The organism is Streptomyces sp. NPDC087845 (assembly GCF_044742755.1).
Classification (GTDB): Bacteria; Actinomycetota; Actinomycetes; order Streptomycetales; family Streptomycetaceae; genus Streptomyces.
In genome coordinates this window covers 1-57,655 of sequence record NZ_JBIUVC010000032.1, presented here as the reverse complement: position 1 = coordinate 57,655, position 57,655 = coordinate 1, and the positions used below count along the sequence as shown (strand labels likewise).

Genomic DNA, 57,655 nt, shown 5'->3' with positions numbered 1-57,655 from the left:
TTTCCAGTTCTTCGCTTTCGCGTTTCCCTTTCCAGCGGTTCCAACCTTACCAGACTCTTTTCCGTTCCGTTTCCGGTCCGAATTTGAATTCCGGCGGCCTTTGGAGTGGCCTTGCCTTTCGGCGGATCCGACTTTATCAGAAGTTCTGAGTCGGAATTCCCACCCCGTTCGGGTAGTCCACGGCGCACGAGTGTGCGCGGTACTTCCCGGTCAGGCGGAGCCGTAAACGTACTGGAGCGGGGCCCCCGATGCAAATCGGGGGCCCCGCTCCGGAGTTCGCGCCTGTCGGGATCAGACCTCGACGACGACCGGAAGGATCATCGGGCGTCGGCGGTAGGTGTCGGAGACCCACTTGCCTACTGTGCGGCGGACCAGTTGCTGGACCTGGTGGGGTTCCAGCACACCGTCCTGGGCGGACCTGTTGATCGCTTCCTCGATCTTCGGCACGACGGCGCTGAATGCCGAGTCGTCGATGCCGGAGCCACGGGCATGGATGTCCGGGCCGCCCGTGATCTTGCCGGAGGAGCTGTCGACCACGATGAAGACGGAGATGATGCCCTCCTCACCCAGGATCCGGCGGTCCTTGAGAGAGGTCTCGGTGACGTCCCCGACCGAAAGGCCGTCGACGTACACATAGCCGGCCTGGACCTTGCCGACGATCTTGGCCCTGCCGTCGACGAGGTCGACGACGACGCCGTCCTCGGCGATGACGATGTGGTCCTTGGGCACGCCGGTGAGAGCACCCAGTTCGGCGTTGGCCCTGAGGTGGCGCCACTCGCCGTGGACCGGCATCAGGTTCTTCGGCTTGCAGATGTTGTAGAAGTACAGCAGCTCGCCGGCCGAGGCGTGGCCCGAGACGTGGACCTTGGCATTGCCCTTGTGGACCACGTTCGCGCCCCAGCGGGTCAGGCCGTTGATCACGCGGTAGACCGCGTTCTCGTTGCCCGGAATCAGGGACGACGCCAGGATCACCGTGTCGCCCTGGACGATCCGGATCTGGTGGTCGCGGTTGGCCATACGGGACAGCGCGGCCATCGGCTCGCCCTGGGAGCCCGTGCAGACCAGCACGATCTCGTCGTCCGGCAGGTCGTCGAGGGTCTTGACGTCGACCACCAGGCCCGCGGGGACCTTCAGATAGCCCAGGTCACGGGCGATGCCCATGTTGCGGACCATCGACCGGCCGACGAAAGCGACCCGGCGGCCGTACTCGTGGGCCGCGTCGAGGATCTGCTGGATGCGGTGTACGTGGCTGGCGAAGCTCGCCACGATGATGCGCTTCTGGGCATTGGCGAAGACCGTGCGCAGGACATTGGAGATGTCCCGCTCCGGCGGTACGAAGCCGGGGACCTCCGCGTTGGTCGAGTCGGAGAGAAGAAGGTCGATGCCTTCCTCGCTCAGCCGGGCGAACGCGTGCAGGTCGGTGAGCCGGCCGTCCAGCGGGAGCTGGTCCATCTTGAAGTCACCGGTCGCGACGGCCATGCCCGCGGGCGTGCGGATGGCGACCGCGAGAGCGTCCGGGATGGAGTGGTTGACCGCGACGAACTCGCAGTCGAAGACACCGATGCGCTCGCGCTGGCCCTCCGCGACTTCGAGGGTGTACGGACGGATGCGGTGCTCCTGGAGCTTGGCCTCGATCAGCGCGAGGGTGAGCTTGGAGCCGATGAGCGGGATGTCCGGCTTCAGGCGCAGCAGGTACGGGACGCCACCGATGTGGTCCTCGTGGCCGTGCGTGAGGACGATGCCCTCGATGTCGTCGAGACGGTCCCGGATCGTGGTGAAGTCCGGCAGGATCAGGTCGATACCGGGCTGCTCCTCCTCCGGGAAGAGGACTCCGCAGTCGACGACGAGCAGGCGGCCGCCGTACTCGAAGACCGTCATGTTGCGGCCGATTTCACCGAGGCCGCCGAGGGGGGTGACCCGGAGGCCGCCCTTCGGGAGCTTCGGCGGGGTGCCGAGTTCGGGATGCGGATGACTCAAAAGACTCTCCTTACCACGCACGCCACGTACCGCTTGGGCACGTGGCGCGCATGTCATTCGTGCACTTGCTGTTGTCTGTGTTTTCGCTCTTGCGAGTGTTTTTGGCTTATTCAGTTGTGAAGTCTGTGGTTACAGCTCTACCCCACCGGCGGCGAGATCGATCTTGAGCTGCGCCGTCTCCTGTGCGGTGAGTTCCACCAGGGGGAGGCGCAGCGGGCCCGCGGGGAGGCCCCGAAGGGTCAGCGCGGCCTTGGTGGTGATCACGCCCTGGGTGCGGAACATTCCGGTGAAGACCGGCAGGAGCTTCTGGTGGATCTCCGTGGCCTTCTGGACGTCGCCGCCGAGGTACGCCTCGATGAGGGCGCGCAGCTCCGGGGTGACGACGTGGCCGACGACGGAAACAAAGCCGACGGCGCCGACCGAGAGGAGCGGCAGGTTCAGCATGTCGTCGCCCGAGTACCAGGCGAGGCCGGACCGGGTGATGGCCCAGCTGGCGCGGCCGAGGTCGCCCTTGGCGTCCTTGTTGGCGACGATACGCGGGTGCTCGGCGAGCCGCACCAGTGTCTCGGTGTCGATCGGCACTCCGCTGCGGCCCGGAATGTCGTAGAGCATCACCGGCAGGCCGGTGGCATCGGCGATGGCCGTGAAGTGGCGGAAGATGCCTTCCTGCGGCGGCTTGTTGTAGTACGGCGTCACCGCGAGGAGGCCATGGGCGCCGGAGCGTTCGGCCGTTCGGGCGAGCTCGACGCTGTGCCGGGTGTCGTTGGTGCCGATGCCGGCGACGACGTGGGCCCTGTCTCCCACGGCTTCCAGTACGGCCCTTACGAGCTGGTCTTTCTCCGCGTCGCTGGTGGTCGGGGACTCGCCGGTGGTGCCGTTGATGATCAGGCCGTCATTGCCTGCGTCCACCAGATGGGCGGCGAGCCGCTGGGCACCGTCGAGGTCGAGTGCACCGTCCGCCGTGAAAGGCGTGACCATAGCGGTGAGGACCCGCCCGAAGGGGGTCTGCGGAGTGGAGATCGGAGCCATGGGTAACACGCTACTCGTTGCTCAGCGCTCAATGCCCCCTCGGGGGGACACACAGTAGGAGCCCGGCACTGCCTGCTCGGGGGTTCAAGCAGTGCCGGGTCCGTTTGATCAGCCTAGATGAACTTCACGAAACGCCGCAATACGGACACCGCTTACGGGGCTACCCGTCCGTTTTTGTTGAAGGCTGCATGGGTGAGGGGCATGAGCCGGGCCCAGTGCTCCTCCATCTGCTGGCCGACCATCTCGATCTCCCGCTGCGGGAAGGAGGGCACCTTGGCCAGTTCGTGCTGGGTTCGCAGGCCGAGGAAGTGCATCAGCGAGCGGGCGTTGCACGTGGCGTACATCGAGGAGAACAGGCCCACGGGAAGCACGGCACGGGCGACCTCGCGGGCCACTCCTGCGGCAAGCATCTCCTGGTACGCCTCGTACGCCTGGCGGTACGAGTCCTCCATGACGCGGCCGGTGAGCTCCTGCTGGGCCTGGGTGCCCTCGACGAACTCGTACTTCCCCGGGCGCCCCTGCTGGACGAGCTTGCGGGACTCCCCCGGGACGTAGAAGACCGGTTCCAGCTCCCTGTAGCGGCCCGATTCCTCGTTGTACGACCAGCCGACGCGGTGGCGCATGAACTCGCGGAACACGAAGATCGGGGCGCTGATGAAGAAGGTCATCGAGTTGTGCTCGAACGGGCTGCCGTGCCGGTCGCGCATCAGGAAGTTGATGAGCCCCTTGGAGCGCTCGGGGTCCTTGGTGACCTCTTCCAGGGACTGCTCACCGGCCGTGGAGACACGGGCCGCGAACAGGACGTCGGAGTCGCCAGCGGCGTGTTTCACCAGGTCAACAGTGACATCGCTGCGGAAGCTGGGCTTTGCGGGCTCGGGGGTCTCGGTCACCGGCGGGGTCCTTCCAATTGCGTCGCTCGGGCGGCGCCCACTCTACGGGCCGCCTCAGACAACGGCGGTCGGAAGGTCCGTCCCGGGATTTCTTCGATGAATTCGGCGATTCGGGGCACCGAACGGGTCGGTTGTGCGTCTGACTCATTAGCAGCATCCGCAACAGGGTTCAAGGAGAGTTTCCTCATGTTCCGCCGGCGTGAATCCGTCCCGTTCTCGTTCGTAGCCGACGCCGACCGATTCCGCAGTAACGTCACCCCGCCCCCGCGTGAGCGCACCAGCGTCTCGCAGTTGGCCGGCCGTTCCCTCATCGGGCTGACCGTGGCGGCAGGTCTCGTGGGGTCGCTGATCCTCGGCCTGCCCGCTCTGAGCCCCGCCCAGGACGCGTCGCACTCGCAGCAGACCGAGGCCGCCCACGGGCGCTGACTCGTACAGGCCCCCTGGGGTGGTCGGGGCGGTGACCTCCTCGGTAGCCTCACCGGGCACAGCAATCGAGCGTGCTTGTGAGTGAGGATCAGTCGTGCCCCTGCCCTTCCTGACGGCCGACCGCGCGTTTGACGCGAGCGCTGAGGACATCGCGCTGCCGTTCGACGACCACGACAGTTGGCGGCGCCCGTACCGCCCCGGGCCCTGGCGGGTGGCGGCCGCGGCCTCCCTGTTGCTGATCGCGTCGTTCGTCCTGCTCGCGGGGATGGTCATCGCGTTCGCCGGGGCGGTCTCGGGTGCCGCCGCCTGTCTGGGGCTCGCGCTCGTGGTCATCGTCTGCGCCCTGCGGCTGCTGCGCACCGGCGCCTGGGTGAGCCGGCACGGCGTGCGCCGGGTGGGCTTCCTCACGACGACGACCGTGCCGTGGAACCGGGTCACGGCCGTCCGCACCGTGCAGCAGCCGGTGAAGTGGCTCGGGTTTCCGCGCACGGTGCAGGGGCAGGCGCTGATCGTCGTACGCCAGAGCGGCGAGGCGCTTTCGCCCCTGCTCACCGACAGCAACGCGGATTTTCTGGCACGGGGCGAGGCATTCGACCGCGCTGCCGACACGGTCGAGGCGTGGGCGGACGAGTACGCGCAAGGCTGAGGCGAGGGGTGACGGGCCCGTTCGGTGACCGCTTCGTCGATCGCCGGACGGGCCCGAAGGACGTTCTCCATCGCCGGACGGGCCCTATTCGGCCGGTGTGACCCGTCCGAGGGCCGGCTTCGTGTGCAGGGCGATGGCGCGTTGCATGGCTTTCCGGGCCCGTGGGGTGTCCCTGGCGTCCTGGTAGGCGACGGCCAGGCGGAACCAGCAGCGCCAGTCGTCCGGGGCGTCCTCGGTCTCCTCACGGCGCCGTGCGAACACGGCGTCGGCCGAGGCGCGGTCGATGCGGCCGGACGGGGTACGGACCAGTTCGTCGACCGGCAGACCGCCCTCCGCGTCGAGTTCCGCGGCCAGCGCGTTGGCCCGCGCCACGAACTGGGTGTTCTTCCAGAGGAACCAGACCCCGATCACCGGCAGGATCAGCACGGCGACGCCGAAGGTGACCGTCAGCAGGGTGCCGTGCTCGATGAGCAGGACGCCACGGCTGCCGACCAGGACGAAGTAGAAGACCAGGACGGCAGCGGTGACGAAGTAAGTGATCTTTGCGCGCATGGCGGGGGCTCAGTCAGTTCAGGTCGAGGAAGTGTTCCAGGCCGAACGTGAGGCCGGGAGTGGTCACCACGCGGCGTGCGCCGAGCAGGATGCCCGGCATGAAGCTGCTGTGATGCAGTGAGTCGTGGCGGATGGTGAGGGTCTCCCCCTCACCGCCGAGCAGCACTTCCTGGTGGGCGAGCAGGCCGCGGAGCCTGATCGCGTGGACCGGGACCCCGTCGACGTCCGCGCCGCGGGCACCGTCCAGGGCCGTGGCGGTGGCGTCCGGCTGCGGGGCGCAGCCGGCCTTCCGCCGGGCCTCGGCGATCAGCTGCGCGGTGCGGGTGGCGGTGCCCGAGGGGGCGTCGACCTTGTTGGGGTGGTGCAGCTCGACGACCTCGACGGACTCGAAGTAGCGGGCGGCCTGCTCCGCGAACTTCATCGTGAGGACGGCGCCGATGGAGAAGTTCGGCGCGATGAGCACGCCGGTCTCCGGGGAGCCGGTGAGCCAGGTGTTCAGCTGCGCGAGCCGTTCGTCGGACCAGCCCGTCGTACCGACGACGGCGTGGATGCCGTGCCGGATGCAGAAGTCGAGGTTGCCCATCACCGACGCGGGGGTGGTGAGCTCGACGACGACCTGCGCGCCGGATTCCGCGAGGGTCTCCAGCTTGTCGCCGCGGCCCAGGGCGGCCACCAGCTCCATGTCGTCGGCGGCCTCGACCGCTCGTACCGCCTCGGATCCGATACGGCCCTTGGCGCCGAGAACGGCCACGCGCAGCTTGCTCATTGCTCTGCTTCCTTACGGGTGGGGTTAGGAGACCGCTTCGTCGAGGCGGTCGGCCTGCTTGTCCTTGAGCGGGCCGATGACGGAGAGCGAAGGGCGGTGTCCGAGGACCTCGCCCGCGACCGCGCGCACGTCGTCGGGGGTGACCTGCGCTATCCGGGCCAGCATGTCGTCGACCGACATCTGGTCGCCCCAGCACAGTTCGCTCTTGCCGATGCGGTTCATCAGCGCGCCGGTGTCCTCCAGGCCGAGGACGGTGGAACCGGAGAGCTGACCGATGGCGCGGCCGATCTCCTCGTCGCTCAGTCCTTCGGACGCTACCCGGTCGAGCTCGTCCCGGCAGATCTTGAGGACGTCGTGGACCTGGCTGGGCCGGCAGCCCGCGTACACGCCGAAGAGTCCGCAGTCGGCGAAGCCCGAGGTGTACGAGTAGACGCTGTAGGCGAGGCCGCGCTTCTCCCGTACCTCCTGGAAGAGGCGTGAGCTCATGCCGCCGCCGAGAGCGGTGTTGAGGACGCCGAGCGCCCAGCGTCGGTCGTCGGTGCGGGCCAGGCCGGGGACGCCGAGGACGACGTGGGCCTGCTCGGTCCTGCGGTTCAGCAGCTCGACGCTGCCCGCGGTGCGCACGGTGCGCGAGCCCGCGCGCGGCGGGACCGGGACGGCGTCGGTGCGGGACAGGGCGCCCGCGCGCTCGAAGGCCCTGCGGACCTGCCGTACGACCGTGGCGTGGTCGATGTTGCCCGCGGCGGCGACGACCAGGTGCGTGGGGTCGTAGTGCTTCTTGTAGAAGCGGGCGATCCGGCCGCGGTCGAGCGCGTTGATGGTGTCGACGGTGCCGAGGACCGGGCGGCCGAGGGGGGTGTCGCCGAGCAGGGTGTGCGCGAACAGGTCGTGCACGCAGTCGCCCGGGTCGTCCTCGGTCATGGCGATCTCTTCGAGGATGACACCGCGCTCGGCGTCGACGTCCTCGGCGGTGATCAGCGAGCCGGTCAGCATGTCGCAGACGACGTCGATGGCCAGCGGCAGGTCGGTGTCGAGGACCCGCGCGTAGTAGCAGGTGAACTCCTTCGCCGTGAAGGCGTTCATCTCGCCGCCGACCGCGTCGAGGGCGGCGGAGATGTCGAGGGCGCTGCGCTTGGCGGTGCCCTTGAAGAGGAGGTGTTCGAGGTAGTGCGTCGCGCCGTTCAGAGTGGGGGTCTCGTCGCGTGATCCGACGTTGGCCCAGATCCCGAAGGTGGCGGAGCGGACGGAGGGCAGCGTCTCGGTGACGACCCGGAGGCCGCCCGGGAGGACGGTGCGGCGGACCGTACCGATGCCGTTGGTGCCCTTGAGAAGCGTTTGGGTACGGGCGACGGCCCGCGCCTTCGAGGAGGCGCGGGCCGTCGTCACGGAACTACGGGACGTCACTTGGCGGCGTCGTCCTTCTTCTCGTCCTCTTCACCCTCGATGACGGGGATCAGGGAGAGCTTGCCGCGGGAGTCGATCTCGGCGATCTCGACCTGGACCTTGGCGCCGACACCGAGCACGTCCTCGACGTTCTCCACGCGCTTGCCACCGGCGAGCTTGCGGATCTGCGAGATGTGCAGCAGGCCGTCCTTGCCCGGCATGAGGGAGACGAACGCACCGAAGGTGGTGGTCTTGACGACCGTACCCAGGTAGCGCTCGCCGACCTCCGGCATGGTCGGGTTGGCGATCGAGTTGATCGTGGCGCGGGCGGCCTCGGCGGCCGGTCCGTCGGCGGCACCGATGTAGATGGTGCCGTCGTCCTCGATCGTGATGTCGGCGCCGGTGTCCTCCTGGATCTGGTTGATCATCTTGCCCTTGGGGCCGATGACCTCACCGATCTTGTCCACCGGGATCTTGACGGTGATGATCCGCGGGGCGTTCGGGGACATCTCGTCCGGGACGTCGATGGCCTCGTTCATCACATCGAGGATGTGGAGGCGGGCGTCGCGGGCCTGCTTCAGCGCGGCGGCCAGGACCGAGGCGGGGATGCCGTCGAGCTTGGTGTCGAGCTGGAGCGCGGTGACGAACTGCTTCGTACCGGCGACCTTGAAGTCCATGTCGCCGAAGGCGTCCTCCGCACCGAGGATGTCGGTGAGGGCGACGTAGTGGGTCTTGCCGTCGATCTCCTGGGAGATCAGGCCCATGGCGATACCGGCGACAGCGGCCTTGAGCGGCACACCGGCGTTCAGCAGCGACATGGTGGAGGCGCAGACCGAGCCCATGGACGTCGAGCCGTTGGAGCCCAGCGCCTCGGAGACCTGGCGGATCGCGTAGGGGAACTCCTCGCGCGTCGGCAGCACCGGCACGATGGCGCGCTCGGCGAGCGCACCGTGGCCGATCTCGCGGCGCTTGGGCGAGCCCACGCGACCGGTCTCACCGACGGAGTACGGCGGGAAGTTGTAGTTGTGCATGTAGCGCTTGCGGGTCACCGGGGAGAGGGTGTCCAGCTGCTGTTCCATGCGGAGCATGTTGAGGGTGGTGACGCCCAGGATCTGGGTCTCGCCACGCTCGAACAGCGCCGAGCCGTGCACCCGCGGGATGGCCTCGACCTCGGCGGCGAGCGTGCGGATGTCCGTGACACCGCGGCCGTCGATGCGGACCTTGTCCTTGATGACGCGCTCGCGGACCAGCTTCTTGGTCAGCGAGCGGTACGCGGCGGAGATCTCCTTCTCGCGGCCCTCGAAGGCCGGGAGGAGCTTCTCGGCGGCGATCTCCTTGACGCGGTCCAGCTCGGCCTCGCGGTCCTGCTTGCCGGCGATGGTGAGCGCCTGGGCCAGCTCGGACGTGACGGCGGCGGCGAGCGCCTCGAAGACGTCGTCCTGGTAGTCCAGGAAGACCGGGAAGTCGCCGGTGGGCTTGGCCGCCTTGGCGGCGAGGTCCGACTGGGCCTTGCAGAGGACCTTGATGAAGGGCTTCGCGGCTTCCAGACCGGCGGCGACGACCTCTTCGGTCGGGGCCTCGGCGCCGTCCTTGACGAGCTGGATGGTCTTCTCGGTGGCCTCGGCCTCGACCATCATGATCGCGACGTCGCCGTCCTCCAGGACGCGACCGGCGACGACCATGTCGAAGACGGCGTCCTCGAGCTCGGTGTGCGTCGGGAAGGCGACCCACTGGCCCTTGATCAGGGCGACACGGGTGCCGCCGACCGGGCCGGAGAAGGGCAGGCCGGCCAGCTGCGTGGAGCAGGAGGCGGCGTTGATCGCGACCACGTCGTACAGGTGGTCGGGGTTGAGCGCCATGATCGTCTCGACGATCTGGATCTCGTTGCGCAGGCCCTTCTTGAAGGAGGGGCGCAGCGGGCGGTCGATCAGGCGGCAGGTGAGGATCGCGTCCTCGGAGGGCCGGCCCTCGCGGCGGAAGAAGGAGCCGGGGATCTTGCCGGCGGCGTACTGCCGCTCCTCGACGTCCACCGTGAGGGGGAAGAAGTCGAGCTGGTCCTTGGGCTTCTTGGAAGCGGTGGTGGCCGACAGCACCATGGTGTCGTCGTCCAGGTACGCGACGGCGGAGCCGGCGGCCTGCTTGGCCAGGCGGCCCGTCTCGAAGCGGATGGTGCGGGTGCCGAAGGTTCCGTTGTCGATAACGGCCTCGGCGTAGTGGGTCTCGTTCTCCACTAGCGTTTTCTCCGATACATATCGTCTTCATCGCCCCCGCGCCCGTGTGGCGGGGGACGGTAGCGGAGAAGCCCTCCATCGGCGGGCCGGTCTTCGATCGAAGCACCCGGGTCGATGAGTCCGGGGGCCACTACCGAGGACCGGCGGCGGGGAGGTCTGCTTCTCGCTCGTCGTGGTTCGTTCTGCGGGTCGTTCTTCGACCAGGTTACTGAGATTCGACTCAGCTTGGCATTCCGGCCGTGCGGGCGGGCCCGCCACATCCCGTACATGCGTCCGTACGCACAATCGTACGTACAGCAAAGGGAGCGGCCCCCTCAGTGGTGGGAACCGCTCCCTTCACGGCGTACTACTTGGCGCCGCCGGCCGCACCGCGGCGGATGCCGAGGCGGTCGACCAGGGCACGGAAGCGCTGGATGTCCTTCTTGGCCAGGTACTGCAGGAGGCGGCGGCGCTGACCGACCAGGATCAGCAGACCACGACGGGAGTGGTGGTCGTGCTTGTGGGTCTTGAGGTGCTCCGTCAGGTCCGAGATCCGGCGGGAGAGCATCGCGACCTGGACCTCGGGGGATCCGGTGTCGCCCTCCTTCTGGGCAAACTCGGACATGATCTGCTTCTTCGTAGCGGCGTCGAGCGGCACGCGTACTCCTCTTTGATGTTCGATGCGTCCACGAGTGCCCCTGGTCTTGATCGCAGGGGGGCTTCCGTTACTCGGGAACGAAGGTCCGATGAGCGCAGCTCTCAGGATGATCCGGGAGCGCGTACACAAACGGCCGTCACACAGCGTACCAGTCCGGCGGAGCCGGTTCGGCCGGAGGTGAAGTGACCCCGGAGTCCGACGGCCGCTTCGCCCTCCGTCACCGGACGGGCTTGATCGCGCCCGGCCGGTGACGGGTTTCGCCGGGCGGGCCCGCGGGGTCAGCTGGTGAGGGCGCGGATCGAGTGGTAGAGGTCGAAAACGGCGAGGCACAGGGGCATCAGCGTCAGGAGCACACACGCTTCGGCGATCTCCAGGAAGCGCCCCCAGAACGGAGTGACTCCCTTGCGCGGCACGATCAGCCCGATGGCGGTGATCAGGGCGGCGGCGCCCGCGACGGCCGCGGTGAGCCAGATCGTACGGATGTCGAGCGCGCTGCTGTCCCCGGTGACGGCCTCGCGCAGCATTTCGGCCGGCGGATCGAGGGACAGGCCGAGGCCCAGGAGCACGAGTGCGCCGAGACCCGCCGCCAGGGCGCAGCCGACCTGGGCCGTGTAACGGAACAGATGGGAACGCATCAGCATGGCGATCCCGGTGGCGAGCGCCAGCAACTGGCCCCAGACGTTGCCCGAGAACCCCAGGACGGCCGCGGCGCCCACGGCCACCAGCGCGCAGCCGCCGACCAGGCCGACGAGCAGTTCGTGGCCGCGCCGCGCCTGGGCGGCGATGCGGTCGGCGTCGACCGGGCCCTGCGGCGCCGACTCGGACGTCCCGTAGTCACCCACGGTGGTACGGGGCGGCTCGAAGCCGATGGGAAGGCGGGCGAAACGGGTGGAGAGACCCGGCAGGAAGGCGAGGACACCCACGGCGAGCGGGGCGCACACCGCCGCGGTCTCGGCAGGCTTCATGCCCGTCATGATCGCGACGAAGGTCACCAGCAGGCCGACGGTGGCGGCGAACACGAACGCGACGAAGAGACCGTCCCCGCCGGGGGCGGCGATCATGAGGATCACCGCCGCCACCAGCACGGCGGCGCAGGCGAGCAGGAACTGGAGCCTGCCGATGCCCTGCCCCTCGCCGAGCGACAGCAGCCCGGCGCCGGCGACCGCCGCGTTCGCGAGCGCGCCGATGCCCAGGGCCATGGACGATCCCCGGTCGTCGTACACGCGCGCACGTACGCACGCCAGCGCGAGAGCGAGTACGGCGACGACAGCGGCAAGGACGCCGGGCAGGCCGTGCATGTCGTGCCGGACGTCGGAGGTCCACAGCACGAAACCGAGCAGGACCAGCAGGACCGACCCGCCGAAGAGGCCGGCTCCGCGCATGAGGCTGTCGCCCCAGAGGGTGCGGTCCCGGACGACGGCGGAGGCGACCGCGTCGGAGACGTCGTCGAAGACCGCGGGGGGCAGGGACTCGGAGAAGGGGCGCAGGGACAGGAGTTCGCCGTCGAGGATGCGCTGACTGGCCAGGGTGCGCCCGCTGTCGAGGACGGTGCCGTCGCGGCGTACCAGGTGATAGCCGACCGGAGCCCCCTGGGCGGGGCTCTGCCCCGACAGCCGGAGGATCTCCGGGTACAGGTCGGCGACCGGGATGTCCTCGGGCAGCGCCACATCGACGCGGCTGTCGGGCGCGACGACCGTGACCCGGCAGAAACCGGTTCCGTTGCCGGCCGGAACTCCGGGACCCGGCCGGCCTTGCCCGGTGGCCGCCGCTTGGGCCGTCATAGTCACCTGCTGCTCCCCCACATCGTTCTCCTGAAACGAACCTCGGGAGCGCGGGCCTCGCTCGCGCCCCGATTGACCGTTTCCTTGCGGTAGTTAGCGAATGCTTACACGCGTCGCGACACCCTATCGCTCTCGGGTCATCTCGTACGCCAGTAGGATCCTCCCGCGGATGGAGCCCGTCGCCACGGGGGCGCCGATACGAACAGTTCTGTCCGGCAAGGGAATTGGTGAGCTGTGAGCCAGATCGTCGTCAAGCGCCCACCGCGGGCCCTGCCCTCCGAAGTGCCGGACGAGCAGGTGCAGTTGCAACCTCCGCCCGAGCTTCCTCGCGGCCAGCAGGAGGGGGTGATGATGCAGCTGCTGCCGATGCTCGGCATGGGTGGTTCCGTCGTCTTCTTCTTCATGACCCCGAACCCGATCATGCGGATCATGGGAATGATCATGATCGGGTCGACGGTCGCCATGGCCATTGCGACGCTCGTCCGCTTCCGGCGCGGCACCCAGGGGCAGCTCGCCGACATGCGGCGCGACTATCTGAAGTATCTGACGCAAACCAGGCGCGCCGTACTGAAGACAGCCCGCAAACAGCGCGACGCGCAGTTCTATCTCCACCCCTCCCCGGAGCAGTTGTGGGCGCTTGTCGCCGAGGGCAGCCGCGTGTGGGAACGCCGCGTCGGTGACGCCGACTTCGCGCAGGTGCGCATCGGCCTGGGCAGTCAGGAACTCGCCACCCCCCTCGTCGCGCCCGAGACCGCGCCGGTCGATGAGCTGGAGCCGCTGACAGCGGGGGCGATGCAGCAGTTCCTGACGACCCACAGCACGCTGGACGGCCTGCCCATGGCCGTCTCGTTGCGCGCCTTCTACCACCTGACGATCAGCGGCGAAGCGGAGTCCGTCCGTTCCACGGCCCGCGCGATGGTCGGTGCGCTCGCCTCGCTGCACTCCCCCGAGGATCTGGTCATCGCCTTCGCGACGGGCCGGGACGCCGCCCCGCACTGGGAATGGGCGAAGTGGCTTCCGCACGCCCAGGCCCCGGACTTCATCGACGGCGCCGGTGGCCGCCGTCTGATCACCACGAGCATGGCGGAGCTGGAGGAGATGCTCGCGGGCCGGCTCGACGGCCGGCCGCGCTTCCAGCCCGACGGCCAGCCGCTCATGGACCAGCCCCATGTCGTCGTCGTGCTCGACGGCCAGTCCGTGTCGCCGGTGTCGGCGCTCGCTGCGGCCGAGGGCCTCCAGGGCGTGACGGTCGTCGAGGTCGTGCCGGGTGAGGTCGACGGGGCGCGCGGCGGCCTGTCCGCCGTGGTGCACCCCCATTCGCTGCGGCTGGAGTCCGGGCACGGGCTGGTCTACGACGGCCTTCCCGACCTGCTCGGCCATGAGGCCGCCGAAGCACTGGCCCGGCAGCTGGCGCCGCTCCATGTGGCCTCGGGCGGGGACGACGACGAGCCGTTGCTCGCCAATCTCGAATTCACCGATCTGCTGAACCTCGGTGACGCGGCCTCGATCGACGTCGGCAGGACCTGGCGGGCCCGCTCCCAGGCGGAGCGGCTGCGCGTCCCGATCGGCGTCGGCGAGGACGGCAGCCCGGTGATGCTGGACCTCAAGGAAGCGGCCCAGGAGGGAATGGGGCCGCACGGCCTGTGCGTCGGCGCCACCGGTTCCGGAAAGTCCGAACTGCTGCGTACGCTCGTCCTCGGCCTCGCCGTCACCCACACCTCGGAGACGCTCAACTTCGTCCTCGCGGACTTCAAGGGTGGAGCCACCTTCGCCGGTATGGCGCAGATGCCCCACGTCGCAGCGGTGATCACCAACCTCGCGGACGATCTGACGCTGGTCGACCGGATGGGCGACTCCATCAGCGGTGAGCTCAACCGGCGCCAGGAGATGCTGCGCGACGCGGGCAACTACGCCAACATCCACGACTACGAGAAGGCACGCGCCGCGGGCGCCCCGCTGCAGCCGATCCCCTCCCTCGTCCTGGTCATCGACGAGTTCAGCGAACTGCTCACCGCCAAGCCCGACTTCATCGAGATGTTCGTGCAGATCGGACGCATCGGCCGTTCGCTGGGCGTCCATCTGCTGCTTGCCTCGCAGCGCCTCGAAGAGGGGCGGCTGCGCGGCCTGGAGACCTATCTCTCGTACCGGATCGGCCTGCGCACGTTCTCGGCGGGCGAGTCCCGGTCGGCGCTGGGCGTGCCCGACGCCTACCACCTGCCCAACGTCCCCGGGTCCGGCTATCTGAAGTACGGCACGGACGAGATGGTGCGCTTCAAGGCCGCGTACGTCTCGGGGGTGTACCGCTCGGGCGCCCAGTCGGCCGTCTCCTCCGGTCCCCTGCCGGTGGACCGCAGGCCGGTGGTGTTCACGGCGGCTCCGGTGCCGGTGCAGTACGTACAGCCCAGCCCGGAGACCGGGGCCTCGGTGCCCGACGCACGTACGCCGGAGGACGACGCCCTGGCGGACACGGTGCTCGATGTGATCGTGCGCCGGCTGGAGGGCCGGGGGGCCTCCGCGCACCAGGTGTGGCTCCCTCCGCTGGACAACCCGCCGTCGCTCGACGAACTCCTGCCGGGGCTCTCCGCGGTCGAGGGCCGTGGGCTGACCCAGCCGGGATTCGAGGGTTCGGGCCGCCTCGTCGTACCGCTCGGCGTGGTCGACAAGCCGTACGAGCAGCGGCGCGACACGCTCTACCGTGACTTCTCCGGTGCTGCGGGCCACATGCAGATCACCGGTGGTCCGCAGTCCGGCAAGTCCACGCTGCTGCGCACACTCATCGCGGGCTTCGCGCTCACCCACACGCCCCAGGAGGTCCAGTTCTACGGACTCGACTTCGGTGGCGGCGGGATGGCCTCGGTCTCCGGTCTGCCGCACGTCGGCGGGATCGCCTCCCGGCTCGACCCGGAGCGGGTGCGGCGCACGGTCTCCGAGGTGTACGGGATCATGGCGCGGCGCGAGGAGTACTTCCGCAGCGCGGGCATCGACTCCATCGCCACCTTCCGCAGGCTCCGGGCGCGCGGCGACATCTCGGCCACGGACCAGCCGTGGGGCGACGTCTTTCTGATCATCGACGGCTGGGGCAACTTCCGTACGGACTACGAGGGTCTGGAAGCGGCGGCCGTGGACATCGCGGCGCGCGGCCTCGGATACGGCATCCACCTGATCGTCACGGCGTCACGTTCCATGGAGGTCCGGGCCAACCTCAAGGACCACCTGATGAACCGGCTCGAACTGCGGCTCGGCGACGTCATGGACTCCGAACTGGACCGCAAGGCCGCGGTCAACGTGCCGGCCGGCGTGCCCGGTCGTGGTCTCACGCCGGAGAAGCTGCACTTCATGGCCGCGGTACCGCGGATCGACGGAATCAACTCCGACAGCGACCTCTCCGAGGCGACGGCGGCCATGAACCAGGAGGTCGCCCGGCACTGGACCGCGGCGCCCGCTCCGGCGGTCCGGCTGCTGCCCCGCGAACTCCCGGTGCGCGAACTGCCCGCGGGCCACGCGCAACCGGAGCGGGGTATCGCGTTCGGTATCGACGAGAACAACCTGGAGCCGGTCTTCCTCGACTTCGAGCGCGACCCGTTCTTCCTGGTGTTCGGCGAGAGCGAGTCCGGAAAGTCCAATCTGCTGCGGCTGCTCATCAAGCAGCTGACCGAGAGGTACGACGGGAACGTCTGCAAGCTCTTCGTCATCGACAACCGGCGAGCGCTCCTGGACGTCACCCCTGCGACGCACCTGGCCGAGTACGTGCCCATGTCCAACAACATGGAGCACCACATGGACGCGCTGTACGACCTGATGAAGCGCCGTACGCCGTCGCCCGACGTCACGGCGCAGGAGCTGCGCGAGCGCAGTTGGTGGAGCGGGCCGACGGTCTACGTGGTCGTCGACGACTACGACCTGGTCTCCACGTCCAGCGGGAACCCGCTGGCCAAGCTCACGGAGATGCTGCCGTTCTCACGTGACGTCGGCGTCCGGTTCATCATCGCCCGCAGCACGGCGGGGGCCGGACGGGCCCTGTACGAGCCGTTCATGCAGCGCATCATGGAGCTGGGCGCGCAGGGCCTGATGCTCTCGGGCGACCCCATCGAGGGGGACGTCCTCGGCAACGTACGACCGCGCCCGATGCCTCCGGGGCGCGGGGTCTTCGTCACGAGGCGGCGGGGGAATCCGCTGGTGCAGTCCGGGCTCATGGACGGGGAGCGGTAGCGCCGCACGCGCGGCGGGCGGGGCGGCGGGCCGGCCCGGGTGACTGTTCCCGCCTGCCTCGTACTCCGCACTCTCCACACGCCTGGAAGGGGGCGGCGGCTCGCCCGGCTGCCGCCCCCGGACGGAACTGATCCGTTCAGTTCGGCGGTCCTTCAGTTCGGTGTCAGGCAGTCCGGGCGTGCGGGCGACGCGGTCCTACGACCGCACCGCCGGCCATCGGGACCAACGGGACTGACAAGACCAACAGGACTGGCAGGACCGGCAGGACTGACACGGCATGAAGATCGAACGGCGGTGAAGCTGACGCTAAACTCCCGTCAAGTTCGATTGGCAGGTCGATTTTTCGAGTGAAGGATCGAAGTCTTCTCATCCAGCTCGGCGCAACAGACTGCACGGGGGAAAGGGGTCTGATGACCTGGGACGAGTGGGAGCAGCTCAAGACGGCGGCTGTCGAGAACCGCTCCGCGGCGATGCAGCTGAACCATGTACCGGACGAGGGCGGCGCGCCCGCTCCCGGAGGTGACCTGAAGGTCGATCAGCAGGACCTCGCGGCCGTCGGTGACGCGGCGTTCAAGCTCTTCGACAATCTGGGCAAGAACGGCCGTGACGCCTGGTCCATCAGCCAGACGGCCGCAAAGGATCTGAGCACCCAGGGCTTCGCACTGGGCGGCGCGCTCGACCATGTGCAGGATCGCTGGGAGAAGCAGCTCAAGACCCTGCTGGACGCCTGCGCGCACATTTCCAATCACATGGATTTCACCAAGGGCGCACACGCCGGTGACGAGTACTACATCTACGGCATCGTGAGCAGCATATCGACGCTGGACGACGGGTTCACGGAGAGGACGCAGCGCTGATGGACTTCGAAACGCTGCGCCAGGGCGACTTCAGCCAGCTCGGCCAGGCCATCACTGCCTGGAAGGGGGTGGTGGACAAACTCGGAACGCTGGAAACGGACGCACGGGACAACCTGAAGGCGAAGGCGGACAAGGCCAACTGGGCCGGTGTGAATGCCACCGTCTCTCGTGAGTTCATCACCAAGACGGCGGGAGAATTCTCCGACGCCCACACCCAGGCGAAGACCATCCACAGCATCCTCAACGACACCCGCGACGAGTTGGTCAGCTACAAGGAGCAGTTGGACCAGGCCTTGGAGCGGGGCCGCAAGAAGAACCTCACGGTGGCCCAGATCGGCGGTGGCGGCTTCACCGTGACGATGCTCATCCACCCGGACCGCGCCGCCAAGGGCCACGAGGTCCCGGACCACTCTCCGCAGGACGCGGACCACCTGCGGGACGATGTGCAGCTCATCCTGAACCGGGCGACGGAGAGCGACACGACGGCGGCGACCGTGCTGCGCGCCATCGTCGACCAGGCCGAGGTCGGCTTCTCAGGTGCCTCGTACACCGACCGTGACACCGCGATCGACGCCCTGCGCAAGGCCGAGGAAGCCGCCAAGCTGATCAAGGAGAAGGGCGACGAGATGTCGCCCGAGGAGTTCCAGAAGCTGAACGGTCTGCTCAGCTCGTTCAAGAACGACCCGTTGTTCCAGGAGAAGTTCGCCACGCAGCTGGGCCCGAAGGCGACGCTGGAGTTCTGGGCGGACCTTTCGAGCCCGGACAGCCCGAAGGGCCTCGCCCGCACGCAGCTCGACCATCTCGGGGAGTTCCAGAAGAACCTGGGATACGTCCTGGGCGGCGCCACCCAGTCGGACAGCCCTGCCATGCGGCAGTGGGAGAACGACATGCTGAGGTTCTCGGGCGAGCGGTACAACACCCGCCAGGGTGACGTCTGGGGCTTCCAGATCATGAGCAACCTCATGCGCACGGGCGACTACGACGACCAGTTCCTCAACAAGTACGGCAACGAACTGGTCGCCAAGGAGAAGGAGATGAGGCTGCCGGACCACTTCTGGAACCAGCAGCCGAAGCCGAAGCTGAACTTCGTCGGCGACGAGGACTTCGGCCGCGACCCGATGACGGGCTTCCTCACGGCGCTCTCCAACAGCCCGGACGCCTCGACGGACTTCTTCAACACGAAGGAGCCGCAGGACAACGCGCAGTGGGTGCTGAAGGACCGCCCGTACTTCGACGACTCACCACTGAACGACGGCCCGAACGAGGGCAAGGACGCGGCCGGCAAGGCCATGTTCGCGGCGGTGTCGGGCGTCAGCGACCCGGAGGCGCCCGGGACGAAGTACGAGGAGCACACGCCGGAGCAGCGGGAGGCCATGAAGCGCTCCCTGGGCATCCTGGCGAGCACCGGCAACGACTTCCCGTCGGAGATGCGCGACAGCATGGCGTACGCCATGGGCAACCATGGCGACTGGGTCCACGAGGCGATGCGCAGCCCACTCGTCCCGCGCTCGCTGGACGCAGGGCAGCTGATGGAAGTCAGCAAGCAGATCTCGCGCAACAGGCAGGACTACGAGACCCTCACCCAGGTCATGCATCAGGCGATCGTGACCGACATCCTCACCAGGAACGACCACCTCGACAGCCCCACCGAGATCGCCCACCCCGAGGACACCCTCGACAGCGCCGGTCGCACGATCGGTTTCCTGGAAGAAGCCCGCTACCAGGCCACCAACACCGACAAGGGCGAAGCCCTCGCCGACGCCTCGTGGAAGAAGATGGGGAGGTACCACGTTGTGGGCGGTCTCCTCGGGCCGTGGCATCCGCTCGGCGACGCGGTACAGCGCGGCGTGGACGTGATCACCACGAAGATGCTGGAGGACGAGCAGAACCGGATCAACGACTCGGCCACCGCCGATCACACCAAGACGTACGCCAACCGCTGCCTGGAACTCCAGTCACTCGCGGACATCTGGTACCAGGAGAACAAGGACTGGGCGGAGGACCCCGCGCACGAGGGCTTCTCCAAGAACCAAGGCATCTACTCACAGATCGAGGGCTCCGCCAACGACGGCAACAAGAAAGCCGAGGGAGTGAAGGGCATCCAATGACGAAGGTACTTCGCCACACGGCCGTCTCCGCCCTCACCGCGTGGCTCGCACTGTCCCTCACCGCATGCGGCAGCGGACGGGAGTACACCGTTCCGAAGGAAGCGTGCGGGGTCCCGCTCAACGAAAAGACCCTCGACCCGTTCCTCTTCGACGGCAAGAAACTCAGGGTCACGGGTGGTTCCGTGATCGAGACCGGCACGAACATTCAGGGTGCCTGCCGCATCGGGGTGGACGGCAAACTGGTGGTCCACCTCCGGGTCGACAAGGCGGACAAACTCTACGATCCGATGGACAAGTTGTATGCCTTCCGTTTCACCAACCGAGAGAAGATGAAGGACCTGCCGTTCGCCGGACTGGGGGCACTGGGTGACGCTACCTCCATGGTCAGTACAGGCTGCTCCGGCCCCAAGGCGGACTCCCTCATCGCGATCGTCAGCGTCGACGGCCAGGCCGGCGGTGACGTCGCCGAACGTCGCAAGGACATCAAGGCCTTCATCTTGGACTTCGTACCGAAGGTGAAGAAGGCTCTCCGCTGCACGGCCTGACACCCCCTGCCCACGGCCCGCTCTCCCGCGAGGCGGCCGTGGGCAGTGGGTTCCCTACCGCCCACGCGCCCGCACTCAGGTCGCCCAGCGCCGACACTCCGCGACCTCGGCTTGGCGTTCGGGACACAAGTCAGGGTGGGCACCTCCCGTGCGTGCCCACCCTGACCGCGTCTTGTCGAGAACTACTCGAAGTTGGCCCTCGCCCGCTTGTCGCCGGCGTGGTAGGCCGTTCCAGCCTCGCGCACCTTCTTGGAGATCTCGCTCAGGGCGGTGTGAATCGCCGTGGCGTCGTTGTCCCAGCCGCGCTGAGCGGTGTCATAGGCACTCTTGGCTTCGCCCACCCAGAGCTCGGACACGTTGGCAATCATCCGCTTGATCGACGCAAGGTCCTCTTGGAGCTGCTTGCTCTGCCGGTCAATGGCACTGGCTGCGAGATCCAGGCTCGAGTAAGTGACAACCATCGTGCCGTCGTTGTTGTTCGGCATGCGGTCCTCCCGTGTTATCTGGGTTTAGTGGTAAGGCCTCGTACGTGGTGCAGGTGCGGCCAGGTCAGAAGCTGTTGAGGTTCGAGGTCCTGGCCTCCGCGGTCGCATCACCCGAGTAACCGCTGACGACGTCGACGCCCTGGAGGGCCTGCTTGACTTCGTCTTCGGTGTTGCCCGAAATGGTGCGCGCCGCCTTGATGGCCTCCTGGTAGTTGAGGAGCCGATGGGCGATGCTGACCATCTTCCGGTTGATCTCGTCCTGCTTCGTGTTGAAGGCGCCGGCGCCGATGCCCTTCCAAGCGCCTTCCAGGCTGTCGATCGTCGCCTGCAGCGTCTTCAGCTGGCCCTTCACGGAGTCGAACCGCGTGGAGAGCTCGCCCTCCAGCTTGAGGAGAGCGGCATCTGAGAGCTTTTGATCGGCCATGTTTTCGGCTTCCTTCCTGGTGCTCTTATTCGGTCCGGCTTTACTCGCCGGTGGGTACGGGTGAAGAACCTACGGCCAGTCAGGCGGTGCGGCGCTTACGGACGAGCGCGAAGGCTCCGCCGCCGAGCACGACTACCGCTGCCGCTCCGCCGATGATCAGGCCGAGCGGGCTGCCGTCGTCCTTCTCCTTGCTGGAGCCTGCCACGACGGCGTCGTCAGCCTTTTCTTTCTTCTCGGGCTGTGACGAAGCTGGTGCAGACGGGGCGGGGGAGGCCGAGGAGCCGGACGTCTTTTCCTTGGTGAGGGGGCTGATGTCCGGGGCGCCGGGGTTTCCCTTGCCCTTCAGGATGTTCATGGAAGGGCGGATCAGGCCGTGGCCGAGGTACTTGCTGAGCGTGCCCTTCTCCCAGTCACGGCCTGCTGTGTCGAAGAGAACGTTGAGGACCTGGTTCGCAGTCCAGTCGGGGTGGGCGGACCACACCAGGGCTGCGGAGGCGGATGCGATGGCAGTGGCTGCGCTGGTGCCGCCATCGCCGTCGCAGTAATCTCGGAAGGTTTCGTCACACCAATACGGGATGTCGTTACCGGGAGCGGCAATGTCCACGATGTTCCCGTTCTGGGAGTACTCGGCTACCTTGCCCTCGCGGTCAGCCGAGGAGACTCCTACGACCTGCGGGTACGCGGCAGGGTACTGTTCTTTGTTACTCGTCTCCGCATTATTCCCGACACCCGCGAAGAACAGTTTTCCCTTACTTTGTGCGTACTTGACGGCTTCTCGCTCTTCTCGGCCTGGGAAGTCGCTAGCAAACGACATGCTGATGATCTGCGCATCACTGTCCGCTGCGGCCCGGATTGCATCCTCCGTGTCATGCGCATTCACCGAATGCTCATTCTGGAAATCCGTATCGGTGATCCGCATCGGGATGATTTTCGCACCTGGGGCAAGGCCTCGCAGGCCCCCACCCTTACCCGTGCCGGCAATCAACTCAGCCATCGTTGTGCCGTGCCCGTCATAGTCGTCGTACTCATTGCCGTCAGCCCCTGTAGCGTCAAACCCCTTCAGGATCTGCCCCTTCAGCGAAGGAGTGGACGCATTGACGCCGGTGTCGATGACAGCAACCTTGATGCCTTCGCCCGTGGTGACCTTCCACATCTCCTCTGCCTGCATCGCGCTGAGGTACCACTGCTTCGATTGCACGTCTGCGGCCACTGCAGAGGGGGCAGCCCCTGCGAATCCCGCACTCCAGGCAGCGACCACGGCCATCGTGCCAAGCAGACGTCCTCGCAATCCGACAGGCATACGGCACTTCCGGGTCTGGCTCATTCCTGCTGTCATCCTGACTTCCGAACCTTCCCTGTACCTACTCGATCACCGGCGGTGCGACTCCACGCCGTCCGGCCTCCCACGTCTCTCTGTCTTCCGTCAGGTAGTCCGGACGCGGGGTGCCGCCGTTCTGGTCCTCGTCGTCAGAGTCCCTTCGGCCTGCGGGCCCACGCACGAGGCCCGCGCCCCCAGCAGTGAAGCCCCTTGCACCCGAGCCGGATCCAGCAGCACCGCGAGGCGTACCCACGACGCCGTTCGAGCTGGGAGTCCCCCGCCCACCGGGACGAGTCACGCTGTTCGTTCCGCCGGCTCCGACAACCGTTCCACGCGGAACACCCCGAGCTGCTCCAGACGTACCTGCGCCCGGAACGGTGCGCTGCGGGTTCCCACCTACGATGCCGTTTGCCCGCCCAGGACGCGGACCAGGAGACCTGGAGGTACCAGCTTGGCCTCCTGCCGTGGGCCTGCCGCCAGTCACACCGGACCGACCCGCAACGGGTGGCTGGCTCCCGCTCCCACCAGGGCGCCCAGACGTGCCTGAGCCCGGGCCACCGCCCATGGGATTCGGACGCCCAACCGGAGCTCCGGTGCGCCCATTCGCCGCAGGCCCACTGCGCATGGGGCCGCCGTTTCCAGGCTGCCCGATTGCTCTGGGCAAACCAGTTGATGCCGTGGACCGCCGCGAGCTGCCTGTCACGGGGTCCACAAAGCCATTCACCATGGGCGGAGTCGAGCTTGTACTCGGGCTCGTAGGATTGGTAGCCGACGGCATGGGGGACGTGTCGGGAACCGTCACGGGGGCCGGTGGCGCGGCCACACTGTCGATCTCCGTCGAGGTGCTTGTGTCCAGCGCGGGTGCAGTTCCGAGTGCCTCGATTGCAGCTCGATTGCTGGTGACACCAGGGGTGCCTGTGTCAGCCGTGGCGGCGCGCTCTGAGGTCCCCGGTGTCGTGCTGTTACCCAACCTCTCGGAGCCCGCCGATGAGCCCCCGGAGTTGGAATCTGGTCGGATGCGGCCCTGCGGCCGCGGCATCGCAACATCAAGTTTCTTGTCGAACCGCGGAGGCTCCTGCGCCGCCAGCGTCTCCTCCGAGACCGAGTAGTACGACGCCAGTCGGTTCGCCTGGTTGATGGCCTCCTGGCGGTTCTTCTCGACCTTCACCGCCGCGACGTACTCCGGGTTGCCATCGATCCGCTTCGGGGCCTCGATGTCCTCGACGGATTTGCGGTCCAGGCGGTTGTCGCGCGGCGGCAGGGATTTGCGTACCGAGGCGAGGCCCGTGCCTGCGACCGTGATCTGCGTCCCGGCCGCCTCCGCGAAATCGCTCAGCTTCGTGGCGTGGGCGACCAGGCCGTTGCCCCAGTCGCGGAAGGCAATTCCGGACTCGCCCTCCCAGTCGACTTCCTTGATGAAGTCGCTCAGTTCGTCCGCGGCCTCTTTGATGGCCGTCCTTGCACTCAGGAGCGCCTCGCCCGCGTTTTCGAGGTGCTCCGGATTGGAGTTCTCGATCAGGTCGATCATCGCGTTGAGCTCGTGGCCCTCGAACGAAGTCCGTCCTGAGGAGCCCGAACGTCCGAAGCCGAAGGACTCCATGACGTGCTGGACCTGCCGGTTGACGTCAGTGACGATCAGCTGGGCCTGGACGCGCTGCTGGTCCTGCGTGTGCTGTTCCTTGGCGCTCGGTTCCGGCTTCTTCGCATCACTCATTCGGCTGCCCACCCCGAATCGCTCTGGTTGTCGGCGTTCCGAGACTCAGGCTTGCCGCCCTTCTCGGCCTGCGCCTTCTCGTGCTCCTTGTCCAGGCGGACCTGGATCTCGTAGAACCGGCGCCGCACGTCGTCGTCCACGTTGTCGAAGCCGACCGCCGCCGCGTGCACGCCGAGGCTCAGATATTCGATCTGGTCGCCGAGCGACTTGGAGAGCGAGACGAGCGCCTCGTGGACGCGGTTGTACTGCGTGTACAGCCCGTCTGCCTCCGCGAAGCACGCGTTCTGACCGCTCAGGGCGGCACGCGACACCGTCTGCGCCGCGATCTTCGACTTACCGGCTGCCGAACCCTCAAGGTCCGCGAGCATCGTATTGACACGCCCCCTGAACTTCTCCAGTGCGCCAACACCGCGCCGGAGGTCGCCCCGGCCTCCCCCGCCATCGCCTGGATCGGTCACGATCCCGCCCCTCCCCGATTCCCCGTTTGCTCAGACTTGTTCACTCGTTGCTATCGCACCCGAGCGAACAAGTCTGACCTCATTTCATAAACTCTAGCCACTGGTTACGAGAGGACCAACTGTCTTGTCCATCACGTAACTTCCGCGGACGGATTCACGGCTCACGGCCTTGTCAGGCATGGCCCGCCCTTCCCAGGCGCCTGGACCGCCGTCGGGCGTCGCGCACGGCCACGGCGGCACCCGCAATCGCGGCGACCAGCACTGCCCCGCCCACCACCACGTAGGTCGCCAGGCGTGCGTTGCGTTCGTCCGTCGTTTCGCCCAGGTGGAGTTCAGCGGGTGTGGGCGCTTCGCCCTTGCTGACGCCCTCGTTCGCCACGGGGCGTTCGATGGGCTTGTCGTCCTCGGTCAGGGCACGTACCGGGTCGACGACGCCCCAGCCGACCAGGCGGTCGTGTCCCGCGACCGAGCGTTCCGCCGTCTGCTGGATCTGGGCGACGATCTGCTTCCGCGTCCAGCCCTGGTGCTTGGCCTTGATGAGGGCGGCGACGCCCGCGACGTACGGGGCCGAGAAGCTGGTGCCGTTGTCGGCGCAGTGCCCGCCGCCGGGGACCGTCGAGATCATGTCCACGCCGGGGGCGGCCACGCCCACGAACTCGCCGGACTGGGAGAAGGCCGCCCGCTCGTTGTTGCGGTCCGACGCGGCCACGGCCAGGACACCTTCGTACGAGGCCGGGTAGGTCTCCTTGACGTTGCCGCCCAGCCCGTCGTTGCCGGCGGAGGCGACGATCACGATCTCCTTGGCCAGGGCGGCGTCCACCGCCTCCTTCAGAGCGCCCGCGGGTTTCACCGCCTTGGCCGTGTCCTGGGAGATGTTGATGACGTCCGCGTGGGCGACGTCGGCTGCGTAGCGGATGGAAGCGGCCAGCGATTCGGCCGTTCCGTGGCCCTCGGCGTCGTTCTGCTGGATCGGAATGATCGTCGCGTCCGGAGCCAGGCCGGTGAAGCCGGTGCCCTTCGCCTCTCGCGCGGCGATGATTCCGGCGACCTTGGTGCCGTGACCGACCGTGTCGGTGGTGCCGTTCTCGTTGCCGCGCTCGACCTTGTTGCCGTTCTCGTCCTTGAGGTCCTTCGACAGGAAATTACGTCCGCTCTTGGCATCCACGGCTGCCTTGAGCTGCGGATTCTTGACGTCCACGCCCGTGTCGATGACGGCCACCCGCACCCCCTTGCCGGTGGACTGCTTCCACAGCTCGTCCATCAGGACGCGCTGCAACGCCCAGGGGCGGCCCGCGTACTTCTTCGAGGGGAAGGTGCACTGGGTGGAGTCGTCCGCGGCGGCGGGCAGTACGGGCAGCGTGACGAAGAGGACGGCGGTGGCGGCCGCGGCTGTCAGCGGGCGCCGGTACGGAGAGGGGTGCGTCGTCATGTGGATGCGCTCCTCAGGATCCCTGCGGCTGACGGGCCGCGCCGGTCGACAGGCGTGGTCCCGTGGGCAGGAACGAGGACCAGGCGGCCGGGACGGGCGCGGGCACGACGTCCTTGTATCCGAGCCGGTTCTGCGCCTGTTGCGCCTCCTGCTGCCGCTGCGCCTTCTCCTCCTTCGAGCCTGATTCACCGATGCCGGAGTCGTCCTGCACGCTGTCGCCGTTGGACTGCATGGCATAGCGCAGACCGGTGTCGGTGACCAGGAAGAGGGGGCCGGAGTCGGCGCTGGACCCCTTGAACTGCCGGAAGAGCTGTCCGGATCCGGGGGTGACGTAGGCGCTGCTGGAGCCGGTGGGGAGCGTTGCGGGGAAGCTCGTGCCCGCCCATGTGCTGAGCGTGCCGGCCCCGTCCTTCGTGGCGACACCGCGCAGGACGTTGCACACGGTGTTGCGACTGCCGGCCGCGGCGCTCGCGGAGTTGACGGGCATCGGCTTGCTCGTGGGCCAGTCCATGTCCTGTCCGAAGGCCTCGCCGGGCTCGAACGCTCCGGCGCTGACCGGCCTCTCCTTGCCGTCCTGGCCCAGGTTGACCAGGGCCCGGCTGCTGAGCAGGAGCTTGGCGACGAAGTCCGATACGGGGGCGACCCGGCCGCGCAGGACCACGTACTGCTGGGTCCTGGTACCGGATGTCGCCGCGAGGACCGTTCCCACCTTGTTCGCCTCGGGCTGCAGCTTCCCCGGGATGCCCGCGTCGTCGCCGGGGGTTCCGGGGAGGGTCGGGAAGTCGATGGCGTCCCCGGTGTGCAGGGTGGCCAGCCACGCGGCGGAGACCCGCTGGGGGGCGCGGCCGTCGCCGACCAGGGTGCGCAGAAGCAGTTCGTCGTTCTTCACCTTGTACGCCTTGCCCGCGGCGTCCACGATGTAGCGGGTTCTGTCGGGTCCCGGTCCCTCGACGTACATCAGGTCACCACCGTGCAGTCGGCCCGCGCCCTCGGTCTTCTTCTGGTCGCGCTCCGCGAAGACGAACGCGGCCTTCTGGATGGCTCTGCCGCCCTCGCCGGGCCGCTCGCAGACGGCCCACCGCTTCTTCGCTCCGGCTTCGTTCTTGTCCGGCAGCCGGTCGGGGGCGTACGGGATGCCAAGGGTGGCGCCGTGCGGGATCTTGCCGCTGTCGAGGACCGATTCGTCGACGTTGATGACCTTGCCCTTGTCCGGGGCGAGGAGGAGCTTGGCGCTGGACATGTTCAGTACCGGGTGGAGCTGCGTCTTGCCATCGGTCTTCAACACCACATAGCGCGTGGTGGATTTGCTGGCGATGATGACGTTCTCGTAGGGGGTGTCCCATTTCTGGGGTGCGACGGGTTTGAACATCCCCCAGGCTCCGAACGCCGCGAGGATGACGACGCCGACGATCGCACCGGGCACCACCGCACGCAGAGGGCGCGGCGCGCCCTCCTCCGAGCCGCTCGGGTTGGGTTGCAGGAACTGTGCGATCAACCGCCGCTTCGCGAAGGTGTAGGCGTTGAGTTCGTCCCGCCGTGATGCCATCTGTCCGCTGCCCCTTTTCCCCAGTGGGCGACCAGGTTCCCACACACGTCGTCGCCCCCCGCCGTCGACTGGGCCCCCTACTATGCCTGTTGGCACGTGGCCGCCACTGCTCAGGTAGGGTGATCGCCCGGTCAACGCCCGTGAAAAGAAACGGTAAACGGGTATAGAGGGGGCAATGCGGCGATGGGTGCAACGACGCGCGAGCGAACGGGGCGGTCTTCCCATCGAGCGTCCAGCCCTTCCCGAAGGCAACACGGCAACGAGCCGGCCGGCGCACCATCCGCCCCGCCGGTGAACGCCCCGTCGGTGAACGCCCCTGCGGCGACGACTCTGCGGCCGACCTCGCGGACCGGTCGCCTCGGTCCCGTACTGCGGCAGATGGTGCTCGTCGAGGCGGCCCTGGCGGTTGCCGCGGTGGGTGCCGCGCTCGGCGGTCCCTGGCTGGTGCCCACCATCGCGGTCGCCTGCCTGCTGGTGCTTCTCGCGGTGGTACGCCGCCGGGGCCGCGCCGTGCAGGACTGGCTGTCGACGGCACTCTCCCTCCGCGACCGCAGGCGCACCGCCGCGGCATCCGCCGCGGACGCGGAGCCGCAGCTGGCGCCGGTGGCGGAAAACGTGCCGGGATTCGCTCCGTACATCTACGTCGACCGGGACCGCCGCACGGTGGGCATGCTCGGGGACGGCACGTTCCTGACCGCTGTCGTGAGGGTCGAGGCCAGCGGTGAATCGCTCCGCCAGGCGCTCGGTGCGCGGGCGCTCCCGCTGTCCCTCCTGGGCGATGCCCTCGCGGTGGACGACATCGTGCTGGAGTCCGCGCAGCTCGTGCAGCAGGTACGCCCCGCTCCGGCGCAGCATCTGCCGCAGCAGTCGGCGGCGCGGCTCTCCTATGCCCCCCTTCAGGAGCAGGCCGGGGCGCCCGCGCTGCGGATGACCTGGGTGGCGGTGAAGCTGGATCCGGAACTGTGCCGGGAGGCGGTCGAGGCGCGCGGGGGCGGCATCGGCGGAGCTCAGCGCTGTCTGGTCCGGGTCGCGGACCACGTGGCGAGCCGGATCACCGGCGCCGGATTCCGGGCCGTGGTGCTGGACCAGGAAGAGCTGCACTCCGCAGTGGCGACATCCGCGTGTGCCAATCCCATCCTGTCGGCCCGCGCCGGGCGCCAGGATGCCGCGCCGCAGCGGCGGACGATGGAGACATCGAGGGTCTGGCGGTGCGACGACCGCTGGCACACCGCCTATGCGGTCGACCGCTGGCCCGAGTTGGGCCGGGCGGCGACTCCTCTCCCGCGCCTCGTCTCGCTGCTGACCCAGGTCCCCGCGTACGCCACGACCTTCAGCCTGACGGTGCGACGCGGTTCGCACCAGGGCGATGTGTCCGTGTCCGGTCACGTACGGATCACCGGTGGATCCGACACCGAACTGGTCGGGGTGCGACGGACATTGGAGCAAGCCGCACGGCACGCCAAGGTCGGCCTGGTGCGACTGGACCGCGAGCAGTTGCCGGGCGTGCTGGCGACGCTCCCGCTGGGAGGCGCACGATGACGAATCGCACCGGGCCGAGGCGGGGCCTGCGCGGCCCTCGCCACGCGGGGCACACCCTGGCGGCGGAGCACCTGGGCGCGCTGTCCCTGCCGGTCGGGGACGACGGCGTGATCATCGGCAGCGATGCCGAGGGGCGCACGCAGATGATCGGGTTCCACCGTCCGGCACCGTACGACGTCCTGTTGATCGGCGGCCTGTGGACCGCGCAGGTGCTGGCGCTGCGCGCGGCGGCCACGGGGGCGCGGGTGGCGGTCGAGACCGGGCGGACCCAGGCCTGGGCCACTCTGGCGCAGGCCGCGGGTGCCGGTCTCGAGTGCGTCTCCCTCCATGACGTGGGCCGGGTTCCGCCGACCGGGGCGACCGTGGGCAGCCCGGTGGTGGTGGTGCGCGACTGCGGCATGCGCCCGCCCCGCGGCCGGGTGGTGTCCTCGCCCTGGCAGTCGGTGCTGACGCTGCTGCCCTATCTGAGCCCTGTGGCGCCCCGGTTGATGCGGGCGTCGACGCTCGTGGGCATCCAGCGGGTCTCGCCCACCGAGGCGGACCAGATCGGCCGGATCCTGGGGCTCACCCGGGCCGAGAGCGAGGCCCTGCCCACCCTGGCGGACGGTGTCACACTCTGGGTGGCGGGCAGCGAGCGCCACTGGGTGATGACCGGCGCGACCGATATCGAGAACGGTCTGCTGGGCGCCGCTCGCCGGATGGACTGAATACTGTTTCGTTCGCGCCCCCGGGCCTGCCGCTTCCAGGGAGGATGGCCGGGGAACGACACGGTTCGATCGAAGGGACGCCGACATGGGCACCCAGCAGGAAAAGGAAGAGCTCTACGCTCTCGACATCTCGGATGTGGAGTGGCTGAGCGCACCGGGGACCGAGCAGGTCGAGGAACGGGTCGAGATCGCCCATCTGCCGGGCGGTGCAGTCGCCATGCGTTCGTCGCTGGATCCGGAGACCGTGTTGCGGTACACGGAGGCCGAGTGGCGTGCCTTCGTCCTGGGCGCGCGGGACGGTGAGTTCGACCTCACGTAGGCAGGAGGCTGGTGAGAGGGTGGCGGTCCGGGCAGGACGGCCACCCTCTCAGCATGCCTGGGTATGTACCGAGTTGACCGCTTCGGACCATGCATGCAGCCGTACTCGGGGCACTTGAGGACGGTGCGTTGCCTACTGGACAGTTTCTGGCGTGCGGAACGGCCTGCCGCAGTGAGCCCGATGACGATTAGGGTGGGTCGGGGCGCGGCAGAAGAACCTGCGGGCAGGCGATGCGCGTCCCAAGGGGGAGAGCCGGGCGGATCGGACAACGGGAACGGTCGCCCCCACCCACCACGGCACAAGGGTGCTCGACCACACCAGGAGGCAAAGTGAACGGCGATCGGGACGAGATCCGCGGGGGCTGGAACAAGCCCGTCGACGAGTCGTCCGACGCGGAGCCCGCCGAGATGACGGGTGAGTTCACCATCGACTACACCCCGCCCGCCTGGTACACGCAGAATGCGCCGGGGGACTCGTCGGGCGGTGCCGGATCGCATCTGGCGCCGCCTCCGCCGCCCAACGGGCCGCCGGTGGCCGTGCCCGCGCCGCCGGCCGCGGGTGGTTTCGACCCCAACTGGGCTCCGGCACCGCCCGCACCGGCGCCGTCCGTACCGGCTCCTCCCGCACCGGCGCCGTCCGCACCGGCGCCCGTGCCTCCCGCTCCTGCTCATTCCGCTTCGGGTGGCTCCACGGCCCCTCCCGCGGACGGGGCGGGTGCTCCCGACGGGATGACGGACCCGTTCGGTGGCGGTGATGTGGAGAGCGGCGCGACCATGCGGTTCTCGCCCGCCGCCCTGAAGCGGGAGATCGCGGAGCGCGAGGAGGCGTCGAGGAGCGCGGACGTGGATGCGGACGGCTCGGGTGCGGGTTCCGCCTCCGCGGGGGCCGGTGGTGACGGTACGGGCGAGAGTGAAGGCTCCGGCTCCGTGAAGGCGGCGGACGGGAACGCCGAGGAGCCCGACGGCGGCGCTGCCGCCGCTGATTCCGGTGCCGCCGCCGCGACGCCCGCCGAGACTCCGGATGCCGCCACGGGCGATGCCGCCGACGGGCCGGAGGGCCCCGCGCCCTCGGACGCCGTCACGGACGCGGCGCCCCAGGACGCACCGCCCGCCGCCGCACCGCACAACGCTCCGGCGCCCGCGCCGACCCCCTGGGCGCCGGCGCCGCAGGGCGCTCTGCCGCCGCTGCCGCCCGCCTTCCAGCCCGCCGCGCCGCAGCCCGTCGCGCCCCAGGCAGCGCCGCAGTGGCCCGTTTCGGCTCCGGCTCCGGCCGACCAGGGGCCCGGTGGCTACGGCTTCCCGCAGGCCGGAGCGCCCCAGCCGCCGCAGGCACCCCAGCCGCCCCAGGGCGGCTACGGCTTCCCGCAGCAACCCGCTCCGGCCGCACAGCAGCCACCGGCACAGGGCGGCTACGGCTTCCCGCAGCCACCGCAGGCCGCCCAGCCGCCTCAGGCGCCCCAGTGGCCGGCGCAGCAGAGCACGCCGCTCCCGCCGCAGGTCCCCCAGGCTCCCCAGCAGCCGGTCCTGGGCACGCCTCATCTGCCCGCGCAGGCCGCCCCGCAGCCGCCCGCGCCCCAGCAGCCGGTCCACCCCCAGCCGCCGCAGCAACAGCACCCCCAGCCGCCGGGACAGCCCGTCGACCCGCGCACCGGGACCGCCTGGCCTACCCCGGTCACCCACGACCAGCGCGAGCGTTCCGTGCCCGGCGCCCCGCTCGGGTACACGGCGGCCGTGGAGCTCTCCTCCGACCGGCTGGTCCGGGGCAAGCAGAAGGCGAAGAGCAGCCGTATGCCGTCCGGCGCGGCCCGCTTCAAGCTCGGCGGCAAGAAGGAGGAGGCCGAGCGGCAGCGCAAGCTCGAACTGATCCGTACGCCGGTGCTGTCCTGCTACCGGATCGCGGTCATCAGCCTCAAGGGCGGTGTCGGCAAGACCACGACGACCACCGCCCTCGGCTCGACCCTGGCCACCGAGCGGCAGGACAAGATCCTCGCCATCGACGCCAACCCGGACGCGGGCACGCTCGGCCGCCGGGTGCGCCGGGAGACCGGCGCCACCATCCGCGACCTGGTCCAGGCGATCCCGTACCTCAACTCGTACATGGACATCCGCCGTTTCACCTCACAGGCGCCCTCCGGTCTGGAGATCATCGCCAACGACGTCGACCCGGCGGTCTCCACGACGTTCAACGACGAGGACTACCGGCGCGCGATCGATGTGCTGGGCAGGCAGTACCCGATCATCCTCACCGACTCGGGCACCGGTCTGCTCTACAGCGCGATGCGCGGAGTGCTGGACCTCGCCGACCAGTTGATCATCATCTCGACGCCGTCGGTCGACGGTGCGTCCAGCGCGTCCACCACGCTGGACTGGCTGTCGGCGCACGGGTACGCGGAGCTCGTGCAGCGCTCCATCACGGTCATCTCGGGCGTCCGCGAGACCGGAAAGATGATCAAGGTCGATGACATCGTGCAGCACTTCGAGACGCGCTGCCGCGGCGTCGTCGTCGTACCGTTCGACGAGCATCTGGCGGCTGGCGCGGAGGTCGACCTCGACATGATGCGCCCCAAGACCCGCGAGGCGTACTTCAACCTCTCCGCGATGGTCGCCGAGGACTTCGCGCGCGCTCAGCAGCAGCAGGGGCTCTGGATGTCGAACGGCTCCACCCCGCCCCCGCAGTACGCCCCGCCGATGCCCGGCCAGCAACAGTACGCCCCGCAGCCGCCTCAGCAGCCGTACCCGCCGCAGCAGCAGCCGTACGGCGGCCGGCAGCCGTACCCGCCGCAGCCCGGCCCCGGAGTGCAACAGCACGGCTGGCAGCAGTCGTTGCCCTCCCAGGCCCAGTCCGCGGCGAGCCCGGCCGGACCGCCGCCGCCCCACCAGCAGCAGCCCGGCCTGCCCGGTCAGCCGGGGCAGCCCGGTCAGCCGGTCCCACCCGGGCCGCAGGGTCCCGTACCTCCCGCGGCATGGCAGCAGCAGCCGCCGCCAGCGCCTCAGCAGTAAGGCATCAGAGGTCTAAACCAATGAGGGCCCGCACCGTCTCCACGGTGCGGGCCCTCTGCGCATTCCCGCAGCCCACACGCCGTTTCGATGACCGTTGACGCGACTCGACCCCCGCTGATAAACCTTCGCTTCACCAGCTGGCGAACCACAGATCAACCCGCCTTCTCCGTGCGAGTCATGACGCGAGGTCCCTGACCATGGTCGAAAGAGTTCCACCACGCTCCGTCCAGCCACGCTCACGTCTGCGTGTCCTCCTGGCCTCCGGCACCGCAGCCCTGGCGCTGGCCGCCGGTTCCGTCGTCCCGGGTGCGCCCCTCGGTGTCGCGCCGCAGCAGGCGCAGGCGGCCGACAGCGGCACGTCGACACTGACCGTCGCCGTCGCACAGAGTGTCGACTCCCTGAGCCCGTTCCTGGCGCAGAAGCTGATCAGCACCAGCGTCAGCCGGCTCATGTACGACTTCCTGACGAACTATGACGCCAAGGACAACCACGCGATCCCCGGCCTCGCCACCAAGTGGGAGCCGTCGGCGGACAAGCTGACCTGGACGTACACCATCCGGTCCAACTCCAAGTGGTCGGACGGGCAGCAGGCCACCGCCGAGGACGCGGCGTGGACGTTCAACAAGATCATGACCGACGAGGGCGCCGCGCAGGCCAACGGCAGCTTCGTCACGAACTTCAAGAAGGTCACGGCTCCCAGCCCGACCAAGCTGGTCATCGAGCTCAAGGAACCGCAGGCCACCATGGCCGCGCTGGACGTGCCGATAGTCCCGAAGCACGTCTGGGAGGAGGTCGGTGACTTCTCCAAGTTCAACAACGACACGAAGTTCCCGATCGTCGGCAACGGGCCGTTCGTCCTGACCGACTACAAGGTCGACCAGTATGTGAAGCTCAAGGCCAACAAGGACTTCTGGCGCGGGGCGCCGAAGTTCGACGAGCTGGTCTTCAAGACGTACAAGGACCAGGACGCCGCGGTCGCCGCGTTGCGCAAGGGCGAGGTCTCCTTCGTCGCCGGCTCCCCGGCGCTGACGCCGGCCCAGGCCGCCTCCCTCAAGGGCGAGAAGAACGTCAAGGTCAACGAGGGACCGGGCCGCCGCTTCTTCGCGCTGGCCACCAACCCGGGCGCGCAGACCAAGGACGGCAAGAAGTTCGGCAACGGCAACAAGGCCCTTCTCGACCAGAAGGTGCGCCAGGCCCTCTTCCTGTCCATCGACGGCAAGACCATCATCGACAAGGTCTTCCAGGGCCACGCGGTCGAGGGCCAGGGCTACATCCCGCCGCGCTTCTCGGCGTACTACTGGCAGCCGTCCGCCGGCCAGAGCCTCGCCTACGACCCGGCCAAGGCGGCCAAGCTCCTCGACGAGGCGGGCTACACGCTCAAGGGCGGCCAGCGCGTCGGCAAGGACGGCAAGCCGCTGGACCTGCGCATCCTCTGCCACGCCACCGACCCGAACGACAAGGCGATCGGCAAGTACCTCCAGGAGTGGTGGGGCAAGCTCGGCATCGGCCTCAAGGTCGACTGCCGCGACGACGCCTCCGTGCCCTGGTACGCCGGTGAGTACGACCTCGCCTTCGACGGCTGGTCCGTCAACCCGGACCCGGACTTCGTCCTCGGCATCCACACCTGCGACGCGCTGCCGGCCAAGGCCAAGGAGAGCGCCGCCACCGACAACTTCATCTGCGACAAGACGTACGACGAGCTCTACAAGAAGCAGCTCGCCGAGTACGACCCGGCCAAGCGCGCGGACATCGTCAAGCAGATGCAGTCGTGGCTGTACGACTCCGGGTACATGAGCGTCATCGCGTACCCGAACGCGGTCGAGGCCTACCGCACCGACCAGATCAAGTCGATCACGACGATGCCCGAGGCGGCGGGCAACATCTACGGCCAGGACGGGTACTGGAGCTGGTGGTCGGCCGTTCCGGCGGGCAGCGACGGTGCGGACGGCTCCGGCGGCTCCGATTCCACCGGTGTCGTCATCGGCATCGTCATCGTCGTACTGGTGCTCGCCGGTGGCGGGCTGTTCATCGCGAAGCGCCGCCGTACCACCGCGGACGACCGCGAGTAATCACGCGGACGGGTGAGAGAGGCCGGCCGGGGCGGCACGGAAGCCGTCCCGGCGGTTCCTCCAAGTGCAGCACGAGTAACGAGAGTTCCCCATGACAGCTGAAAGCACTCCGGCGCTCGTGCAGATCGCGGACGCGGACACCGACGGTCCGGCCCAGGCCGGACCGTCGGCCGCCCGCGGTCCACGGGCGCGCAACATCAAGGCCTATGTCCAGTACGTCGCGGCGAAGATCGCGGGTGCGGTCGTCTCCCTGTTCGCCGTGCTGGTCACCAGCTTCTTCCTCTTCCGTCTCATTCCCAGCGACCCGGTGAAGCAGATGACCGGCGGTCGCCGCGTCTCTGCCGAGCAACTCCAGTCGCTCCGGCACCAGTTCGGGCTCGATCAGCCGCTCTGGAAGCAGTTCACGAGTTATGTGGGCGACGCGCTGACCGGAGACTTCGGTACCTCGTACCAGTTCCACGCCCCCGTCATCGACAAGATCACCGAGGCACTTCCGGCGACGCTGCTGCTCACCGGCACGGCGTACGTCCTCTACACCGCGCTCGGCATCTGGCTGGGCACCCGTACCGCCTGGCGCAACGGCTCCCTGAGCGACCGCTTCAACACCGCGTTCGCGCTCACGCTCTACTCGGTGCCGTCGTTCTGGCTGGGCCTGCTCCTGATCATCGTCTTCGCGGTGGGCATCGGGCCGATCCCCGGGATGTTCCCGACGGGCGGCATGGAATCGGGCGGCGAGAGCGGGCTCGCCCACGTCCTCGACGTGGCACACCACCTGGTCCTCCCGGTGGTCACCCTGGTAGCGGTCGGCTACGCGCAGACACTGCTGGTGATGCGCTCCTCACTGCTCGACGAGATGGGCAGCGACTATCTGACGACGGCCCGCGCGAAGGGGCTGCGGGACGATGTCGTACGCCGCAAGCACGCTGTGCCGAACGCGATGCTGCCGACGTTCACGCTGATGTTCGTGAACCTGGGGCATGTGGTCGCCGGGCAGATCCTGGTCGAGACGGTGTTCTCCTGGCCGGGCCTCGGCGGGCTCTTCTACCAGGCGCTCAGCGTGCCCGACCTCCCCCTCGTACAGGGGCTGTTCTTCGTCTTCGCCACTGCGGTGATCCTGGCGAACACCCTTGCCGATGTGCTGTATCCGTTGCTCGATCCCCGGGTGGGCCGATGACGACCGAATCCATGCCCACGCCCACGAAGGCGGGGGCGGCCGAGAACCCGCGCGCGCTGGCCCGCGCGCGCAAGCGGCGCTCCCTCGCCCGTTTCTGGCGGGAGTACCGCAATCACCGGGGCGGACTGTGGGGTCTGGCGGCGCTCGTCCTGATCGCGCTGATCGCCGTGTTCGCACCGCAGCTCGTCGGTTCCGACTCGCAGAGCGTCACCGACGCGCCCGGCGGCGCACTGGAGTCGCCGAGCGGTGAATTCCCGCTCGGTACGGACCAGTTCGGACGCAGTGTGCTGGCCCTGCTGGTCTGGGGCGCCCGCGTCTCGTTGACGGTCGGCCTGCTCGCGGCGTTCCTGTGCGTCGCCATCGGCACGGTCGTCGGCATCGTCGCGGGGCATTTCCACGGCTGGTACTCGACGGTCCTGATGCGGATCACCGACTGGTTCCTGGTGATGCCGACCCTGGTCCTCGCCATCGCGCTCGCCACCGTGATGGACCGCTCGATGTGGACGGTCATCATCGCGATCGGCGTCACGACCTGGCCGACCACGGCTCGGCTGGTCCGCGCCCAGACCCTTGCCGTGGAGTCCCGCCCGTACATCGAGCGCGCCCGCGCCCTGGGCGGCGGCCACAGGCACATCATGGTCCGGCACGTGCTGCCCAACGTGATGCCGCTGGTGCTCGCGCAGACCACACTGGTGATCTCCAGCGCGATCCTCACGGAAGCCACCCTGGCCTTCCTCGGCCTCAGCGATCCGACCATCACCTCCTGGGGCGGCATGCTCCAGGACGCCCGCGAGGCGGGCGCGGTGAGCGCGGGCGACTGGTGGTACCTGGCACCGCCCGGCATCGCCATCGCCCTGGTGGCCCTCGCGTTCACACTGTGCGGACGCGCCATCGAGTCCGTCCTCAATCCCAAGCTGGGGGTGGCCCGTTGAGTACGACGAGCACCAGGAAGACGCCGCTTCTCGACGTACGGGACCTCACGGTGACCTACGGCGGCGGAGCGCAGGCCGTCCGGGGCGTGAACCTCACCGTCGACGCCGGGCAGAAGCTCGGCATCGCCGGTGAGTCCGGCTGCGGGAAGTCGACGCTGGCGCTCGCGCTGCTGCGGCTGCTGCCCGCCGGGGCGAAGGTCTCCGGCGAGATCCTGCTGAACGGCGAGGACGTCCTCACCATGAAGTGGGGCCAGGTCAGGGCGGTGCGCTGGGCGGGGGCGTCGATCGTGTTCCAGGGCGCGATGCACTCCCTCAACGCGGTGCACCGCATCGGCGACCAGATCGCCGAGCCGATCCTGCTGCACAGGAAGGCGACGCAGGCCGGAGCCGCGAAGAAGGCCGGCGAACTCCTGGAGCAGGTGGGGCTGCCGGCCGCCCGCGCGGACGCCTACCCGCACGAGCTCTCCGGCGGGCAGCGGCAGCGCGTGATGATCGCGATGGCGCTCGCCTGCGACCCCGGCCTGATCATCGCGGACGAGCCGACCACGGCGCTCGATGTGATGATCCAGGCGCAGATCCTGCGACTGATCGAGCAGTTGGTGTCCGAGCAGGACCTCGGCCTGATCATGATCAGCCACGACCTCGCGGTGCTCTCGGACACCTGCGACCGGCTCGCGGTGATGTACGCGGGCCGGGTCGTGGAGGAGGGCCCGGCGTCCGAGGTCTACGAGAACGCGCACCACCCGTACGGCAAGGCCCTTTCCGGCGCCTTTCCCCGCATCGGCGACCCGGCCTCCCGGTTCGCGCCCCGCGGGCTGCCCGGCGACCCGCCGGACCCGTCGGCGCTGCCCGGCGGCTGCACGTTCCATCCCCGCTGCCCGGTGGCCCTGGACTCCTGCACCACGCAGGACCAGGAGCTGCGGGAGGCGGGACCGGAGCGGCGGGCCGCCTGTGTGCTCGTGGAGCCAGGGGCGGTGGCTGCGGTTCCGGTCCTGCCGGGTGCCGAGGAAGCAAGGAGCACACCATGACCACCACCACTCCCCTGCTCAGCGCGGAAGGGCTGAAGGTCACCTTCCCCGGCCGGCGCGGGGCCGCCCCGGCGCGTGCCGTGGACAGTGTCGACCTGGACATCCGGCCCGGCGAGATCGTCGCCCTGGTCGGTGAGTCGGGCTGCGGCAAGACGACGCTCGCACGGTCGCTGCTGGGTCTGGTCCCGCCGACGTCCGGGCGGGTGACCTTCGGCGGACAGCCGCTCGACTACGGGAGCCGGGCGCTGAAGGCGTACCGCAAACGGGTTCAGCTGGTGCTCCAGGACCCCAGCGGTTCACTCAATCCGAGGCACACGGTGTACGACGCCGTCGCCGAGGGCCTGCGGATCCACGGGTACGCGGGGGACGAGCGGGCGGCGGTGGCCGAGGCGCTGTCGCGGGCGGGGCTGCGGCCCCCCGAGCGGTTCTTCCTGCGCTACCCGCACGAGTTGTCGGGCGGCCAGCGCCAGCGGGTCGTCATCGCGGGCGCGCTCGTGCTGGAGCCGGAACTCATCGTGGCCGACGAGCCGGTGGCCTCGCTGGACGCTTCGGTGCGCGGCGAGATCCTGGCCCTGCTGCTGCGGTTGCGGGACGAGCTGGGCCTGTCCGCGCTGGTGGTCACGCACGACCTCGGCCTGGCGTGGAACATCGCCGACCGGGTCGCGGTGATGTACCTCGGCCGGATCGTGGAGACGGGCGAGGTGGAGCAGATTCTGACCGCTCCGCAACACCCGTACACCCAGGCGCTGTTGTCGGTGCTCCCGGAGGCCGGGACCGATCCGGTCATTCTGACCGGTGAGCCGCCGGACCCGTCCAGGGTGCCGTCCGGATGCCGTTTCCACGCCCGCTGCCAGGTGCTGGCCTCGGGCGAGGCGGAGCGGGCGGGCGTCGCGGACGCGTGCCGTACGAGGGATCTGCCGGTGCTCGCGGGCGGCGGGCAGACCCAGGTGGCGTGCCACTGGGCGAACGCGGCCGCGAAGGCACCGGCGTGACGCGGTGATCCGAGGCCTGTCCGGCGGAGCGGGGCCGGGACCGTGGACGAACGGTCCCGGCCCCGGTCGCGCAGAAGGAGCGATTCAGCCGCGCTCGTACGCGGAGACCAGCTCGCTGCACCGCTTCACGTCGGCGGCCATCGCCACGAGCAGGTCGTCGACCGAGTCGAACTTCAGCATCCCGCGTACGTAGGCGAGGAAGTCCACCGAGACATGGAGCCCGTACAGATCGAGGCCGACGCGGTCGATCGCATACGCCTCCACCGTCCGCTCGGTGCCGTCGAACTGCGGATTCGTGCCGACCGAGATCGCGGCGGGCATCGCCTCGCCGTTCACATTGAGCCAGCCCGCGTAGACGCCGTCGGCGGGGATCGCGGTGTGCGGCAGGGTCTCCACATTGGCCGTGGGGAAGCCCATCTCACGGCCGCGCTGCGCCCCTCGGACCACGACGCCCTCGACCCGGTGCGGCCGGCCCAGGATCTCCGCGGCGCCCGCGACATCGCCCTCGGCGACCAGGCGTCGGGTGAGGGTGGAGGAGAACGGCTCGCCGCCGCCCGCCTCGCCGCTCACATACAGGTCGATGACCTCGACACCGTAGTCGTAGGTCGCGCCGAGCTCGGTGAGCAGCTGCACATTCCCGGCCGCCTTGTGGCCGAAGCGGAAGTTCGGGCCCTCGATGACGAGCTGCGCGTGCAGTTTGTCGACGAGCACCTTCACGATGAAGTCGGCCGGTGCCAGCTTCGAGAACTCGGTGGTGAACGGCAGGATCAGCACCGCGTCCACCCCCACCTCCGCCATCAGCTCGGCACGCCGGTGGTGCGGGGCGAGCAGCGGCGGGTGGCTGCCGGGCCGTACGACCTCGCTGGGGTGCGGGTCGAAGGTCACCACGACCGACGGCACGCCCAGCTCGCGTGCCCGCTCCACGGCCCGCCCGATGATCAGCTGGTGTCCGCGGTGCACCCCGTCGTAGGAGCCGATGGTGACGACGCTGCGTCCCCAGTCCTGGGGGATGTCCTCCAAGCCACGCCAGCGCTGCACTGTGACCGCTCCTCGCCCGAACCCGTGTCCATGAAATTGCTTGTTACGCAGGTCTAAGACTGCCATGCTCACGCCCCGCGGCCCGCATCGGCATCGTTTTCGGGCTCGCGAGGGCCTCCACCGTGCGCCGCGCACACGGGCCGACGAGCGCCGCCCACTCCTGCGGGGCGTCGGCCAGCCATCCGGTGACCAGGGCGGCGAATCCGGGCACGTCACGGGCCAGTTCGACCAGTCCGCGGTCGAAGCGGACCGCGCCGTCGGGGGTACGGACCAGCAGCATCCCGGTGCGGTGGACCAGGGCGCGGGTACGGGCCGGTGCACGGGCGCCGGAGCCGGCCGCGGCGGCCCGCAGCAACGCGTCGAGCACGGCCGGATCGCGGTGGGCGCCCTGCTCGAAATCCAGCAGGACCTCCAGCAGCTCTCCCCTCAGCTGCCCGGAGGCGGGGCTGCCCGGCGCGGCGAGCACCCCGGCGAGCGCGCCACGCACCGGCGGCGGCACCGGACGGTCCCGCAGCAGTCCGGTCACCAGGGGCAGCAGCAGGGCGCGGGCGGCGGGGCCGTGCTCCAGCCTCCGGTCGATGTACGCGGCGGCGTGCACGGTGTCGTCCGGGTGGCTGTCGATGTACGCCCGCACGAGTCCGGCGGTGTGCAGGGCCAGCGCGGGGGCGTCGATCCCGGCGAGCGAGCACAGCACCTCGCCCGCTCCGTCGTCGGGCCGGGTGAGCCGCTCCCGGAGCGCGGTGAGCACCTGCCGCGAGTGGGAGGGCAGCGCGCCGACGAGCGCCCCGGCCGGCAGGTGCGGTTCGCCCGCGACGAAGGCCCGCAGAGCCTGCGGGAGGTGGCGGTCCCGGCTCAGCGGATCCTGGACGAGAAGGGTGAGCGCGGCCCCGTGCAGCGAGGCGTCGGCCGGGCGGGACAGCAGCGCGAGGGCGGCCCCGCGCAGCAGCCCGCGGTCGGCGTCGAGGGTGACGTGCGCGGCGGTGACCGGCGCGTACGAGGCTGCGGCGGCCCGGCGGGCAGGCCGGTCCTCGTCACGGGACCAGCGGTCGACGGCGCGGCACAGCGCGGAGGGCTCGTCCTCGGCCAGTGCGGTGAGCAGTTCCTCGGCCCGGGGGTGGGCGGTCGAGACGAGCGCGTCGGTCAGGTCGTCGACGGCGAGGTCCCGGCGGGCGTAGAGCAGCGCCTGCGCCGCGTCGGCCACCGTCGGGCGCATCGCGAGCCCCTCTTCGGCGGGCAGCGGGCGCTCGTCGCCGAACCAGTCGCAGAGCAGCGGCTGCACGGTCCGGGGCTGGGCGGCGAGCCGTCGCGCGACGGCATCCAGGAACCGCTCACGGCCGTCGCCGTCGTCGTGCGCGTCGCAGATGCGGTCTCCCTCACCGCGGGGGTCGGCCCGGCGCGGGCCGTCCGCGGGGACCAGACGCCGGAGCAGATCGATCCGGTCCGCCTCCGGCAGCCTCAGCCGCCGCCAGAACCACGGCCCGAACTCCGCGTACGCCCCCGGGCTGCCCGCACGCCGGACGACGCGGCCGGCGAGCAGCCGCAGCACCCCGAGGTGGGGCCGGGCATCAGGCACCCGCAGCAGGGTCTCCGAGAGCAGATGGGCCGCCCACCAGCGGGCGTCATGAGGGACGTCGGCACGCGCCTCCGGCCCCGGTGACAGCCGGTCCAGGGCCTCGATGAGATCGGCCAGCCGGTGTGCCAGTGCGCCGGGTCCCCTGCGGCGCCCCAGAAGCAGCAGGGCCTGGATCACCGGGCCGGACCGATGACGCGGCACGGGCAGAATGCGCGGCCCGGCCGCCGGCGCGGGCAGTCCGCCGAGCTCCCCTTGCGGCCCGGCCGCCGCTCCCGCCCCCGGGCCGGCCTCCGCCGCGGCATCCCGCACGGTCACGTGGCCGCGCCCCACCCGCGGCTCGATCGCGCGGCTGAGTCCCTCCTGCGTCCCGGCCTCCGCCACGGCGTCCGGCGCGAGCGCGCGGCCGTCCCCCGCCCGCCACGTCTCGACCGCCCCGGCCTCCAGCCCAGGTGCACTGCCGAATCCCCCTCGTGCCCCGGCCGTCACCGCACCGTCCCCCGCGGGCACACCACCACGCCCCCCGGCCTCCGGCCCAGGCACGCGGCTGATTCCCGCTTCCACCCGACCCGCCACCGCACCATCCCGCACGGGCACACCACCACGCGCCGCGCGCCCCTCGGCCCCAGGCCGAACCCCCGGCTCGGGCGCGCAGCCGAATCCCCCTCGCGCCCCGGCCCCCGCCTCTGCCTCCGCTGCGGCGTCCGCCGCAGGCACACGGCTGCCTCCGTCCCGCCGCTTCTTCGCCGCAGCCTCCACGGCGGGCTCCGGCGCGGGCTTCCAGCCGCGCCCCACCCGGGGTCCCTTCGCCGCCCCGGCCTCCGCCACGGCCCCCCGTCCGCGCCCCGCACGCGGCCTCCTCGGCTGCGGAACACGCGGTTCCGAGGCCGGGGAGGCCACCTGTGCCCCCGTCCCCGACGTGAGCTCCTCCCCCGCCCGCTCCTCCGCGTGCCACCGGTGGACCAGCGCGTGCAGGGCGGCGTCCAGGTCCAGGTGGGCGCCCTGCACCCAGTCCCCCAGCTCCTCGTGCGCGAAGCGGTAACCCGTGCCCGCCGGGACGAGCAGGCCCTCGGTGAGGACGGCCGACGCCCAGCCCGTGCGCCAGGGGAACACCTCCTCGAAGGCCGCCCCGTCCAGCTCTCCCTGGCCGGGGCCCAGACAGCGGCGGGCCGCCTCGTGGATCTGCCCGGCCACCCGCGCAGCCAGGCGGCGGACCGCGGTGCCCCCGGGCGCCGTGCCCGATACGGCTGCGATGCGGACCGCGACGCGCAGGCACATCAGGTCCAGGTGGGCGCCGAAGACGTCGTCCGTGCCGGGCTGCCCGGCGACGTCCCCGGGCAGCGCCTCGCGCACCTCCGCGAGGAGGCGCAGTGTGAGCGGGTGCCGGTCATGGCCGGGGGTGAGCGCGTCCGGCGGGATGGCATACCGCTCCCGGGCCCGTTCCGCCTGGCTCGCGGTGAAGTCGCCGAGGCGGACCGCGGACGGCAGCCGTCCGGCCGGCCGGGCGGGGTGGTGCAGAGCGCCGGGCGGACAGAACGCACCGGCCGTCTCCCAGTGCTCGGGCGTGCAGGCGACCACGAGCCGCGCCCCGTTCCCCCGCAGCCAGCCGACCGTGCCCGCGGTCCACCGGGCCAGCCCGTGGGCCAGCACGGGAGGCATCTCCTCGGGGCCGTCCAGCAGGACGAGCAGCGGGCTGCCGGACTCCTCGGCCAGCCGGGCCACCCGCTCCGGAGTGGCGCTCGCCAGGTCGCCCCGCGCACCGGCGGCACCCGCGATCCGACTGGACCGCCGGAGCACACGGGCGATCGCGTCGGCGACCGAGGTGTCGTCGGCCAGCAGATCGGCGCCGCGCAACCAGAGAGTGGGGGCGGGCACGGAGCCGAGGGCCCGGCGGGCGGCGAGTGCGGCCAGTTCGGTGGTACGGCCGGTGCCCGGAGCGCCGACGAGGCCCAGGACCACGGCAGGTCCGTACGGCGCGGGCGAGGGGTGGCCGGGGGCCGTGAAGGCGGTGAACTCCGCGACGACGTCCGGGCGTTCGACCGGATCGGGGCAGGAGGCCGGGCCGTCCGCCGAGCCGAGCGACATCGCGGTGAGGTGCAGGGCGCCCGCAAGGTTCAGGTCGCGGCCGTATCCGGGAACGCCCGTCGCGTTGCGCCTCAGCAGCGCGTCCAGCGGACTGCCGGCACCCGCGATCTGCAGGGGCACCGCCAACCCGGCGGCGGGATGCCCGGCGCGCAGCGCGGTGCCGAGCACGGCGATGACCGCGCCGCTCTCCGGATCGGCGACGGGCCCGCCCACGGCCGCGCCGCCGAGCCGCAGCGCGTCCCGGCCGTCCGTACCGAGCGCCAGCTCCATCGCGGCGCCGATCCGGTGGGTGCGGCCGTGCGCGGTGTATGTCACCGGGGTCGTCCCGAGCACCCGCGCCTCGCGCCGGCCGTGGGCGGCGATCGTCACATACGCGCCGGCTTCGATCCTGTTCCGCGAGGCGATCGGCGTCGGCTCCACCCCGAGCACGGAGAGCCCCCCGGTGCGCAGCAGGGCGAGGTCGAGGTCGGGCAGTTCGGTGATGCCGGCGGCCTCGACGCAGCAGCTGCGGCCGTCCGTTGCGTACAGGACGAGCCGGGTGGCACCGGCGACCGCTTCGTGGCTGGTCACCACCGTGCCCCGGTCGTCGGCGACGAATCCGGTCCCCCGCTGCCGGCCGGCCGGATCGCAGATACGTACCAGCGCTGTCCGGTGCCCGCTTCCCATGGTCCGACGTTAGGTCGGAGATGATCAGCACGTACCCACTCGGAGTAAAAGCGCCCCCGAATGCACCCCTGATTCACTCCGAGCGCCTGCCCGTTGGGGTGAATTCATCGCGCCCGGTGGACAGAAACCGGTGGGGGATCGTGGAGCGGGTACAGGGGGCCCGCTCCACGATGGGCCCCGGGAGCCGGGGCGCCGGTCAGGCGAAGACGGCGAGGCTCTTGGCCTTGCCCTTCTGCTCCTCGACGAGGACCAGGAACCGGCCGTCGGGCCCGAATACCCCGACCGGCCCCGGCGGGAAGGCGGGCATGTCCAGCCGCACCCCGTTCAGCAGCAGCTTGGCCCGCTTCTCGTCGACGTCCCAGCGGGGGAACGCCGAAGCGGCGGCCTCGGCCACCGGCATCACGGTCAGCTCCTCCTGGTGCTGGTCGAGCGTCCGCGCCACGTCGAGTCCGTACGGCCCGACCCGGGTCCGCCGCAGCGCGGTCAGATGCCCGCCGACGCCGAGCCCGGCACCGAGGTCGCGGGCGATCGCCCGGATGTACGTACCGGAGGAGCAGACGACGGAGACGACCAGGTCGACGACCGGCGTGCCGTCCTCGGCGACCTCCTCGCGGACGTCGTAGACGTTGAAGGACGAGATCGTCACCGGCCGGGCCGGGATCTCGAACTCCTCGCCGCCGCGCACCCGGGCGTAGGACCGCTTGCCGTCGATCTTGATGGCGCTGACCTTGGACGGCACCTGCATGATCGGTCCGGTCAGGGCCGCGACCCCGGCGTCGATGCCCTGACGGGTCACCCCGGACGCGTCGGTGGACGAGGTGATCTCGCCCTCCGCGTCGTCCGTGACGGTGTTCTGGCCGAGCCGGATCGTACCGAGGTACTCCTTCTCGGTCAGTGCGAGATGGCCCAGCAGCTTGGTGGCCTTCTCCACGCCGAGCACGAGAACGCCCGTCGCCATCGGATCCAGCGTGCCGGCGTGGCCGACGCGGCGGGTCCGGGCGATGCCGCGCATCTTGGCGACGACGTCGTGCGAAGTGAAGCCGGACGGCTTGTCGACGATGACAAGGCCGCCCTCCCGTCGCCAGCCGCCATCCTTGCCCGAGGTCGCTGCGCTCCCGCTCCCTTGATCGGGCGTCCTGTTCTGCGCTGTCATTCGGAGGCGGTGTCCTCGTCGTTCTCGGCATCCGCCTTGCGGTACGGGTCCGCTCCACCGGCGTAGGTGGCGCCCGAGGACGCCTCGCGCACCCGTGCGTCCGAGGCACGCGCCCGGTCGAGGAGGTCCTCGATCGCCTTGGCGTTCTCCGGAAGGGCGTCGGCCACGAAGGCCAGCGTGGGGGTGAACTTCGTCCCCGCCGCCGCTCCGACCGCCGAACGCAGGATGCCCTTGGCGCTCTCCAGGCCGGCCGCCGCGCTCGCCCGCTCCTCGTCGTCGCCGTAGACCGTGTAGAAGACCGTGGCCTCCCGCAGGTCACCGGTGACCCGGGTGTCCGTGATGGTCACGTGCGTCCCCAGACGCGGGTCCTTGATACCGCGCTGCAGTTTCTCGGCCACCACCTCCTGGATGAGGTCCGCCAGCTTCTTCGCCCGCGCGTTGTCGGCCACTGGTCCGTCTCCTTCTTTGCCTTGCTCAATCGTCTTCGTCGCTGTGCAGCCGCCGTCGTACGGACAGCAGCTCCACCTCGGGCCGGCCGGCGATCAGCCGCTCACACCGGTCGAGTACGTCTGTGAGGTGTCCGGTGTCCCCGGAGACCACGGCGAGGCCGATCTCGGCCCTGCGATGGAGATCCTGACCGCCCACCTCCGCCACGCTCACCGCGTATTTGCGCTGGAGCTCGGCGATGATCGGACGGACGACGGAGCGCTTCTCCTTCAACGACCGTACGTCGCCGAGAAGCAGATCGAAGGACAGTGTCCCCACATACATGGATGTCCGGATGTCCCGCCGGTTCGGGTTCGTGCCCTGCGCATTTGGCAGGGACACAAGAACCGTACACGGAACGGCCGGGGCCGATCGACGGAAATACGACCCGTCGACCGGCCCCGACTGTTGAGGTACGGGTCAGCCTCGCGGCTTCTCGCGCATCTCGTACGTCGCGATGACGTCGTCGATCTTGATGTCGTTGAAGTTTCCGAGGTTGATACCGCCCTCGAAGCCTTCGCGGATCTCGGTGACGTCGTCCTTGAAGCGGCGCAGACCGGAGATGTTGAGGTTCTCCGCGATGACCTTGCCATCGCGCAGCAGGCGCGCCTTGGTGTTGCGCTTGACCTCGCCGGACCGGACCAGCACACCGGCGATGTTGCCCAGCTTGGACGAGCGGAAGATCTCGCGGATCTCCGCCGTACCGAGCTCGACCTCTTCGTACTCCGGCTTGAGCATGCCCTTGAGGGCCGCCTCGATCTCCTCGATGGCCTGGTAGATCACCGAGTAGTAGCGGACGTCGACGCCCTCGCGCTCCGCCATCTGCTGGGCACGCCCGGCAGCGCGGACGTTGAAGCCGATGACGATGGCGTCGGAGCCGGTCGCCAGGTCGATGTCCGACTCGGTGACCGCACCCACACCGCGGTGCAGGACCCGGATGTCGACCTCGTCGCCGACGTCGAGCTGGAGCAGCGAGGACTCGAGAGCCTCCACCGAACCGGACGCGTCGCCCTTGATGATGAGGTTGAGCTCCTGGACCAGACCGGCCTTGAGCGCCTCGTCCAGGTTCTCCAGGGAGAACCGGACACCCTTGCGGGCGAAGTTGGCGTTGCGCTCACGGGCGGCACGCTTCTCGGCGATCTGACGGGCCGTACGGTCCTCGTCGACCACCAGGAAGTTGTCGCCTGCACCCGGGACGTTGGTGAGACCGAGCACGAGGACGGGGGTCGACGGACCCGCTTCCTCGACGTTCTCGCCCTTGTCGTCGAGCATCGCGCGGACTCGTCCGTACGCGTCGCCGACCACCATCGTGTCGCCGACCCGCAGGGTGCCTCGCTGGACCAGGACGGTCGCGACGGCACCGCGGCCGCGGTCGAGGTGGGACTCGATCGCGATGCCCTGCGCGTCCTGCTCCGGGTTGGCCCGCAGGTCGAGCGAGGCGTCGGCGGTGAGGACGACGGCCTCCAGAAGAGCCTCGATGTTGAGGCCCTGCTTGGCGGAGATGTCGACGAACATCGTGTCGCCGCCGTACTCCTCGGCCACCAGACCGAACTCGGTGAGCTGACCGCGCACCTTGGTCGGGTCGGCACCCTCGACGTCGATCTTGTTGACCGCGACCACGATCGGCACCTCGGCCGCCTTGGCGTGGTTCAACGCCTCGATCGTCTGGGGCATCACACCGTCGTTCGCCGCCACCACGAGGATCGCGATGTCGGTGGACTTCGCACCACGGGCACGCATGGCGGTGAACGCCTCGTGACCCGGGGTGTCGATGAAGGTGATCCGGCGGTCCTCGCCGTTGACCTCGGAGGAGACCTGGTAGGCACCGATGTGCTGGGTGATGCCGCCGGCCTCGCCCGCGACGACGTTCGTCTTGCGGATCGCGTCCAGCAGTCGGGTCTTTCCGTGGTCGACGTGACCCATGACGGTCACGACCGGCGGGCGGGAGACCAGGGCCTCTTCGCCGCCCTCGTCCTCGCCGAACTCGATGTCGAAGGACTCGAGCAGCTCGCGGTCCTCCTCCTCGGGGCTGACGATCTCGAGGACGTAGTTCATCTCGTCCGCGAGCAGCCTGAGGGTGTCGTCGGAGACGGACTGCGTCGCCGTGACCATCTCGCCGAGGTTCATCATCACGGCGACGAGCGACGCCGGGTTGGCGTTGATCTTCTCCGCGAAGTCGGTGAGGGAGGCACCGCGCGACAGACGGACGGACTGTCCGTTGCCGCGAGGCAGCATGACGCCGCCGACCGACGGGGCCTGCATGGCCTCGTACTCCTGGCGCCTCTGCCGCTTCGACTTGCGGCCACGACGCGCGGGACCGCCGGGACGGCCGAACGCACCCTGTGTGCCACCACGGCCGCCGGGGCCGCCGGGACGTCCACCGAAGCCGGGACGACCGCCGAAGCCGCCGCCACCGCCGGGACGACCCGCACCGCCGCCGCCACCGCCGCCACCGGGACGACCGGCGAAACCGCCGCCACCGCCACCGGGACCGGCCGGACGGCCTGCGAAGCCACCGCCACCGGGACGGCCTGCGCCGCCACCGCCGGGACGACCGCCACCGCCGGGACCACGGCCACCGCCGGGGCCACCACCGGGACGCGGGCCCGCAGCGGGACGCTGCGGCATCATGCCCGGGTTCGGACGGTTACCACCGGGGGCACCGCCCGGACGGGGAGCCTGCGGACGGGGCATGCCGCCCGGAGTCGGACGGGCACCGCCCTGACCCTGGGGGCGCGGTGCGCCACCGGGGCCGCCCTGCGGACGCGGGGCGCCCGGACGGTCCTGACCGCCACCGGGACGCGGGGCGCCGCCGGGACGGGGCGCCTGCGGACGGGCCATGCCCGTCGAGCCGCCGGAGGTGAAGGGGTTGTTGCCCGGACGGGGACCCGCCGGACGTGCGCCACCGGGGCGCGGCGCGCCCTGGCCCGCGGGACGTGCCGGACGGTCGCCACCGCGGCCACCGTCGCGCTCGCCGCCACGGCCGCCGTCGCGCTGACCGCCGGCCGGGGCCGGACGGGCGTGGCCGCCGGCAGGACGGGGTCCCGGGGTGGCACCCGCGGGACGCGGGGCCTGCTGCTGCGGGGCAGCGGGCTGGGCCGGAGCCGGAGCCGAGAACTCCGCAGCGGGGACCGGAGTCACCGGAGCGGGCTTGGGCGCGGGCTTCGGGCCCGGACGCGGGCCGGCGGACGGCGCGGAGGGCGCCGCGGGGGTGCTGCTCGCCGGTGCTGCGGCGGCCGGCTTGGGGGCCGGGGCGCCGGGCTTCGGGGCAGCGGGACGTGCCGCAGCGGCCGGGGAGGGCGCTGCGGGCTTCGCGGGCGTCGCCTTGCGGGGCGCGCCAGGCTTTGCAGCGGACTTGCCGGCGTTGCCGCCGGGCCCCTGCAGTGCGTCAGTCAACTTGCGTACAACCGGCGCCTCGATCGTCGAGGACGCCGAACGGACGAATTCACCGAGTTCTTGGAGCTTGGCCATGACGACCTTGCTCTCGACGCCGAACTCCTTGGCGAGTTCGTATACCCGGACCTTAGCCACTTCGCTCCTTTTAGGTCCGGGTTACCGCCGGACCGTCGCTACTTCATGGGCGTACTCATCGCGTACTCATCGAGTGCTCATCGCAATCTCGACCTACTTCCAACTCGCGAGGTACCTGACCGCACGGGGACCCGTGCCGTTCAATTTCTTACGGTGTCACCCGCTCGACGAGCCGCTGCACTGCGGCGGTGTCGAACGGCCCCTTGACCTTGAAGGCCCGGGGGAAGGCCCGGCGGCGAACCGCCAGGTCCAGACAGACGGAGACGGGGTGTACATAGGCACCCCGGCCGGGCAGCGTACCGCGAGGATCGGGAACGCAGGCGTCCCCGTCCACGACGATGCGCAGCAGCTCGCTCTTGGCCGCCCGCTCCCGGCATCCCACACAGGTTCGTTCAGGGCAAGCGCGAGCGTGCGTCCGGCCAGACACGTTTTAAGTCTACCTCCCCGCACCGACCTCACCCCTTTGGGGCAAAAATCGAACGGATGTTGTCGTGTTCTCAGCGGCATGCCGCCTCGATGTATTCCCTGCGGCCCGCGCTGCCGGCCCCCGGGAGAGCCCCTTCCGGGGCAGCGCCCGTGGTCCGGCGCGGGCCGCCCGCCCGGCGATCGCCGGGTCAGCCGCGCTCCGAACGCTCGCGGGCCCGCTCGGCCCGCTCGCGGTCGGCGACGTCACGCTCGGCGTCGGTCTCGGTGTCCGGACGGATGTCGATGCGCCAGCCGGTGAGGCGGGCGGCGAGGCGGGCGTTCTGGCCCTCCTTGCCGATCGCGAGCGACAGCTGGTAGTCCGGGACGGTGACCCGGGCGGACCGCGCACCGAGGTCCACGACCTCGACCTTGCTCACCCGTGCGGGCGACAGGGCGTTGGCGACCATCTCGGCCGGGTCGTCCGACCAGTCCACGATGTCGATCTTCTCGCCGTGCAGCTCGGCCATGACATTGCGCACCCGGCCGCCCATCGGACCGATGCAGGCACCCTTGGCGTTCAGCCCCGAACGGGTCGAACGGACCGCGATCTTGGTGCGGTGACCGGCCTCGCGGGCGATCGCGCAGATCTCGACGGAACCGTCCGCGATCTCCGGGACCTCCAGCGCGAAGAGCTTCTTCACCAGGTTGGGGTGGGTCCGCGACAGCGTGACGGACGGACCGCGCACGCCCTTGGCGACCCGCACGACGTACGTGCGCAGGCGCAGGCCGTGGGTGTACTCCTCGCCCGGCACCTGCTCCTGCACCGGAAGGATGGCTTCCAGCTTGCCGATGTCGACCAGGACGTTCTTCGGGTCCTTGCCCTGCTGGACGACGCCGGTGACGACATCGCCCTCGTGGCCCGCGTACTCCCCGAACGTCCTGTCGTCCTCGGCGTCGCGCAGCCGCTGCAGGATGACCTGCTTGGCGGTGGTCGCGGCGATCCGGCCGAACCCGGACGGGGTGTCGTCGAACTCCTTGGGCTCCTGGCCGGGTTCGAGGTCGGCCGGGTCCTCCTTCGCCCACACCGTCACGTGGCCGCGCGCATCGAGCTCCACGCGCGCGCGGCGGTGGCTTCCGTCCGTACGGTGGTAGGCGATGAGGAGGGCCGACTCGATCGCCTCGACGAGCACGTCGAAGGGGATCTCCTTGTCCTGTGCCAAGCCCTTCAAGAGCTTCACATCGATGTCCACGGCTACGCCTCCTCTTCCTTCTTGTCCTTGCGGCTGAATTCGATCTCCACGCGCGCCTTGGCGATCTCGTCGAAGGCGACCCGGCGGGACGTGGGCCTGCGGCCCTTGACGCCCGGCACTTCGAGGTCGAGTCCCTCTTCGTCCACGGCGAGGATGCGGGCCACCAGGTCGCCGCCCTCGCGCAGCTGCAGCTTGGCCAGGCGGCCCGTGGCGCGTACGTAGTGGCGGTGCTCCGTCAGCGGACGGTCGGCACCGGGGGAGCTGACTTCGAGGACGTACTCGCCCTCGCCCATCGCGTCGGTCTCGTCGAGCTTCTCGGAGATCGCGCGGCTCAGCTCGGCGCAGGCGTCCAGCTCCACGCCCTCCTCGGAGTCCACGGTGATCCGCAGCACCCGGCGGCGGCCCGCCCGGGACACCTCGATCTCTTCGAGATCCAGCTGCTCGGCGCTGACGAGCGGTTCGAGCAGTCCGCGCAGCCTCTCGCTCTGGGTGGTGCTCATCCGGGTGACTCCTCGGCCGCGTGTGCTGTTGTGGGGATCTCGCGTGTCAGGTCAAAGGGTATCCGGTCCCAAGGGGTGTTGGCGTCCGCCGGCTCCGCGACCGCGGGTACGCTCGCCTGCGGTGATCACTTCAGGACAGATCCAGTCAAGACAGGTCCAGCCCGGAGGAGAAACAAGTGCGGCGCACGGGGACGACGCGCAGAGGTGCGCTCACCGCGACGGGAGCGATCGCCATGGGGGCCGTGCTGGCCGGCTGCGGCGGCGGGTCCGGGCAGCGGGAGGGCTCCGCCGGTACCGACACGGCGACAGCGGCGGAGCAGGCCGCGGCCATGCGGACGGAGCGGTCGCTCCGGGCGGGTGCCGCCGGTACCAGCAGGGAGCTCCTCGCCCGGTACGAACAAGTGGTCAGGGCCTATCCGGCGACCACCGCGGGGCTCTCGCCGCTGCGGGACGCCGTACGGGCCCATGCCGAGGCACTGGCGGCCGACGGCGGCAAGGCGCGTGTGCCCTCGCGGACACGCGCGACCGACGCCGGGACCGCGCTCAAGGAGCTGGCCGCGGCGGAGCGCCGCACCGCCGACATCCACACGGCGACGCTGCTGAAGGCCCCTCCGGAGCTGGCCCGGCTGCTGGCGTCCATCGCGGCGGCGGGCGCGGCCCACGCCTATCTGCTGACCGAACTGGCCAAGGAGACCTCGTCATGAGCGCCGGGACACAGAAGGCGGCGCAGGCGGCGCTGGCCGCCGAGCACGCGGCGGTGTACGGGTACGGGGTGGTCGGCGGCCGGGTCGCCGACGGCCGCCGGGCCGAGGCCGCCGCGGCGTACCACGCGCACCGGGCCCGGCGCGACGCGCTGGTGCGGACCGTGCGGGGCCTGGGCGGTGAGCCGGTGGCGGCTCAGGCCGCGTACGCTCTGCCGTTCGCGGTGCCGGACCCGGCCGCGGCGGTACGGCTGGCCGCCCTGCTGGAGGACCGGGTCGCGGGCGTGTACTCCGATCTCGTGCGGGCCGCCGAGGGGCCGCTCAGGCGGGAGGCGGCCGACGCGCTGCGGGAGGCCGCGGTGCGCGCGGTCCGCTGGCGGGGCAGCGGCGTACCCTTTCCCGGGCTCGCCGAGCGGACCACCGACGGGACCGGGGCGAAGGCCGGGTCCGGCGCGAAGCACGGGTCCGGCGCGAACGGCGCGAACGGCAGGTCCGGCGCGACGCACTGAAGAAGCTCTGAAAGGGAACAAGGCACGTATGGGTTTCGAACCGCCGCAGCGTCTGGTGCGAGCGCTCGGCGAGTCGTACGGGGATGACGCCGCCGACTGGCTCGCGCGGCTGCCCGCACTGACCGAGGAAGCACTGTCCTCGACCGGGCAGAAATCGACCGTGGACCGGGTCGCCGCCCCCGGTGGCCGCAGCAGCCTGGTCCTGCTGGTGACGCTCCCCGACGGCACCCCGGCCACGCTGAAGATCGCTCCGTCCGGGGCCGCTCCCGAGCTGGAGCAGGCGGCGCTCGCGCACTGGAACGGCTGGGGCGCGGTACGGCTCCTCTCCTCCGGCCCCGGCGCCCTGCTGCTGGAGCGGCTGCACCCCGAGGTGTCGCTGCGCTCGCTGCCGGAGGCGAAGGCGCTGCTGGAGGCGGCGGGCACGGTGCGCCGGCTGTGGGTCGAGCCGCCGGGCGGCCATGGATTCGAGACGGTCGCCGAACGGACCGGGCGCCGTGCGGAGCCGATGCGCGCCTGTGCCGCGGCCGACCCGAGCCTGGAACCGCTGGTCTCCGCGGCGCTCGCGGCGCGCGAGGAACTGGTCGCCCACTCCCCCGAACTCCTGCTGCTGCACGGCAACTTCCGCCAGAGCAAGGTGCTCGCGGGCGAGCGGGTGCCCTGGCTGACGGTCGGGCCGGAGCCGCTGGTCGGCGAGCGGGCCTACGATCTGGCGCGCCTGGTGCGCGACCGTGTCGAGGACCTGATCGCCTCCCCGGGCGGCGCGGTGACGGCCCGTCGCCGGATCAGGAGGCTCGCCGATTCGCTGGATGTGGACCGGGAACGGCTGCACGGCTGGACGCTCTTCCGTGCGGTGGAGTCGGGTACCCGGGCGCTGGCGGTCGGCCGTCGCCAGGAGGGCGAGGTGGCGCTGGAGTTCGCCGGCTGGCTGTAGCGGTCCGCGAACGCAAGGGGCCCCCGCGCGGTGCGCGGGGGCCTCCTGTTCGCTGCGGTGTCAGCCCTGGGTGGTGAGGCGGGTGATCGCCTCGTCGACCGTGAGCTCCTCGCGCTCGCCGGTACGGCGGTCCTTGAGCTCCAGGACGCCCTCGGCCGAGCGGCGGCCGGCGACCAGGATCTTCGGGATGCCGATCAGCTCGGCGTCGGTGAACTTCACACCCGGCGAGACGCCCGCCCGGTCGTCGACCATGACCCGCACTCCGGCGGCGGCCAGCTTCTGAGAGACGTCGAGGGCCAGCTCCGTCTGGAGCGCCTTGCCCGCCGCGACGACATGGACGTCGGCCGGGGCGATCTCGCGGGGCCAGCACAGCCCCTGCTCGTCGGCGGTCTGCTCGGCGAGCGCGGCGACGGCGCGGGACACGCCGATGCCGTACGAGCCCATGGTGACCCGGACCGGCTTGCCGTTCTGGCCGAGCACGTCGAGCTGGAAGGCGTCCGCGAACTTGCGGCCGAGCTGGAAGATGTGGCCGATCTCGATGGCGCGGTCCAGCTTGAGGCCGGCACCGCACGCGGGGCACGGGTCGCCCTCCTCGACCACGACGACGTCGAGGTAGTCGTCGACCTCGAAGTCGCGGCCGGCGACGACGTTCTTCGCGTGGGTGCCGGGCTTGTTCGCGCCGGTGATCCAGGCGGTGCCGGCGGCGATGCGCGGGTCGGCGATGTAGCGGACCTTCTCCAGCCCCTGCGGGCCGACGTAGCCGCGCACCAGGTCGGGACGGCCTTCGAAGTCCTCGGCGGTGACCAGCTCGACGACGGCGGGCGCGAGGTGCTCGCCGAGCTTGCCGAGGTCGACCTCGCGGTCGCCGGGCACGCCCACGGCGACGATCTCGCCGTCGACCTTGACCAGCAGGTTCTTCAGGGTCGCGGCGGCCGGGACGCCCAGGTGCGCGGCGAGCGTCTCGATGGTGGGGGTGTCGGGGGTGTCCAGCTCCTCGACGGGGCCGTGCGCCGAGCCGTCCACGGGGGTGGCCTTGAAGGTCACGGCCTCGGTGTTGGCGGCGTAGTCGCAGGCGGGGCAGTCGACGAAGGTGTCCTCACCGGCGGGGGCGGGGGCCAGGAACTCCTCGGAGGCCGAGCCGCCCATCGCGCCGGAGACGGCGGAGACGATGCGGTGGTCGAGGCCGAGCCGCTCGAAGATCCGGATGTAGGCGGCGCGGTGCAGCTGGTACGCCTCGACGAGCCCCTCGTCCGTGGTGTCGAAGGAGTACGAGTCCTTCATCTGGAACTCGCGGCCGCGCAGCACACCGGCGCGGGGGCGGGCCTCGTCCCGGTACTTGGTCTGGATCTGGTAGAGGATCACGGGCAGGTCCTTGTAGGACGTGATCTGATCCTTGACGACCTGGGTGAAGATCTCTTCGTGGGTGGGGCCGAGGAGGTACTCGGCGCCCTTGCGGTCCTTGAGCTTGAAGAGCAGATCGCCGTACTCGTCGTAGCGGCCGCTGGCGTCGTACGACTCCTTGGGGAGCAGGGCGGGAAGCAGCACTTCCTGGCCGCCGATGGCGTCCATCTCCTCGCGCACGACGCGGGTGATGTTCTCCAGGACCTTCTTGCCGAGCGGCAGCCAGGTCCAGATCCCGGCCGCCGTGCGGCGTACGTAACCGGCCCGGACGAGCAGCTTGTGGTTGAGCGTCTCGGCGTCCGCCGGGTCGTCGCGCAGTGTCTTGATCATCAATCGGGACATGCGCTGGACCTGGGCCATGATGAACTCCTGCTCGGAAGGGTGATGTGCAGGAGGTTAGCCGGGCGGTGCGGGTGGGCGGAAATCGATTGGGCGCCGGCCCTGCCCCGCCTGTCCGTCGCGACGCAGCGGGAGCGGGGCTCCCATCACCGCGTACGGCTTGGGAGCGCTGGGGAAGAGCACCTGCCGGGCCAGGTCCCGGTAGCCGAGGCTGCGGTACAGGCCACGTGCCGGGCTCTCCGTGTCGATCGCGGAGAGGATCGACCGGGGCTCGTCGACGGCGTCCGTGACGGTGGTGATCAGCGCGCGGCCGATGCCGCGGTTCTGGAACGCCGGGTGGACGTGCAGTTCGGTGATGACGAACGAGTCGTCGAGCCAGTGCGCGGAGCCGGTGGCGCGGAGGTAGGGCTCGACGACGGTGGACCACCACTGGCCGCGTTCGTTCGGCATGCCGTAGACGAAGCCGACGAGCCGGCCGCCGGGGGTGGTGGCGCCCAGGGCGCGGGCGCAGGGGTGGTCGAGGTGTCTGAGGACGATGTGGCGCCGCACCTCGATCTCTTCCGGGACCAGGCCGAAGGCGACGGCCTGCACGGCGAGCGCCTCGTCCACGCGCGCGGCGAGATCGACCGGTCCGATCCGGACGCTGGGAGTGTGGGGGCCGCCCCCGGAAACTGCTGCCATGGGCCGACCCTACTGGCCCGGACGGGGCGGGCGGTACGGGTCGGTGGCACCGGCCCGCACCCGGTCAGAACAGCACGCTCATGAACGCGCCGGTCTCGCGGAAGCCGACCCTGGCGTACGACCTGCGCGCGGGGGTGTTGTAGTCGTTCACGTACAGGCTGACGACGGGTGCGACGTCGGCCAGCGCGTAGCGCAGGACCGCCGCCATGCCGGTCTCGGAGAGTCCCCTGCCGCGGTGTTCGGGAGCGACCCAGACGCCCTGGATCTGGCAGGCCTGCGGGGTGGCCGCGCCGATCTCCGCCTTGAAGACGACCTTGCCGTCGTCGATCCGGGCGAACGAGCGGCCGGAGCCGATGAGCTCGGCGACGCGTGCCTGGTAGAGGAGTCCGCCGTCGCCCGCGAGCGGGGAGATGCCGACCTCCTCGGTGAACATCGCCACGCAGGCCGGCATCAGGACGTCCATCTCGTCCTTGCGGATGCGGCGGACCAGGGGATCGGGGGCGACCTCGGCGGACGGGCTCTCGGTGACCATGAGCGGCTGATGGGCCCGGACCTCGCGGGCGGGGCCCCAGCCGGGTTCGAGCAGCCGCCACAGCTGGGCGGTGGGCTCCGCGGGGCCGACGATCGAGGAGCAGCGGCGGCCGGCCCGGCGGGCGCGGTCGGCGAAGGCCCTGACGGCCTCGGGGGTGGCGCAGATCGGTACGAGGTTGGCGCCCGAGTAGCACAGCGAGCGCAGCCGGCCGTCGGCGTACCAGCCCCACATCTCGCCGCCCAGGCGCCATGGATCGAGGCCGGCGATGCGGACCCGGGCGGTCACGAAGGCGTTGGCGACGGGTTCGCTCTCCAGGACGGCGAGAGCGGCGCCGAGGTCGCTGGGTTCGAGGACCCGGGTGGTGGTCTGCGTCAACACGAGGGGGCCTCACCATGCGGTCTGCTGATTTCCGCACTGTACCCAAAGAGGCTGATCCGTGCCGCCCGTCCCCGGGATCGGCGTCCGGACCGCTCGGTGAGGCCGCTCACGACGGCGCCCCGCCGGGCGGTGATCCTCCGGCGGGGCGCGGTCGTGCACGTCGTGTTCAGCTGATGGAGACCTCGGGTTCGCCCGAGGCGATGCCGTCCTTCTCCATCTGCTCGGCGATCTTCAGGGCCTCTTCGATCAGCGTCTCGACGATCTTCGACTCGGGCACGGTCTTGATGACCTCGCCCTTCACGAAGATCTGCCCCTTGCCGTTGCCCGAC

46 protein-coding genes and 1 pseudogene are annotated in these 57,655 nt (G+C 70.1%); 18 read left to right on the top strand and 29 right to left on the bottom strand.

Going from position 1 to position 57,655, the window contains the following annotated elements; genetic code table 11:
* Positions 1-291 precede the first annotated feature (291 nt).
* The 3 genes from ACIOMQ_RS39880 to thyX all read right to left on the bottom strand — a co-directional run bounded on the left by ACIOMQ_RS39880 (position 292) and on the right by thyX (position 3,896).
* Positions 292-1,977, bottom strand: a complete 1,686-nt coding sequence (locus tag ACIOMQ_RS39880; protein WP_362209592.1) for a ribonuclease J — start codon at positions 1,975-1,977, stop codon at positions 292-294.
* Between the two features lie 129 nt (positions 1,978-2,106).
* Positions 2,107-3,006 (bottom strand): 4-hydroxy-tetrahydrodipicolinate synthase, encoded by a 900-nt coding sequence (dapA, locus tag ACIOMQ_RS39875; RefSeq protein WP_402192626.1) that lies wholly within the window; start codon positions 3,004-3,006, stop codon positions 2,107-2,109.
* A gap of 152 nt (positions 3,007-3,158) precedes the next feature.
* Positions 3,159-3,896 carry an FAD-dependent thymidylate synthase gene (gene thyX / locus ACIOMQ_RS39870; protein ID WP_401271024.1) on the bottom strand — a complete coding sequence of 246 codons (738 nt, stop codon included), beginning with the start codon at positions 3,894-3,896 and terminating at the stop codon, positions 3,159-3,161.
* Positions 3,897-4,082: 186 nt separating this feature from the next.
* On the opposite strand from thyX, the gene ACIOMQ_RS39865 reads away from it, so the two are divergent.
* Together ACIOMQ_RS39865 and ACIOMQ_RS39860 are read left to right on the top strand one after the other, a co-directional pair.
* Positions 4,083-4,322 (top strand): hypothetical protein, encoded by a 240-nt coding sequence (locus tag ACIOMQ_RS39865; protein WP_362209601.1) that lies wholly within the window; start codon positions 4,083-4,085, stop codon positions 4,320-4,322.
* Between the two features lie 94 nt (positions 4,323-4,416).
* Entirely contained in the window at positions 4,417-4,968 is a 552-nt protein-coding gene (locus ACIOMQ_RS39860; protein WP_362209604.1) for a hypothetical protein, read from the top strand.
* 84 nt (positions 4,969-5,052) lie between these two features.
* Here ACIOMQ_RS39860 and ACIOMQ_RS39855 read toward each other — a convergent pair whose 3' ends face one another.
* The 6 genes from ACIOMQ_RS39855 to eccD form a co-directional block, all read right to left on the bottom strand.
* Entirely contained in the window at positions 5,053-5,520 is a 468-nt protein-coding gene (locus ACIOMQ_RS39855; RefSeq protein ID WP_362209606.1) for a hypothetical protein, read from the bottom strand.
* A gap of 13 nt (positions 5,521-5,533) precedes the next feature.
* Positions 5,534-6,286, bottom strand: coding sequence for a 4-hydroxy-tetrahydrodipicolinate reductase (gene dapB, locus ACIOMQ_RS39850; RefSeq protein ID WP_362209609.1), 753 nt, complete (start codon positions 6,284-6,286; stop codon positions 5,534-5,536).
* Positions 6,287-6,310: 24 nt separating this feature from the next.
* Positions 6,311-7,690 carry a pitrilysin family protein gene (locus ACIOMQ_RS39845; protein ID WP_362209612.1) on the bottom strand — a complete coding sequence of 460 codons (1,380 nt, stop codon included), beginning with the start codon at positions 7,688-7,690 and terminating at the stop codon, positions 6,311-6,313.
* Positions 7,687-9,900, bottom strand: a complete 2,214-nt coding sequence (locus ACIOMQ_RS39840; protein WP_401271017.1) for a polyribonucleotide nucleotidyltransferase — start codon at positions 9,898-9,900, stop codon at positions 7,687-7,689. The genes ACIOMQ_RS39845 and ACIOMQ_RS39840 overlap by 4 nt, the downstream gene beginning before the upstream one ends.
* Positions 9,901-10,246: 346 nt before the next feature.
* Positions 10,247-10,537, bottom strand: a complete 291-nt coding sequence (gene rpsO / locus ACIOMQ_RS39835) for a 30S ribosomal protein S15 (RefSeq protein ID WP_003965855.1) — start codon at positions 10,535-10,537, stop codon at positions 10,247-10,249.
* 278 nt (positions 10,538-10,815) lie between these two features.
* Positions 10,816-12,318, bottom strand: coding sequence for a type VII secretion integral membrane protein EccD (gene eccD, locus ACIOMQ_RS39830; protein WP_402192623.1), 1,503 nt, complete (start codon positions 12,316-12,318; stop codon positions 10,816-10,818).
* A 234-nt stretch (positions 12,319-12,552) separates the two neighbouring features.
* Here eccD and eccCa point away from each other — a divergent pair, with 234 nt between their 5' ends.
* From eccCa to ACIOMQ_RS39810, 4 genes are all read left to right on the top strand, one after another.
* Positions 12,553-16,527 (top strand): type VII secretion protein EccCa, encoded by a 3,975-nt coding sequence (gene eccCa, locus ACIOMQ_RS39825; RefSeq protein WP_401271015.1) that lies wholly within the window; start codon positions 12,553-12,555, stop codon positions 16,525-16,527.
* A gap of 410 nt (positions 16,528-16,937) precedes the next feature.
* Entirely contained in the window at positions 16,938-17,384 is a 447-nt protein-coding gene (locus ACIOMQ_RS39820; RefSeq protein WP_362209622.1) for a hypothetical protein, read from the top strand.
* The gene (locus tag ACIOMQ_RS39815; RefSeq protein WP_402192621.1) at positions 17,384-19,492 is read left to right on the top strand and encodes a hypothetical protein; all 2,109 of its coding nucleotides are present in this window, start codon (positions 17,384-17,386) and stop codon (positions 19,490-19,492) included. Before ACIOMQ_RS39820 ends, ACIOMQ_RS39815 begins: the two co-directional genes overlap by 1 nt.
* Entirely contained in the window at positions 19,489-20,037 is a 549-nt protein-coding gene (locus ACIOMQ_RS39810) for a hypothetical protein (protein ID WP_402192619.1), read from the top strand. The genes ACIOMQ_RS39815 and ACIOMQ_RS39810 overlap by 4 nt, the downstream gene beginning before the upstream one ends.
* Positions 20,038-20,219: 182 nt before the next feature.
* On the opposite strand, the gene ACIOMQ_RS39805 is transcribed toward ACIOMQ_RS39810, so the two are convergent.
* From ACIOMQ_RS39805 to eccB, 7 genes are all read right to left on the bottom strand, one after another.
* On the bottom strand, positions 20,220-20,522 hold the full coding sequence (locus ACIOMQ_RS39805; protein ID WP_362209630.1) for a WXG100 family type VII secretion target: 303 nt from the start codon (positions 20,520-20,522) through the stop codon (positions 20,220-20,222).
* A 64-nt stretch (positions 20,523-20,586) separates the two neighbouring features.
* A complete protein-coding gene (locus tag ACIOMQ_RS39800) occupies positions 20,587-20,946 on the bottom strand; it encodes a WXG100 family type VII secretion target (protein WP_362209633.1) in 360 nt (119 codons plus the stop codon).
* 79 nt (positions 20,947-21,025) lie between these two features.
* Entirely contained in the window at positions 21,026-22,282 is a 1,257-nt protein-coding gene (locus tag ACIOMQ_RS39795) for a S8 family serine peptidase (RefSeq protein WP_401271006.1), read from the bottom strand.
* A gap of 25 nt (positions 22,283-22,307) precedes the next feature.
* Positions 22,308-23,978: a hypothetical protein gene (locus tag ACIOMQ_RS39790; RefSeq protein ID WP_402192617.1), complete on the bottom strand. Its 1,671-nt coding sequence runs from the start codon at positions 23,976-23,978 to the stop codon at positions 22,308-22,310.
* Positions 23,975-24,436, bottom strand: coding sequence for a hypothetical protein (locus tag ACIOMQ_RS39785; protein ID WP_402192615.1), 462 nt, complete (start codon positions 24,434-24,436; stop codon positions 23,975-23,977). Before ACIOMQ_RS39785 ends, ACIOMQ_RS39790 begins: the two co-directional genes overlap by 4 nt.
* A 172-nt stretch (positions 24,437-24,608) precedes the next feature.
* The gene (gene mycP, locus ACIOMQ_RS39780) at positions 24,609-25,865 is read right to left on the bottom strand and encodes a type VII secretion-associated serine protease mycosin (RefSeq protein WP_401944417.1); all 1,257 of its coding nucleotides are present in this window, start codon (positions 25,863-25,865) and stop codon (positions 24,609-24,611) included.
* A gap of 13 nt (positions 25,866-25,878) precedes the next feature.
* A complete protein-coding gene (eccB, locus tag ACIOMQ_RS39775) occupies positions 25,879-27,411 on the bottom strand; it encodes a type VII secretion protein EccB (protein WP_362209645.1) in 1,533 nt (510 codons plus the stop codon).
* A 183-nt stretch (positions 27,412-27,594) separates the two neighbouring features.
* Here eccB and eccE point away from each other — a divergent pair, with 183 nt between their 5' ends.
* The 9 genes from eccE (at position 27,595) to ACIOMQ_RS39730 (ending at position 39,170) form a co-directional block, all read left to right on the top strand.
* Positions 27,595-28,950, top strand: coding sequence for a type VII secretion protein EccE (gene eccE, locus ACIOMQ_RS39770; protein ID WP_362209648.1), 1,356 nt, complete (start codon positions 27,595-27,597; stop codon positions 28,948-28,950).
* On the top strand, positions 28,947-29,657 hold the full coding sequence (locus tag ACIOMQ_RS39765) for a hypothetical protein (protein ID WP_362209651.1): 711 nt from the start codon (positions 28,947-28,949) through the stop codon (positions 29,655-29,657). Before eccE ends, ACIOMQ_RS39765 begins: the two co-directional genes overlap by 4 nt.
* 85 nt (positions 29,658-29,742) lie before the next feature.
* Complete coding sequence (locus ACIOMQ_RS39760; protein ID WP_362209654.1) at positions 29,743-29,976, top strand: DUF397 domain-containing protein; 234 nt, start codon at positions 29,743-29,745, stop codon at positions 29,974-29,976.
* 329 nt (positions 29,977-30,305) lie between these two features.
* Positions 30,306-32,975: an SCO5717 family growth-regulating ATPase gene (locus tag ACIOMQ_RS39755; protein ID WP_402192613.1), complete on the top strand. Its 2,670-nt coding sequence runs from the start codon at positions 30,306-30,308 to the stop codon at positions 32,973-32,975.
* Positions 32,976-33,172: 197 nt separating this feature from the next.
* Positions 33,173-35,044, top strand: coding sequence for an ABC transporter substrate-binding protein (locus tag ACIOMQ_RS39750; protein WP_402192611.1), 1,872 nt, complete (start codon positions 33,173-33,175; stop codon positions 35,042-35,044).
* A gap of 91 nt (positions 35,045-35,135) precedes the next feature.
* Positions 35,136-36,218 carry an ABC transporter permease gene (locus tag ACIOMQ_RS39745; protein ID WP_362209663.1) on the top strand — a complete coding sequence of 361 codons (1,083 nt, stop codon included), beginning with the start codon at positions 35,136-35,138 and terminating at the stop codon, positions 36,216-36,218.
* The gene (locus tag ACIOMQ_RS39740; RefSeq protein WP_362209666.1) at positions 36,215-37,150 is read left to right on the top strand and encodes an ABC transporter permease; all 936 of its coding nucleotides are present in this window, start codon (positions 36,215-36,217) and stop codon (positions 37,148-37,150) included. The genes ACIOMQ_RS39745 and ACIOMQ_RS39740 overlap by 4 nt, the downstream gene beginning before the upstream one ends.
* A complete protein-coding gene (locus tag ACIOMQ_RS39735; RefSeq protein ID WP_362209669.1) occupies positions 37,147-38,178 on the top strand; it encodes an ABC transporter ATP-binding protein in 1,032 nt (343 codons plus the stop codon). The genes ACIOMQ_RS39740 and ACIOMQ_RS39735 overlap by 4 nt, the downstream gene beginning before the upstream one ends.
* Positions 38,175-39,170: an ABC transporter ATP-binding protein gene (locus ACIOMQ_RS39730; protein WP_362209672.1), complete on the top strand. Its 996-nt coding sequence runs from the start codon at positions 38,175-38,177 to the stop codon at positions 39,168-39,170. The genes ACIOMQ_RS39735 and ACIOMQ_RS39730 overlap by 4 nt, the downstream gene beginning before the upstream one ends.
* An 84-nt stretch (positions 39,171-39,254) precedes the next feature.
* Here the strand turns inward: ACIOMQ_RS39730 and ACIOMQ_RS39725 are convergent, their stop codons facing one another.
* The 9 genes from ACIOMQ_RS39725 to rimP all read right to left on the bottom strand — a co-directional run bounded on the left by ACIOMQ_RS39725 (position 39,255) and on the right by rimP (position 51,854).
* Positions 39,255-40,208, bottom strand: a complete 954-nt coding sequence (locus ACIOMQ_RS39725) for a bifunctional riboflavin kinase/FAD synthetase (protein WP_362209675.1) — start codon at positions 40,206-40,208, stop codon at positions 39,255-39,257.
* Positions 40,209-40,251: 43 nt separating this feature from the next.
* Positions 40,252-44,529, bottom strand: coding sequence for a trypsin-like peptidase domain-containing protein (locus ACIOMQ_RS39720; protein ID WP_402192609.1), 4,278 nt, complete (start codon positions 44,527-44,529; stop codon positions 40,252-40,254).
* A gap of 196 nt (positions 44,530-44,725) precedes the next feature.
* The gene (truB, locus tag ACIOMQ_RS39715; protein ID WP_389804463.1) at positions 44,726-45,682 is read right to left on the bottom strand and encodes a tRNA pseudouridine(55) synthase TruB; all 957 of its coding nucleotides are present in this window, start codon (positions 45,680-45,682) and stop codon (positions 44,726-44,728) included.
* Positions 45,679-46,131 carry a 30S ribosome-binding factor RbfA gene (gene rbfA, locus ACIOMQ_RS39710; protein ID WP_362209684.1) on the bottom strand — a complete coding sequence of 151 codons (453 nt, stop codon included), beginning with the start codon at positions 46,129-46,131 and terminating at the stop codon, positions 45,679-45,681. Before rbfA ends, truB begins: the two co-directional genes overlap by 4 nt.
* A 25-nt stretch (positions 46,132-46,156) precedes the next feature.
* Complete coding sequence (locus tag ACIOMQ_RS39705; RefSeq protein WP_362209687.1) at positions 46,157-46,453, bottom strand: DUF503 domain-containing protein; 297 nt, start codon at positions 46,451-46,453, stop codon at positions 46,157-46,159.
* 135 nt (positions 46,454-46,588) lie between these two features.
* Positions 46,589-49,699 (bottom strand): translation initiation factor IF-2, encoded by a 3,111-nt coding sequence (gene infB, locus ACIOMQ_RS39700; protein ID WP_362209690.1) that lies wholly within the window; start codon positions 49,697-49,699, stop codon positions 46,589-46,591.
* Between the two features lie 148 nt (positions 49,700-49,847).
* Positions 49,848-50,126: a YlxR family protein gene (locus tag ACIOMQ_RS39695; RefSeq protein ID WP_362209692.1), complete on the bottom strand. Its 279-nt coding sequence runs from the start codon at positions 50,124-50,126 to the stop codon at positions 49,848-49,850.
* 187 nt (positions 50,127-50,313) lie between these two features.
* The gene (gene nusA, locus ACIOMQ_RS39690; RefSeq protein WP_362209695.1) at positions 50,314-51,354 is read right to left on the bottom strand and encodes a transcription termination factor NusA; all 1,041 of its coding nucleotides are present in this window, start codon (positions 51,352-51,354) and stop codon (positions 50,314-50,316) included.
* Positions 51,355-51,356: 2 nt separating this feature from the next.
* On the bottom strand, positions 51,357-51,854 hold the full coding sequence (rimP, locus tag ACIOMQ_RS39685) for a ribosome maturation factor RimP (RefSeq protein WP_402192607.1): 498 nt from the start codon (positions 51,852-51,854) through the stop codon (positions 51,357-51,359).
* A 176-nt stretch (positions 51,855-52,030) separates the two neighbouring features.
* On the opposite strand from rimP, the gene ACIOMQ_RS39680 reads away from it, so the two are divergent.
* Genes ACIOMQ_RS39680 through ACIOMQ_RS39670 form a run of 3 tightly spaced genes read left to right on the top strand, consistent with a single transcriptional unit; the run spans position 52,031 to position 53,995 of the window.
* Positions 52,031-52,558, top strand: a complete 528-nt coding sequence (locus tag ACIOMQ_RS39680) for a hypothetical protein (protein WP_402192605.1) — start codon at positions 52,031-52,033, stop codon at positions 52,556-52,558.
* Positions 52,555-53,064, top strand: coding sequence for a ferritin-like domain-containing protein (locus tag ACIOMQ_RS39675; RefSeq protein ID WP_362209702.1), 510 nt, complete (start codon positions 52,555-52,557; stop codon positions 53,062-53,064). Before ACIOMQ_RS39680 ends, ACIOMQ_RS39675 begins: the two co-directional genes overlap by 4 nt.
* A 28-nt stretch (positions 53,065-53,092) precedes the next feature.
* Positions 53,093-53,995, top strand: coding sequence for an aminoglycoside phosphotransferase family protein (locus tag ACIOMQ_RS39670; RefSeq protein ID WP_402192603.1), 903 nt, complete (start codon positions 53,093-53,095; stop codon positions 53,993-53,995).
* Positions 53,996-54,055: 60 nt separating this feature from the next.
* Here ACIOMQ_RS39670 and ACIOMQ_RS39665 read toward each other — a convergent pair whose 3' ends face one another.
* The 4 genes and pseudogenes from ACIOMQ_RS39665 to ACIOMQ_RS39650 form a co-directional block, all read right to left on the bottom strand.
* Entirely contained in the window at positions 54,056-55,756 is a 1,701-nt protein-coding gene (locus ACIOMQ_RS39665; RefSeq protein WP_401759518.1) for a proline--tRNA ligase, read from the bottom strand.
* 36 nt (positions 55,757-55,792) lie between these two features.
* Positions 55,793-56,416: a GNAT family N-acetyltransferase gene (locus tag ACIOMQ_RS39660; RefSeq protein ID WP_362209711.1), complete on the bottom strand. Its 624-nt coding sequence runs from the start codon at positions 56,414-56,416 to the stop codon at positions 55,793-55,795.
* Positions 56,417-56,480: 64 nt separating this feature from the next.
* Positions 56,481-57,326, bottom strand: coding sequence for a GNAT family N-acetyltransferase (locus ACIOMQ_RS39655; protein ID WP_362209714.1), 846 nt, complete (start codon positions 57,324-57,326; stop codon positions 56,481-56,483).
* A 166-nt stretch (positions 57,327-57,492) separates the two neighbouring features.
* Positions 57,493-57,655, bottom strand: a pseudogene (locus ACIOMQ_RS39650) (4-hydroxy-3-methylbut-2-en-1-yl diphosphate synthase); the annotation flags it as partial.

Coding starts and splice junctions, on each gene's coding strand:
- ACIOMQ_RS39665 (WP_401759518.1), bottom strand. CDS start 55,756: ATGGCCCAGGTCCAGCGCATGTCCCGATTGATGATCAAGACACTGCGC.
- ACIOMQ_RS39790 (WP_402192617.1), bottom strand. CDS start 23,978: ATGAGTGATGCGAAGAAGCCGGAACCGAGCGCCAAGGAACAGCACACG.
- ACIOMQ_RS39800 (WP_362209633.1), bottom strand. CDS start 20,946: ATGGCCGATCAAAAGCTCTCAGATGCCGCTCTCCTCAAGCTGGAGGGC.
- mycP (WP_401944417.1), bottom strand. CDS start 25,865: ATGACGACGCACCCCTCTCCGTACCGGCGCCCGCTGACAGCCGCGGCC.
- ACIOMQ_RS39675 (WP_362209702.1), top strand. CDS start 52,555: ATGAGCGCCGGGACACAGAAGGCGGCGCAGGCGGCGCTGGCCGCCGAG.
- ACIOMQ_RS39705 (WP_362209687.1), bottom strand. CDS start 46,453: ATGTATGTGGGGACACTGTCCTTCGATCTGCTTCTCGGCGACGTACGG.
- ACIOMQ_RS39670 (WP_402192603.1), top strand. CDS start 53,093: ATGGGTTTCGAACCGCCGCAGCGTCTGGTGCGAGCGCTCGGCGAGTCG.
- eccB (WP_362209645.1), bottom strand. CDS start 27,411: ATGGCATCACGGCGGGACGAACTCAACGCCTACACCTTCGCGAAGCGG.
- ACIOMQ_RS39795 (WP_401271006.1), bottom strand. CDS start 22,282: ATGACAGCAGGAATGAGCCAGACCCGGAAGTGCCGTATGCCTGTCGGA.
- ACIOMQ_RS39730 (WP_362209672.1), top strand. CDS start 38,175: ATGACCACCACCACTCCCCTGCTCAGCGCGGAAGGGCTGAAGGTCACC.
- ACIOMQ_RS39865 (WP_362209601.1), top strand. CDS start 4,083: ATGTTCCGCCGGCGTGAATCCGTCCCGTTCTCGTTCGTAGCCGACGCC.
- ACIOMQ_RS39760 (WP_362209654.1), top strand. CDS start 29,743: ATGGGCACCCAGCAGGAAAAGGAAGAGCTCTACGCTCTCGACATCTCG.
- ACIOMQ_RS39740 (WP_362209666.1), top strand. CDS start 36,215: ATGACGACCGAATCCATGCCCACGCCCACGAAGGCGGGGGCGGCCGAG.
- ACIOMQ_RS39745 (WP_362209663.1), top strand. CDS start 35,136: ATGACAGCTGAAAGCACTCCGGCGCTCGTGCAGATCGCGGACGCGGAC.
- dapB (WP_362209609.1), bottom strand. CDS start 6,286: ATGAGCAAGCTGCGCGTGGCCGTTCTCGGCGCCAAGGGCCGTATCGGA.
- rimP (WP_402192607.1), bottom strand. CDS start 51,854: ATGAGCACCACCCAGAGCGAGAGGCTGCGCGGACTGCTCGAACCGCTC.
- ACIOMQ_RS39765 (WP_362209651.1), top strand. CDS start 28,947: ATGACGAATCGCACCGGGCCGAGGCGGGGCCTGCGCGGCCCTCGCCAC.
- ACIOMQ_RS39810 (WP_402192619.1), top strand. CDS start 19,489: ATGACGAAGGTACTTCGCCACACGGCCGTCTCCGCCCTCACCGCGTGG.
- ACIOMQ_RS39660 (WP_362209711.1), bottom strand. CDS start 56,416: ATGGCAGCAGTTTCCGGGGGCGGCCCCCACACTCCCAGCGTCCGGATC.
- ACIOMQ_RS39750 (WP_402192611.1), top strand. CDS start 33,173: ATGGTCGAAAGAGTTCCACCACGCTCCGTCCAGCCACGCTCACGTCTG.
- eccD (WP_402192623.1), bottom strand. CDS start 12,318: ATGACGGCCCAAGCGGCGGCCACCGGGCAAGGCCGGCCGGGTCCCGGA.
- ACIOMQ_RS39855 (WP_362209606.1), bottom strand. CDS start 5,520: ATGCGCGCAAAGATCACTTACTTCGTCACCGCTGCCGTCCTGGTCTTC.
- truB (WP_389804463.1), bottom strand. CDS start 45,682: ATGACAGCGCAGAACAGGACGCCCGATCAAGGGAGCGGGAGCGCAGCG.
- eccE (WP_362209648.1), top strand. CDS start 27,595: ATGGGTGCAACGACGCGCGAGCGAACGGGGCGGTCTTCCCATCGAGCG.
- ACIOMQ_RS39805 (WP_362209630.1), bottom strand. CDS start 20,522: ATGCCGAACAACAACGACGGCACGATGGTTGTCACTTACTCGAGCCTG.
- ACIOMQ_RS39815 (WP_402192621.1), top strand. CDS start 17,384: ATGGACTTCGAAACGCTGCGCCAGGGCGACTTCAGCCAGCTCGGCCAG.
- ACIOMQ_RS39720 (WP_402192609.1), bottom strand. CDS start 44,529: ATGGGAAGCGGGCACCGGACAGCGCTGGTACGTATCTGCGATCCGGCC.
- dapA (WP_402192626.1), bottom strand. CDS start 3,006: ATGGCTCCGATCTCCACTCCGCAGACCCCCTTCGGGCGGGTCCTCACC.
- ACIOMQ_RS39820 (WP_362209622.1), top strand. CDS start 16,938: ATGACCTGGGACGAGTGGGAGCAGCTCAAGACGGCGGCTGTCGAGAAC.